A 56858-nucleotide genomic window follows, 5' to 3' on the forward strand; every position below is an offset into this window, starting at 1 on the left:
TGTCCGGAATCGCGAACCTTCACAACATCCTTATGGACGTCTGACCGCAACACTAGCCCCACTAACCACAACACCAGTTACGAGACATCCCTTAGGAAACCTTCGCCGCCTGCAGCGTGTAGCTCGCCGCGAGGCGCCGCGGGTTCTCGCGCAGCCGCCATTCGCCGCCGTCGACCTGGTGCATTTCGTTCGGCAGCGCGTTCCACGGCACGGTGTCGTGTTCGGTGAACGCAGTGAGCGTGAGGCCGTTGTCCAGCAGCGCCGTGATGATTTCGCCCAGTGAATGGTTCCACGAGTGCGTGGTGGTCTTCTTGAGGGGACTGTCGGTGTCGACGTAGGTGGTGTCGTCGTCCCACACGAGCGGTTTCTCGTGCTCGAAGTAGTCGTATTTCGGCCACGCGCGCTCGGCTTCGTCGTCGAGGCCCCACAGCATCGGGTGGCTTTCGCGCAGGAACAACCGCCCGCCTGGCTTCAGCAACCGCGCCACGACCGTGGCCCACTCGGCGATCCGCGGCAGCCAGCACAGCGCGCCGACGCCGGTGTAGACGAGGTCGAACGCGCCTTCGCCGAACACGTCGACGGCGTCGTAGGTGTTGGCCTCGTGGTAGTCGATCTCCGCGCCGACGCTGTCCGCGAGCCGGCGTGCTTCGGCCAGCGAGCCGGGGGAGAGGTCGAGGCCGGACATCCGCGCGCCCAGGCGGGACAAGGAAAGCGTGTCCGTGCCGATGTGGCACTGCAGGTGCACGCCGCGCAGCCCGGAGACGTCGCCGAGGCGCGGGAGGTCGAACCGCACGACGTCGCTGAGGTACCCGGGGTCCGTGCGGAACCGCTCGAAGCCGTAGTACTCGGACTTCGCGTGCACCGCCGCGCGCTCGTCCCAGTTGGCGCGGTTGAGCTCGAACGAGTCGGTCACTTCGCCGCCTTCTCGGCCTTGCTGCGCAGCACGCAGAACTCGTTGCCTTCCGGGTCGTGCAGCACGGCCCAGCCGGTGCCGTCGGCGTTGCGCTGGTCGTCGAACATCGTCGCCCCGGCGGCGAGCAGGCGCTCGACCTCGGCGTCGCGCGGGCCTTCGGGCGTGAGGCACAGGTGCACGCGGTTCTTCACGGTCTTCGCCTCGGGCACGCGGATGAACAGCAGTGCGCCACCGTGGTCGAGCTCGATGCCGACCTCCGGGTCGCCCGGCTCGTCCTCCTCGGCGACCGGCCGGTCGAGGACGACGCTCCAGAACTGGGCCAGCGCATACGGATCCGCGCAGTCGAAGGTGGTGTTCTCGACGGTGGACGGCATCTGCTCCCCTTGCTCGGTCGGTCTGGCCGCAGTCTGCCCGAAAGGCCCGGTCTCGCGCGAGGCGGTTTCGCCGACGTCAGCTGGGGAAGCCGACGACGGGCGCGGGTGTGCCGCCGTACGTGCTGCGCGCCAGGACGATCGCGCCCGGCGCCGGCACGAGCCGCAGGCTCGACAGCGAGCCCGAGCCGTCCATTCGCACCACCCGACTGGTCGGCGCGCTGCCGTCGAAGCCCTGCACGAGAAGGGTCACGTCACGGCCGGTGTCCTGGCACGCGCGCAGGTAGGTGTGCCGGGTGGTGGCGTCGGCCGAGCGCACGGGACAGGCGCCGAGGTCGATTGGGTGCGTGGTGCCGGTGGCGGGATCGAGGGCTTTGGCGGACGTCTTTTCCTGCTCGATCACGGGAATCGGACCGACGTCCATGCGCACCCAGCGCGACGCGTCCGGCCGGGCCAGCAGCCGGCCGGTCTCGGTGTCGAAGAGCCCGTTGACGACCGAGCCGGGAACCGTCGTGCGGCCGAGAAGCCGCAGCCACACGACGGCGCCGTCGGTGGTGGTGGCGGGGGAGATGTCGAGCCGTTCGCTGTCGGGCCCGGTGGTCTCGACCACGTGGCGCCAGCGTTCGTGACCGGTCACTTCGTCGAGCGCGACGAGTCCCGCCGAACGCCCGCACTCCAGCGCGGCGAGCACCACCGTCCGGGCTTGCGCGGGCAAGGTGTACGGGTTCTGGCACCCGGCCGGCGCGGACCACTGCCAGCGCTCATCGCCGGTCTGGAGGTCGTAGCCGGTGTACGCGTCGTCGCGGACGGTCAAGGTCTTGGTGCCCACCAGGATCTCCCCGGTCTCGACCAGGACCGACGGCACCACGCGGTCGAAGCGCGCGGTGCCGGTGCCGGCGTCGAGGACGACCACGAGGTCGTTGCTGCTGTCGGTCTTCGACGCGAAAGCGGCCACGACCGTGCGCCGGTCGGCCGACACGAGCAGCGCGTGGACGCGGGCGCCAGGCCGGGCGTAGGACCAGTCGCGGCTGCCGTCGAGCCCGTCGAGCGCCGTCACCGAACCGTCCGCGGCCGCGACGACGACCCCGTGTCCCGCGGCCACCATCGCGCTCACGTCGGACGGCGGCTGCCAGGACCACTGCCGGCCGCCGGGCTTTTCGGCCACCGGTTCGGGCGTCAGGTCCGGCACACCGCGGGTCGTGCTCGCGGTGGCGGCCCGGTCCGCGGCGAACGGGCCCGCCACCCCCGCGGCCAGCACGACGATCGCCACCAGCACGCCGGCGGGCCGGATCCGCCACGACGTGGAGTCCAACAGCCCGACCGCCACCCCCACCGTGCCCACGGCGAGCACCGGGGTGTCCAGGCCGGGCACGCCACCTCGCACGTCGAGCACCAGCCGCACCACGGCGGCCACGGCGGTGGCGATCCCGAGGACCGCCGCGGCGATCCGCACCTTGCGCGAACGCGCCAGCCCCAGCACCGCGGCGACGACCGCCCCCGCGACGAACCACAGCAGCCCCACGCCGCTCGCTCTCGTCGCGCCCCCCGACAAGAACGGCGCGACCACCACGCACACCACACCGGTTACCGTCGTCAACCGCAGCACGTTCAGTACGACGCGGCTCGCCGGTCCGCGTTTCACCGCCACCGTGAACAGTCGGTGACAACGACATCACGCGGGCGCCGGTCAGAATCCCACCGAGTGCACTGTGGACACTCGACTCAGGCGAGCGCGAGGCCGGGGGAGCGGTGGACGCGCCGCTGGGCGTCGACGATCAGCACGCCGCAGCCGGGTTGGTCAGCGGCCCAGTCGATGCCGTCGGTGCCTAGTGCGAACGCGGCGGTGGCCAGCGCGTCGGCGTGGGTGAGGTCTTCGGCGACGACGGTGACGCTCAGCAGCCCGGTGGCGGGCAGGCCGGTGCGGCCGTCGAGCACGTGGGCGCCGCGTTCGTAGGCGGCCGAGGTGGCGACGGCGCCGTCGCGGGAAGCGACCACGGCGCAGACCGCTTCGGCCTGCTCGGGGTGGCGGATGCCGACGCGCCACGGCCGTCCGGGCTCGGGCTCGCCCGCGGTGACGACGTCGCCGCCGGCGTTGAGGCAGAACCGGCGCGCGCCCGCCGCGTGGAGGCGACCGGCTGCGCGCTGCACGGCCCAGCCCTTCACGACCGCGCACGGGTCCAGGCCACGGCCGGGCAGGCGAGCGGAGAAGGCGCCGCCGGAGAGGTCCTCGTAGTACGCGCAGAGGCCGAGCACTTCGTCGAGGTCCGCGCTGAGCTCGGTGGTTTCGCCACGGTCGTACCGGCAGACCTCGCTGCCGGCGCGGAACGGGCTGAAGCGGGCGTCGACCTCGCGCAGCCACCGGAACGCGTCGGCGATGGCGCCGGTGAAGTCGCCTTCGTCGCGAAGATCGAGCGACACCGGCAGGCCCATCACGTGCTCCAGGTGCGTGGCCATCAGGAGCCCTTCGCGTCGAGCGCCGCCTGCAGCGACTTGATGTACGACTCGCTCGTCTGCGTCGCGCCCGAGACGGTGTCGATGTCCGCGCTCTGCGCCTGCAGGGCTTCCTCGCGCAGCAGCGGGATCGCGTCGACACCGCGGCCGCTGTCCGGCTGCTGCACGAGGGTGACGTCGCTGATCCGGCTGCCGGAGAAGGACACCTGCACCTGCACGGTGCCGAACTCGGTCGACTCGGCGCTGCCCTGCGTGGTCACGGCGCCGGAACCGCCCGAAGTGGACGGTGCGGTGCTCGTTGTCGGAGCGGGGGCACTCGCGGCGGCGCTGCTCGTCGCCGGCGTCGGGTCGAACCGCCACACGGCCACGAACCCGGCGATCGACAGTGCGACCACGAAAATCGTCTTCTTCATCGGAAGCTCCTCACGCGGCCAGGCTGAAGCGTTCGGCGTGGACCTGGGTGCCGGGCACGCGCAGCTCCCGCAGGCTGCGCAGCACGGCCGACGTCATCCCGGGCGGACCGCAGACGAACACGTCGCGGTCGCCGAGGTCCGGCACCAGCGCGTGCAGCGCGGCGGGACCCAGCACGGGACAGTGCGGGCCGCGCAGATCCGACGGTCCACTGAGGACGTGCACGATCGCGCCGCGGGTCTTGGCCAGCGCGTGCAGCTCGGGCAGAAGCACGGCGTCGGCCGGGGTTCGCACGCGGTAGAGCAGCACGACGTGCCCGCTCACGTCTTCGAGCAGGGCGCGGATCGGCGTGATGCCGACGCCGCCGGCGACCAGCAGGGCGTTCGGTCGTTGCTGGTGGATGGTGGTGAAGGCGCCGTACGGGCCTTCGGCGAACACGCGCGTGCCGACCGGCAGCGACCGCAGGCTCGCGCTGGAGCTGCCGACGGCCTTGGCGGTGAGTCGCAGCGTGCGGCCGTCGGGCGCTGCCGAGAGGGAGAACGGGTTGGCCTGCCACCAGCGGTCCCGCGTGAGGAAACGCCACAGGAAGAACTGCCCCGCGCGCGCCGGCAGCCGGTCGAGGTCGCGGCCGGTCATGTAGACCGACACCGTGTCGGGCGACTCGGGCACCACGGCGACCACCCGCAACCGGTGCCGCAGGTTGCGTCGCAACGGCAGGAGCACGCGCCCGGCCAGCACCGCGAGACCCGTGCCCAGCCACAGCGTCCACCAGTACGCGCGGGCGGCCGGGTGGCTCGCGAACGACTGCCCGACGGCGATCTGGTGCGTGAACGCCAGGACCACCGCGGCGTAGGTGTAGAGGTGCACGAAGTGCCACGTCTCGTAGGCCATCCGTTTGCGCGCGAAACGAGCGGACGCCGTGCCGACCACGAGGATGAGCACGAACGCGACGATCGCCCGCAGGATCCCCTCGGTGGTATCGGCCAGCTGCACCAGCTCGTCGGCCGCGTTGGTGCGCTCGAGGGCGGAGTAGCCGACGACCACCAGCACCACGTGGGCGACCAGCAGCCACAGCAGGCTGAAGCCCGTCCAGCGGTGCCACGACGTGAGCCGGTCCATGCCGAGCCGGCGGTCGAGCCACGGCAGGCGCGCGACGAGCAGCAGTTGCACGGCCATGGCCTGCGCCGCGTAGATGCCGGCGAGGCGCCCGGCGCTGATCAACGGGTCGTCCGACAAGTCGCCGAGGGCGAAGAACACCGTGGCGAGCACCGCGTTGGCCGCCAGGAACGCGAAGATCCACGCCTTGGCGACCACACGGGGCGCCACCGCCGGACGGGGCGGGACGGCGATCGGGGTCAGGACACTCACGGGGAATCCCTTCGGCTCGGGTGTCACGAACGCCAGCGTCGCCGCGGAACCTGTGGCGGATCTGGGCGGAACCTGTCGACTGGCTGTCGGCCGGGCGCTCCGCTCGCGCGCCCGCGCGGTGGTCACGGAGGATGGTGGCGTGGACAACCCGAACCCGGTGCGGCTGCTCGTCGTCGACGACGAACCGCACATCGCCGATCTCGTCGCGACCGTGGCCCGCTACGAGGGCTGGCAGGCCGTGACCGCGGGATCGGGCGCGGCCGCGCTGACCCGCGCGGCGGAGTTCGGGCCCGACATCGTGGTGCTCGACCTGATGCTGCCCGACCTCGACGGCTTCACCGTGCTGGACCGGCTGCGCGAACACGGCAACGCCGTGCCCGTGGTCTTCCTGACGGCGAAAGACGCGACGGCCGACCGCATCGCCGGCCTCACGCGCGGCGGCGACGACTACCTCGTGAAGCCGTTCTCCGTCGAGGAGCTGATGGCGCGGCTGCGGGCGGTGCTGCGCCGGAGCAGTTTTTTGCCGCCCGCTCCGCGCACCGCCGTGTTGCGTGTGGCGGACCTGACGCTCGACGAGGACACCCGCGAGGTCCGCCGCGGCGAACGGCTGGCGGACCTGACGCCGACGGAGTACGAGCTCCTGCGGTACCTCATGCGCCGCTCGCCGGCCGTGCTCACGAAGGCGCAGATCCTCGACCACGTGTGGGAGTACGACTTCGGCGGCCGGTCCAATGTGGTCGAGCTGGTGATCTCGCACCTGCGCCGCAAGCTCGACGACGGCGCCGAGCCGCTGATCCACACCGTGCGCGGCGTCGGCTACGTCGTGCGGGCGGGCCGGTGAAGCGGCTGCGGCGCTGGGCTCGCCGCTGGTACGCCGCGTGGCGCGCGTCGCGGCTCGGCACGCGGCTGGCGTTCGGGCTCGGCGCGCTGGCGCTGGTGGTTTTCGCGATCGTGGGGACCGTCACGGTCGGGTTCATGCACGGCTACCTCGGCCGCCGCCTCGACGAGCAGCTCAAGACGAGCCAGGTCGCGCAGGTGCCGGGACTGCGCAGCTCCCACGGCAACCCCGAAACCGTCTACTCGTGGTTCTCGGCGGTGTTCGAGGTCGACCGTGGCGTGGCGACGCCGCAGCCCGGCAGCAACCTGCCGACGGACATCACGCCGCTCGCCGACGTCGCTTCCGACGCGACGGGCGGCGACGTGTTCCGCACGGTGTACCTCCACGGCGACGGGCCCTACCGCGTCCGCGCCTGCCCGGTCGCGACGGATTCCGCCGGCAGCGGAACGGTGCTGCTGAGCGCGGCGCCGCAGGCGGACCTGGACAGCACGGTGCGGCAGCTGGTGCTGGCCGAGGTGATCGCGTTCCTCATCGCGCTGGCGATTCTCGTAGTGGTGGGACGCCTCGTGCTGCGCCGCGGCCTTCGACCGTTGTCGGACATGGCGGGCACGGCGCACGACATCGCGTCGCACGACCTCACGGCGACCGCGAACCTGCCGGTGCGGGCGACGGGTGAGGGCGGCGGCGCCGAGGTGGCGGAGCTGCGGACGGCGTTCAACGTGATGCTCACGCACATCGAGTCGTCGCTCGCCGCGCGGACGGCCGCCAACGAGCGCCTTCGCCGTTTCGTGGCCGACGCGTCGCACGAGCTGCGCACGCCGCTCACGTCGATCCGGGGCTACGCCGACCTTTTCCGCTACGCGGCGGCGAACGAACCCGAGGAACGCGAGGCGCACCTGGCGAAGATCCGCGAGGAGACGGCCCGGATGAGCGTGCTCGTCGACGATCTTTTGCTGCTCGCGCGCCTCGACGCCCACGACGCGGAGCCCCCGGTGCGGCCCGAACGGGTGGACGTCGTCCCGATCGTTTCAGCCGCGGCGGATGCGTTCCGGGTGGGGCGGCCGGCGCATCCGCTTTCGGTTTCGCTGGCTCCCTCGCCGGTTTTCGTCGACGCGGATCCCGTGCGGTTGCGGCAGATCTTCGACAACCTGCTGGCGAATGCCGCTGTGCACACGCCTTCGGGGACTCGGGTGGAGGTGTCGGTCTCCGTGGTGGATTCTCGCGCGGTGATCCGGGTCGAGGACGCCGGGCCGGGGATCGCGCCGGAGGATCAGCAGCGGATCTTCGACCGGTTCTTCCGCGTCGACAACTCGCGCACTCGGTCGGCCGGCGGCACCGGTCTGGGCCTGTCCGTGGTGCAGTCGCTGGTGGTGGAACACGGCGGCACGGTCGACGTGGCGAGCCGGCCGGGCCGGACCGTGTTCACCGTGTGGCTGCCTCTGGCGCGCTGACGCGTCCGGCGACGTGCTCGGGTATCTGCCAGCCGTCGGCCAGGTCGGCGGACGGTTCGGGCTCGCCGAAGACGGTCCTGACCGGGAGGACGCCGGCCCAGGCGGTGTTGGCGCTGACGTCTTCCGGCTCGTCGTCGGGGCCTTCGGCACGCAGCTTCACCGAGGCTTCGGTGAGGTCGAGCGCGAGGACGGAGACGGCGGCGAACTCCTTCGCGTTCACCCCGCGTGCGTGGTCCCACGAGCCGGGGGAGAGGTGGTCGGTGAGTACGCGCAGGGCGTGGAGTTTCTCGTCCTGGTCGGTGATGAGGCGCGCGCGGCCGAGGATGACGGCGCTGCGGTAGTTCATGGAGTGGTTGTTGACCGAGCGGGCGTAGACGATGCCGTCGAGCAGTGTGACAGTGACGCAGACGTCCAGATCCTGCGCGGCGGTGCGCAGACTGGCCGCGCCCGTGGAACCATGCAGGTAGAGCGTGTCGCCGTCACGGCCGTAGCCGGTGGGCAGCACGAGCGGTGTGCCGTCGCGGACGAGGCCGAGGTGGCAGATCAGGGCCTCGTCGAGCACGGCGTGCAGCGTCGCGCGGTCGGTGGCCGCGCGGTTCTTCTTGCGGCCGAGCGTGGTGCGGGGGGTCGGCGAGAGGCTGGTCATGTTCGCAGTGTTGCGCGGGTGAGTGGACGTGTTGAACGGCCACTTCTTCTACACTTGGGAAGTCCACTTTCGCCGCTTGGAGGTCTTCGTTGTCGTACGCCGACACCGCGCTGCCGGTCAGCCTCGACCGCGAGGCGAGCACGCCGCTGGCCGTGCAGCTGGCCGACGCCCTGCGCGAGGCCGCCGCGAGCGGGCACCTGCGCGGCGGCGACCGGTTGCCGTCCACGCGCGCGCTGGCCGAGCGGCTCGGCGTTTCGCGCACCGTGACTTCGGCCGCGTACGAGCAGCTGCACGCCGAAGGCTGGATCGCCGGGCGCCACGGCTCCGGCACGTACGTGACGACACCGCCGACGCGCGCGGCCACGTCGGTGTCCCCGGCGGGACCGCTCGCGCCGGAACCCGAGGCGGCGCCCGTGCTGGATCTGACGCCGGGCACGCCGTGGGCGGCCGGTCTGGACCGCGCGGCCTGGCGCCGCGCCTGGCGGGCGGCGGCCGACCCGGAGCCGTTGGTGCGCGCCCACCGCGCCGGCCTGCCCGAGTACCGCGCGGCCGTTTCGGAACACCTGTTGCGGCACCGCGGTCTTGCCGCCGGCTCGGTCCTGGCGACGGGCGGCACGACGGCCGCCGTCGTGGAGCTCGCGGCCGCGGTGCTGCGGCGCGGCGCGGTCGTGGCGTTCGAGGAGCCGGGGTACCAGCGGGCCGTGCAGGCGTTCCGGTCCGCCGGGCTGACCGTGGTCGGCGTGCCCGTCGACGAGGAGGGCCTGCGCCCCGACGCCATCCCCGCCGGCGCGCGGGCGGTCTACTGCTCTCCGGCGCACCAGTACCCGATGGGCAGCCGCATGAGCGCGGCGCGCCGCGTGGAGCTCGTGGAACGCGCCCGCGCCGACGGCATGCTCGTCATCGAGGACGACTACGACGGGGAGCTGCGCTTCGACGTCGCCCCGCTGCCCATGCTCGCCGCCCTCGCGCCCGACGTCGTCGTCCACCTGGGGACCACGAGCAAGATCCTCACGCCCACCCTCGGTGCCGGCTGGCTCGTCGCGCCCGCCTCGGTCACCGAAGCCGTCCTCGCCTACCGCGACCTCACCGGCACCCGCCCCTCCCCGGCCGGCCAGCGCGTGCTGGTGGAACTCGCCCGCCACGGCGACCTGGGCCGCCACCTGCGCAAACTCCGCCGCGAACTCGCCGAACGCCGCTCGCTGCTCTCCGCCGCCCTCACCTCCGCCTCCATCCCCATCCTCGGCGACGACGCCGGCGCCCACCTCGTGGTCCCCTTCGCGTCCGCCGCCCAGGAAACCCACTGCCTGACCGAGGCCGAACACCACGGCATCCGCCTGGACGGCCTGGCCCGCCACTTCGCCGGCACACCCACGGTGCACGGGGTGGCGCTGGGGTACGCGGGCTGTTCGCAGGAGGCGTTGGTGACCGCGCTGCCGGCTTTGGTGGGTCTGCTTCGCTGACCGGTCGTGCGGCGCCGCGTCGCCTCGCCTGCCACCGCACCGCGCGACCGGTCCAGCGACACCTACGCCGCCACACCCAGCGACGGGGCCTTCACTCGCGACGCCCTCGCGACGGCGCCGCCGCGGGGAGCTTCGCTGACTGCGAGGCCGCGCTTGTCTCTTCCGACGATCAGCGACGTGTTGCGCGAATGGTCCGGTTGCGCCGTGCCGGATGCTCTCGGTTATGACCAAACCGCAGCCGACCCGCGGCGATTCGGCGCCGTTCGAAGGTTCCTGGTTGTGTGACCCGGACGCAGCGCGAGCCGTCCCGCGGTGCCTGCCGTGCAGTGCGACCGGTCCGCTCGGGCAATCCGGCGCGAGGCGTCTGTCACCACTCGGCCGCGACAGCCGCTGCAGCCGCCGCAGCCACTGGACCCACCACCGACCACCTGATCATCCCCAACCCGCCCCCACCACCCCCTCCGGCGGACGGACCCGGGGATCCGTCGCAACGCCGGGTGCGCGCCGTTCGCCGTGGTCACCCGGTACGGTGAGCGACCATGAGTGCTGAGAAGATCCGCGTGGCGGTCGTGTTCGGCGGGCGCAGCAGCGAGCACACCATCTCGTGCCTGTCGGCGGGCAGCGTGATCGCGAACCTGGATCCGGAGCGCTACGAGGTGCTCCCCGTGGGCATCACCCCGCAGGGTGGCTGGGTGCTCGGCACCGGCGACCCGAAGGAGCTGAGCATCCAGGGCCGCGAGCTGCCGACCGTGGAGTCCGGCCGCGCGCTCGTGCTGGCGGGCGACGCGACCAGCCGCGAGCTGCGCACGGTCGACCCCGGGCAGGCGACCGAGGTGCTCGGCACCGTCGACGTGGTCTTCCCCGTGCTGCACGGCGCGTTCGGCGAGGACGGCACCATCCAGGGCCTGCTCGAGATGGCCGACATCCCCTACGTCGGCCCGGGCGTGCTGGCCAGCGCCGCCGCCATGGACAAGGAGTACGCCAAGAAGCTGCTCGCCGCCGAGGGGCTGCCGGTGGGCACGTACGCGGCGCTCCGTCGTGGACAGTCCACTTTGGCCCAGGACGACCGGGAACGCCTGGGGCTGCCCGTTTTCGTGAAGCCCTCGCGTGCGGGCTCGTCCGTGGGCATCTCGCGCGTCACCGACTGGTCCGATGTGGACGCCGCCATCGAGCTGGCCCGCCGCACCGACCCGAAGGTGCTCGTGGAGGCCGCCGTGGTCGGGCGTGAGGTCGAGTGTGGTGTGCTGGAGTTCCCCGACGGCCGCGTGGAAGCGTCGCTGCCGGCGGAGATCCGCGTGCTCGCCGAGGGCGCGGACGCCTGGTACGACTTCGAGACCAAGTACCTCGGTGAAGACGCCGAGCTGGACATCCCGGCCAAGCTCGACGACGCCCTCACCGACCGCCTGCGTGCCATGGCCGTCGAGGCGTTCCGCGCGCTCGACTGCCAGGGCCTCGCGCGCGTCGACTTCTTCGTCACCGCAGCCGGCGACCTCGTGATCAACGAAGTCAACACCATGCCCGGCTTCACCACGAAGTCCGCCTACCCGAAGATGTGGGAGGTCACGGGCGTCGACTACAGCACGCTCCTGTCGACCCTCATCGACACCGCCATCGCGCGCGGCACGGGCCTTCGCTGACCCCACACAGGGTCACCCGCTCGGGTGACCCTGTGTGGTCACGTGATCAGGGGATCGACTTACCCAGCGCGAGCAGCGCCGCCGGCGTCAGGAACGTGTAGAGCGACGTGACGACGAGGATCCCGCCCAGCACCTTGCCGGGCAGCTTGCCGTAGGTCGTGGCCGCCACGGCGAGGAACGCGACCAGCCACACCACGAGGATCGAGTGCAGCATCCAGCTGCCGTCGAAGAACTTCCACCACAGCAGCGGCACCACGGCCACCGCCACGGCCAGGTTGCCGATCGGCCGGAGGTCCAGCCCTCGTACGAGCGCCACCCCCAGCGCGGTGAAGAACGTGCCGTAGAACGTGACGATTCCGGCCAACGGGACGCCCGTCGCGGGCGGCGCCGTCGCGATGATCACGGCGGCCTGCAGGACGTCCACGACGCCGGCGAGCAGCGTCACCCAGCCGACCGTGGTCAGCGGATTCGGGCCGTCCTCGACGGGTTTGGCGCCGATCCCGAGAAACGCCAGGCCATTCAGCCAGACGGCGAGTCCCGAGACGACGAAGATCACTGTGATCGGCGGCACTGGTGATTCCTTTCCGATGCGGAATTCGGCGGAACCGCGCACCCCGACCACCGTGGTAATCTCGGGGCAGTCGCGGTCCCGCGTGCTCGCCCGGCGGTGCATGACGATTCCACTCGGCACACCACCGGTCGAATGACCAAGGGGTACAACGACAAACGTGTGCTGCCGTCCGTTCCGAGCCCGCAGAAGCCCGGGTCGGGCGGCAGTGCACACGTCGCAGGAACTGAAACCTCCTGACATTCCGGTCCAGCTTTCCTGAGAATTTCATAGGCGCGGCATTTCGCGACGATGTCCTCCAGAACAACTTGATGTTTCCGGTGTTTCGGTGTGATGAATTCACCGCCCGGGAAGAATTGCCGCGCCCGCGCGAAGTGGTCGGCCCCGCCGTGGTCGCCGCCCGGCGAACGACGTCACCCACTACAGTGATCATCCGGTGGCACCGGGTGACGCCGACGTGGCCCGCGCGCGGCACGCCCAGGCCAGGGCAGGAGGCAACGCGTGCAGATCGCATCCCGGCTCGACCGGCTCCCGGTCACCCGCCGGCACCGGTACTTCGTCGCCGTGGTGGGGGTGGCGACGTTCTTCGACCTCTACGACCTGTTCCTCGCGGCCACGATCAGCACCGTGCTCACGCACGAGTTCGGCGTCACGGCCGAAGCGCTGAAGTACGTGCTCGCGTCGGCGTTCGTCGGGGCGTTCGTCGGTGCCGTCTGCCTGGGCAAGCTCGCCGACCAGGTCGGCCGGCGGCGCGCGTTCCTGCTGACGCTCGGCCTGTACTCGGTCTTCACGCTGCTCGGCGCGTTCAGCACCGATGTCTGGATGCTCGTCGTCTGCCGCTTCATCGCCGGCATCGGCATCGGTGCGGAGCTGCCCGTCGCCGACGCCTACCTCGCCGACCTGCTGCCCGCTCGCGCCCGCGGCCGCGCCACCGCCTGGGCGTACACGCTCGGCTTCTGCGGCGTGCCCGCCGCAGGCTTCCTCGCCCGCGCGCTGGCCGGCCATGCGCCGCTCGGCATCGACGGCTGGCGCTGGCTGTTCGTGATCGGCGCGCTCGGCGCGGCCGTCGTCTGGGGCCTGCGGTTCACGCTGCCGGAGTCGCCCCGCTGGCTCGCCGCTCGCGGGCGGGAGGCGGAAGCCGACGAGATCGTGCGCAAGCTCGAAGCCTCCGCGCCGCAACCGCTCCCGGAACCCGCGCCCGAACCGCCTGCGCCGGAACCCGTGCGTTTCTCCGCGCTCCTGCGCAAGCCGTGGGCGCGGCGCACGACAATGCTCTACATCTTCCAGCTGCTGCAGGCGTTCGGCTACTACGGCTTCGGCTCGCTCGTGCCGATCGTGCTGGCCGCCAAGGGGTTCAGCCTCGTGAACTCGCTGACGTTCAGCGCGCTCACGTTCCTCGGCTACCCGATCGGCTCCGCGCTGTCGATCCCGATCATCGAACGCATCGAGCGCAAGTGGCTGATCGTCGCGAGCGCCGCGGCGATGGCCGTGTTCGGGCTCGCGTTCGGCTTCTCGACCTCCGGGGTGGCGATCGCGGTGTTCGGCTTCTGCTACACCGCCGCCAGCAACGTGTTCTCCAACGCTTTCCACACCTACCAGGGCGAGCTGTTCCCGACATCGCTGCGCGGCACGGCCGCGGGTTCGGCCTACGCGCTTTCGCGCCTGGCCACCGCGGCGATGCCGTTCATCCTGCTGCCGATCCTGCAGGCGCAGGGCGCCACCAGGATGTTCGCCGTGGTGGCGGTCGCGATGGTGGTGCTGATCGTCGACGTCGCCGTTCTGGGGCCACGCACCACGGGCGACTCGCTGGAGGAGATCGCCGGCCGGACGGTCAGAACTTCAAAGGTTTGACCGGCAGCTTCGCGTTGACCGTGTCCGACACGGTCTGCAGCGGCCCGGTCCCGGCCGAGTCGGGGACGGTCAACGCGATGTAGACGTCGCGGTCCACCACGTACCAGGTGGCCGCGGCGTCTTCGGTGACCTGCAGCCACTGCACGCCGTTGACCACGCGCAGCTGCGCGGTGGGGGTGAGCTCCGGCGGCCGGTCGAGCCCGCACCGCAGCACGATCGCGTCACCGTCACCCCAGGCGAGGGTGGCCTTCGGCGCGGGCTGGGCGAGCGTGCGCCGGGCGAGGTCCTTGCCGTTCGATTTCAAGGTTGCGGGCAGCGCGTCGATGACCGTCGTGCACGCCTGCGTGGTGGCCTGCGGGGCCGGAACGGCGACGAGGGGGAGCGGTCCACTCGCGATGCCCTCGCCGCTGAGCGCCGATTTTTTCGTCACCGCGAAGACGGCGACCACCACGGCCAGCGCGACCACGAGCACGGCCGCGACCACGAGGACCGCCCGCGGGGGTGCGCCGGTGTCGGAATCTGCCACCCCCGAAGTGCACCACGTCTCAGAGGTGGACCACCGGGCAGGTCAGGGTCCGCGTGATGCCTTCCACGTTCTGCACCTTCGCGACCACGAGTTGGCCCAGCTGGTCCACGGTGTCCGCGGTCGCGCGCACGATCACGTCGTACGGGCCGGTCACATCCTCCGAGCTGGTGACGCCGGGCACCCCGGAGATCTCCGCCGCCACCGCGGCCGCCTTGCCGACCTCGGTCTGGATGAGGATGTATGCGTGGACCACGGCGTGCCCTTTCGTCGGTAGCGATGGAGTCGAGGTAGGAACGGTGTAGGCAAGGTATCGCCAGCCCCGGGAAAAACCTAGGGGATCCGACTGTCGGTGGTCGAGGCTTCGCACACGGAGAGAAAGTGGAGGTGACCGGTGTCACCGGACGATGGCTCGGTGGCCGGGACGGGCGAGTTCGCGCTGATCCAGGCGGTCACCGGCGGGCGTCGCCAGCCGGCGAGCACACTGCTCGGCCCCGGCGACGACGCGGCCGTGGTGGCTGCCCCCGACGGCCGCGTGGTGGCGACCACGGACGTGCTGGTCCAGGGCGTGCACTTCCGCCTCGACTGGTCGAGCCCCGAGCAGGTGGGGCGCAAGGCCGTGGCGGTGAACCTGTCGGACGTCGCGGCCATGGGCGCGAAACCGACCACGGTCCTGGTGGGCTTCGCGTGTCCACCGGACACTCCCGCCCAGGTCGTGACGGAGATCATGAACGGCATGTGGGCCGAGGCGACCCGCGGTGGCGTCGGGGTGTCCGGCGGCGACATGGTGAGCGCCGACCAGATCGTGATCAGTGTCACCGCGTTGGGGGACCTCGAAGATCGTGAACCCGTGACGCGCTCGGGCGCCCGGCCCGGCGACGTCCTCGCCGTCTGCGGGCGGCTCGGCTGGGCGGCGGCGGGATTGGCCGTACTGCGGCGAGGGTTCCGTTCGCCGGTCGGGGTCGTGAACGCGCAGCGCTGCCCGGAACCGCCGTACCCGGCCGGTCCGCAGGCCGCGCTGGCCGGCGCGACGTCGATGATCGACATCTCCGACGGGCTGCTCGCCGACCTGGGACACATCGCGGCGGCGTCGGACGTCGGGCTCGACGTGCTCACCGCGGACCTCGAGATCTCCACGCGGCTGCAGGAAGTCGGCACCGCGCTCGGCGCCGACCCACTGCGCTGGGTGCTCACCGGTGGTGAGGACCACGCGCTGGCGGCGACGTTCCCGCCGTTCGACGAGCTGCCCGAGGGCTGGCGCAAGATCGGCGCGGTGACGATGCCGGGGTCCGGGGTGACGGTGGACGGCAAGGAGTACGGCCACGAAGGCGGCTGGGAGCACTGGCAGCAGCACTAGGCTGTCGCCCGTGGAGATCCGAGCGGTCGCCTACGACCACCCCGACGCGACCAAGCTGATGGCGGAAGTGCAGCTCGAGTACGTGCGCCGCTACGGCAGCGAAGACTCGACGCCGATGGACCCTTCGCAGTTCGCGCCTCCGCGCGGACTGTTCCTCGTCGGCTACCTCGACGACGTGCCCGTGGCCTCCGGCGCGTGGCGCGCGCACGACGGACCGGCGCCCGCGTTCGGTCCCGGCGACGTGGAGCTGAAGCGGATGTACGTCGTGGAATCCGCGCGGGGCAAGGGTTTCGCGCGCGCGATGCTGGCGGAACTGGAACGCACGGCCGTCGCGGCGGGGCGGCTGCGCGCCGTGCTGGAGACGGGTACCGAACAGCCCGAGGCGATCGCCCTCTACCGTTCGTCGGGCTATACGGAGATTCCGGGTTTCGGCGTGTACAAGGACGAGCCCGACAACCGGTGTTTCGGCAAGAACCTCGTGTGACCAACGGGAGACGGCTTTGGCGATCTACGCGCTCGGTGACCTCGAACCCTCGATCCACCCGGACGCCTACGTCCACCCCGACGCCACCGTGATCGGCGACGTCCGCATCGGCCCGCGCGCTTCCGTGTGGCCGCAGACGGTGCTGCGCGGCGACCACGGCTACATCGAGATCGGCGAACGCTCCAACGTGCAGGACGGCTGCGTGCTCCATTGCACCAAGAAGCACCCGACGATCCTCGGGCCGTCGTCGGCCATCGGCCACGCCGTGCACGTCGAGGGCGCGGTGATCGGCACCGGGTGCCTCATCGCGTCGGGATCGGTGGTGCTGAACGGAACCGTGGTCGAGGACGGCGGGATGGTCGGCGCGGGCGCGGTGCTGTCGTACAACTCGCACGTGGGCCCGGGCGAGATCGCGCTCGGCGTGCCGGCGAAGGTGCGGCCGAACAAGTCGTTCTCCGCCGAGCAGATCGCCATGGTGGTCGACTCGTACGTGCGCCGCGGCGCGCGTTTCCGCGAAGAGCTGCGGCGCCTCGACCCGCCACGGTGACCCCGCTCGCACCGCGCTAGGCTCGCGGGCCGTGACCGCACGACCGCTGCACGAGATCGTCGAAGCCGGCTGGGCGCAGGCCCTGGAGCCCGTGGCCCCGCAGGTCAGCGCGATGGGAGAGTTCCTCCGCGCGGAGATCGCGGCGGGCCGAACTTACCTGCCGGCGGGCGAGCACGTGCTGCGGGCGTTCAAGCAGCCGTTCCACGACGTGCGGGTGCTGATCGTCGGCCAGGACCCGTACCCGACGCCGGGCCACGCCGTCGGCCTGAGCTTCTCGGTGGCGCCCGACGTGCGGCCGCTGCCGAAGAGCCTCGTCAACATCTACAAGGAGTACGCCGAGGACCTCGGGCACCCGTTGCCGACCAACGGCGACCTCACGCCGTGGGCCGACCAGGGCATCCTGCTGCTCAACCGCGCACTTACGGTGCAGCCCGGCAAGCCGAACTCCCACCAGGGCAAGGGGTGGGAGCAGGTGACCGAGCAGGCCATCAAGGCGCTCGCGGCCCGCGACGAGCCGATGGTGGCCATCCTGTGGGGCCGTAACGCGCGCAACCTGCGGCCGATGCTGGGCGACATCCCGTGCATCGAGTCGGCGCACCCGAGCCCGCTTTCGGCGCACAATGGCTTCTTCGGCTCGCGGCCGTTCAGCCGCGCGAACCAGCTGCTGGCCGACCAGGGCGCGGCGCCGGTGGAGTGGAAGCTTCCCTGAGCGTGTCCGGTCGCGGCCGGTGGCTCCGACCTCCAAGGTGAGTACGACACCCAGGAGGACAGCCATGACCACCACCGTCACTTCCGCCGACGGCACGCCGATTGCGTTCGACACCTACGGCGCGGGGTCGCCGGTGCTGCTCGTCGGCGGTGCCGTGAACGACCGGACGACCGTGGCGGCGCTCGCCGTCGTGCTGGCCGAGGCCGGGTTCCAGGGTGTTGCCGTTGATCGGCGAGGCCGAGGTGAGAGCGGAGACGCGCCCGTGTACTCGGTGGAACGCGAGCTCGACGACCTGTCGGCCGTGATCGACGCGGTCGGTGGCTCGGCGGCGATGTTCGGCCATTCGTCGGGGGCGATCCTGGCGCTCGAAGCGGCGGCGCGGGGGCTGCCGATCACGAAGCTGGCCGTGTACGAGCCGCCGTTCATCGTGGACGCTCAGCGGCCACGCCCTGGTGCGGACCTTGCGGACCGGATCAGCGCGTTGATCGCCGCCGGCGACCGCGACGGCGCCGTGGAACTCTTTCTGACCGAAGGCGTGTCGGTTCCGCCCGAAGGCGTGGCGGCGATGAAGGGCCAGCCTGTGTGGGACTGGTTCGCCGGCTACGCGCACACGCTGCCGTATGACATCACCGTGACCGGTCCTGGCGCGCAGCTGCCCGTGGACCGCCTGGCCGCCATCGCCGTCCCCGTGCTCGTGATGTCGGGCGGCGCCGGTGAAGCGTGGATGGGCGCCGCGGCCCGGGCCGTCGCCGAGACCGTGCCGCACGCCCGCTACGAGTCGATTACCGGGCAGGACCACGGCGTGCTCAACGCACCCGAATCGCTGCGCCCGGTGCTGACCGACTTCTTGCGGTGACAAAAATGGCGAGTGCTCGGTGAGCACTCGCCGTCCAGAGGCAACCACGGGTGGGGGTCCAGGGGGCTTGCCCCCTGGCGGGGGTCTGGGGGTTCGACCCCCAGAAGACACTAGGCGATACGAAAATGGCGAGCGCCCTTCGCGAGCACTCGCCACCCTTCGTTCAATCGCCTACCCTCGGACGACCTTGCCCGCCTTGATGCACGAGGTGCACACGTTGAGGCGCTTGCGCTGGGACACGCCGATCTTGGCGTGCACAGTCTGGATGTTCGGGTTCCACCGGCGGTTGGTACGCCGGTGGGAGTGCGAGACCGACTTGCCGAAGCCGGGTCCCTTGCCACAGACGTCGCACACGGCAGCCACGTCGAACTCCTCTGGATATGGGACAAAGAATGGCGCCCAGACCAGCTGGGCAACTCGTCCATAGTAACTACTCGTCTCGGGCGGGTCGCCGCGGGGTCGATACGCTCGCGAGGACCAGCGAGGAGGTTACGGGGTGCGGGTGCTGGACGTGGCAGCGGTGTCGGCCTGGTCGGCGGCGTGCGTGCGCAGCCTGGAGGTGCTGCGCCCGGCGATCAACGGCATCAACGTGTACCCCGTCGCGGACTCCGACACGGGCTCGAACCTCCTGCACACGTTGACGGGCGCGCGCGACGCGTTGGCCGCGGCGGAGCCGGCCGACGTGGCCGAGGCGCTGACCGTGCTGGCGAAGGGCGCCGTGGCCGCCGCGCGCGGCAACTCCGGGGTGATCATCTCCCAGGTCGTGCGGGGGATCGCCGACTGGGCGGCCGACGGCGGCGACCTCGACGGCGCTGGTCTCGCGGCCGCACTGGCGCACGCCGACCGGATCGCGACGGGCGCGGTGAGCCGGCCCGTCGCGGGGACGATGCTGACCGTCCTGCACGTCGTGGCCGCAGCCGTCCAGGAGGACACGCGGCCGCTGGCCGAGGTCGCCGCCACCGTCGCCGCGGCCGCCGCGGCCGCGCTGGAGGAGACGCCGAAACAACTGCCGGCCCTCGCGAAAGCGGGGGTCGTCGACGCGGGGGGCCGAGGGCTCGTCGCCGTGCTCGACGCGCTGGCCGGCGTGATCAGCGGCACCGTCACGCAGCCTGAACGCGAGCTCACGACCACCGTCGAGGCGCCCGGTGTCGCCGAGCCCGCGCCGTACGCGTGGGAGGTCATGTACCTGCTCGACGGCGTCGAGGAGGCGCGGCTGCCGGCGTTGCGCAAGGAGCTGAGCGGCTTCGGCGACAGCGTCACGGTGGCCGGCGACGGTGCGGGCAGCCACGCCGTGCACGTCCACTGCGCCGACATCGGCGCGGCCATCGAGGCGGGCCTGGAGCTGGGCCGGCCGCGCCGGATCCGCGTCGAACCGCTGCTCACGCCCACGCCGATCGAGCCGGGCGGCGGGCTGGACCGGTCGGTGGTGGCCGTGGTCCACGGCGGCGGGCTGGCCGAGCTGCTGCGGGCCGAGGGCGTCGCCGTGCTGGCCGTGCCCGACGGCGGGAAACCCGGCGTCGAGGACATGATCGGGCTGTTCAACGAGGCCGCGGGCCGGCACGTGACCGTGCTGCCGGGCGGTCTCGACCTCACGGCCGCGGCCGACGCGGCGGCGGGCCACGCGATGGCCGGCGACCGCGACGTCGTGGTGATCCCGTGCACGTCACCGGTGCAGGTGCTGGCCGCGCTCGCGGTGCACGATGGGGGCCGCCGCGTCAACGACGACGTCGTGGCCATGGCCGAGGCCGCCGCGGCGACCAGGCGTGGCGAGGTGCGGATCGCGGGCGAGGAGTCGCTAACCTGGGTGGGCCGGGCCCAGTCCGGCGACGTGATCGGCCTGGTCGACGACGAGGTGGTGCTGATCGAACCGGCGCCGGCCTCGGAGACGAACCTCGTCGCGGCCGCGATGAGCGTGCTCAACCGGATGCTGACGCTCGGCGGCGAGCTGGTCACCGTGCTGAGCGGGGCCGCCGCCCCGCCCGGCGTGACCGCGGAGCTCGCCGAGCAGCTGCGGCTGGAGCACCCCGAAGTGGAGTTGACGAGTTATGCCAGTGGCCAGGCCGGAGCCGTGCTGCTGATGGGGGTCGAATAGAAATGGCCGGGCTGCGCGAAAAGCTGCCGCTGCTGCTGGGCGCGAAGACAGCGAAAGCGCTGTCGGGTGCGCTCGACATCGAGACCGTCTCCGACCTGCTGCGCCACTACCCGCGCCGCTACGCCGAGCGCGGCGAGCTCACCGACATCGCCGGCCTGGAGCTGGGCGAACACGCGACCGTACTGGCGCGGATCGAGAAGATCAGCAAGCGCCGCATGAAGTCGCGCAGCGGCACGATCCTCGACATGGTCATCACCGACGGGAAACGCCGGCTGGCCTGCGCGTTCTTCAACCAGGCGTGGCGGGAGAAGGAGCTGGCGCCGGGCAAGACCGGCCTGTTCGCGGGCAAGGTCACGGCGTTCCGCGACACGCTGCAGCTGGCCAACCCGGAGTACGAGCTCCTCGACGCCGAACGCGAAGCCGAGGCCGTCGACAACTTCCTGGCCGAGATCATCCCCGTGTACCCGGCGGCGCAGGGCATGCCGACGTGGTCGATCGCGAAGTGCGTGCGGCAGGTCCTCGACGTGCTGGAGATCGACTCCGACCCGATGCCTGCCGAAGTGCTGAAGCAGCACGGGCTGCCCGGTCTCGAACGGGCGCTGCGCGGCATCCACCGGCCCGAGGACTGGGCGCACCTGGAGACCTCGCGCCACCGCCTCAAGTGGGACGAGGCCATGGCCGTGCAGCTGATTTTCGCGCAGCGGCGCCATTCCGCGGTGTCTCGTCCGGCCAAGGCCAGCCCGCACACCGACGGCGGGCTGCTCGACGCGTTCGACAAGCGCCTGCCGTTCGACCTCACCGCCGGCCAGCGCGCGATCGGCGACGAGATCGCCGCGGACCTCGCGACCGAGCACCCGATGAACCGCCTGCTGCAGGGTGAGGTGGGCTCGGGCAAGACGGTGGTCGCGCTGCGGGCGATGCTGCAGATCGTCGATTCGGGGCGGCAATCGGCAATGCTCGCGCCCACCGAGGTGCTGGCGGCGCAGCACGCGCGTTCGCTGCGGGAGATGCTCGGCGAGCTCGGCATGGCGGGGGAGCTGGGGGCCGCGGAGAAGGCCACGCGCGTGACGTTGCTCACCGGCTCGATGGGCGCGAAGGAACGCAAGAAGTCGCTGCTGGAGACGGTGAGCGGCGAGGCAGGCATCGTCGTCGGCACGCACGCGCTGATCCAGGACACGGTGCAGTTCGCCGACCTCGGGTTCGTCGTGGTCGACGAGCAGCACCGCTTCGGCGTGGAGCAGCGCGACGCCCTGCGTTCGCGCGGCTCGGACTCCACGTCGCCGCACGTGCTGGTGATGACCGCGACGCCGATCCCGCGCACGGTCGCGATGACCGTGTACGGCGACCTGGAGACGTCCGCGCTGCGCGAGATGCCCGTCGGGCGTTCGCCGATCAAGACGAGCGTGGTGCCGGTGGCGGAGAAGCCCGCGTGGCTCGACCGGGCGTGGGAGCGCGTGCGCGAGGAGGTCTCGAAGGGGCACCAGGCGTACGTCGTGTGCCCGCGCATCGGCGACGAGCCCCCGTCGGACAAGAGCGACAAGCGCCCGCCGCTCGCCGTGCTGGACGTCGCGCCGGAGCTGGTGGGCGGGCCGTTGAAGGGCCTTCGCATCGCCGCGCTGCACGGCCGCATGCCCGCGGACGAGAAGGACGCCGTGATGCGGGCCTTCGGCGCCGGCCAGATCGACGTCCTCGTGGCGACCACGGTCGTCGAGGTCGGCGTGAACGTCCCCAACGCCACCGCCATGGTCATCCTCGACGCCGACCGCTTCGGCGTGAGCCAGCTGCACCAGCTGCGCGGCCGCGTCGGCCGGGGCAGCGTGCCGGGCCTGTGCCTGCTCGTGACGGAGACCCTGGACGGTACGTCGACCCGCGAACGCCTCGCCGCCGTCGAATCCACCACCGACGGCTTCGAACTCTCCCGCCTGGACCTCGAACTCCGCCGCGAGGGCGACATCCTCGGCGCGGCCCAGTCCGGCAAACGCTCGGGCCTGAAACTGCTGTCTCTCCTGCGCGACGAAGACGTGATCACCGAGGCGCGCGCCCAGTCCCAGGAAATCGTGCTGCGCGACCCGACGCTCTCTTCGTACCCTGGCCTGGCCCAGATGGTGTCCGATGTGGTGGACATGGAACGCGCGGAGTACTTGGAGAAGAGTTGACTGCTTCGGAGCCTTCGGCCGATTCCGGCCTTGAGATGTGGGGTTCTCGTTCGGGCTCTGATTCTGGCTCCGGGGCCGCTTCGTCGGGCTCTGCGACTTCCGACCTGGCGACCACACCTGGCTCGGCTGCCACCATCCGCCCGGCCCTCGTCGCGGACGCCCCTGGCATCGCCCGCGTCCACGTCGGCTCCTGGCAGGCCGCCTACGCCGGCCTCCTCCCGGCCGACTTCCTCGCCGGCCTCTCGGCCTCCCGCCGCGAACCGTTCTGGGCGGAAAGCCTGGCCTCCCCGGCACAAGGCCACACCGTCCTCGTCGCCGAAACTCCCGACGGCACCATCGCCGGCTTCGCGGCCACCGGCCCGAGCCGCGACGACGACGCCACCCCCGACACCGGCGAACTCGCGGCGATCTACCTGCTGCCCGAGTGCTGGAGCCAGGGCTTCGGCCGCGCCCTCCACGCGCGCGCCCTTACCGCCCTGGCCGGCGACTTCCCCACCGCCACCCTCTGGGTCCTCGCCGGCAACACCCGCGCCCGCACCTTCTACGAACGGACCGGCTGGACTCTCGACGGCCGCACCAAGGTCGAATCCCTCGCGAACGGCACGGTCACCATCGAGGAAGTCCGCTACCGCACCTCTCCCCGCCGCTGACACTTTCGCCCCTCAACGGCGACTGCGGTTTCACCCCGGTCAGGACTTCACCGCCCGCACGAACAGAAACACCGGCTTCGTGCTCAACACCTCGAACATCTCGGGATCCACGCCCGCCCCGCGTTCCGGCCGCGGCTCGTCGACCACGTCGATCGCGAACCGGGCATCCCGCAGCAGCCCGAAGATCGCGGACAGCGGGCGCCGGAACAGGCGGGCGGTGACCTGCTGCCCGTCCCAGTCCCACTGCTCGCTGACCAGCTCGGTGCGGTGGTAGTCGGTCCGATCCGACCGGAACCACCCGGTGATCGGATGGTGCACCGAGAAGACGAGCGCCCCGCCCGGCTTCAGACACCGCCGCAACTCTTCGAGCAACGGCGACCAATGCTCGACGTAATGGAGCACGAGCGAGGCCACGACCACGTCGACGCTGCCGTCCGCCACCATCGTCAGGGGTTGCTCGAGATCGGCGACCTCGACCTGAGCTCGCGGGCCCAGCCTCTCCCGCGCCAACGCCACCAGCCGCGGCTCACGGTCCAGGGCCAGCACATCGGCACCCCGCTCGGCGAGCCGAGCCGTCAGACCGCCGCCTGCGCAGCCGAGCTCCAATACCCGCTTGCCCGCGACGTCCCCCGCAAGACGCAAGATCGCCGGCCGGTCGTAGAGCGAATTGGCGGCGCTGTGCTCGGCAAAGCGCGCATACACGTCGGCGTGCTCTCTGTAAATCTCGTGATCACCGGGCACTCGCCGAGCCTACGAGCGCCGTCGGCCCCACGCGGCGTCGTTGGACCCCCCGCCGCGATGAAGAGACGATCATTGCGGCCCACAACTCATCGCCATTCACCGGCGACACCCAGGTCGAGCGGCAAATTCCGCGCCCCACCGACTTCCTCGGGAAACCCCGGCAGTCTTCCTCCGCTTTGGCTCCGCGGACAGCGGCCGGGCCCCGAATTCCGCGCTCCCCGCCTACCGAATCCCGTACAAGATCCCGCCTACGCCACTGGATCTCCGCCGTGCGAGGGTGAGGCTTCCGACTCCGGGTCCCCTGCCGAATCCCGCACAAGATCCCGCCTACGCCACTGGATCTCCGCCGCGAGAGGTCAGGCCTCCGACTCCGCGCCCCCTGCCGAATCCCGGACAAGATTCCGCCTACGCCGCTGGATCTCCGCCGTGCGAGGGTGAGGCTTCCGACTCCGGGTCCCCTGCCGAATCCCGCACAAGATCCCGCCTACGCCACTGGATCTCCGCCGCGAGAGGTCAGGCCTCCGACTCCGCGCCCCCTGCCGAATCCCGGACAAGATTCCGCCTACGCCGCTGGATCTCCGCCGTGCGAGGGTGAGGCCTCCGACTCCGCGCCCCCTGCCGAATCCCGCACAAACACCCCGGCCCGCGCCGCCGCAGCAGCTGCTGCCGCCGCCACGTGCGCGTCAGCCGCCGTCACCGGCTCCCGCGAGATGAACAGCCGGTAGAAGATCGGCCCGCTCGCCACGCGCACCACCTCCGCCGCGTCGGTTCCGGCCGGCGCCTCGCCCCGTGCGATGGCCCGCGTGACCATCACGGCCGAGCGCCCGTGCCGGTCCTCGTAGAAGGCGTGCAGTGCCTCCGCCGCGCGCGGGGAGTGGAAGGCCGCCAGCACCGACGCCGTCGGCAGTTCGCGCAGGCCGGGCTCGGTGAAGTACTGCACGAGTTCCAGCAGCGTCGCCGCCAGGTCGCCCGCGAGCGTGCCGGTGTCGGGCGCCGTCCACGGCTGTTCGGTGCCCAGGCGCAGCGCGGCGGCCACGAGCCCGTCCGTCGACTCCCAGCGGCGGTAGATCGTGGTCTTGTGCACGCCCGAACGGTCGGCGACCGCGTCCACCGTCAGGTTCGTGAAGCCCTGCTCCGCGAGCAGGTCGAGCGTCGCCTGCAGCACGGCGAGGCGCGTGCGCTCCGTGCGCCCACCCGGTCGGCGGGTTCCGGCCATTTCGCTTGCCAAGTGCTACTCCAGTTGCGTTAGTGTGCCCAGTATGCCAGACCTCGACTTCCGCACCCCCTTCACGCCCGAAGACGTCTCGCCGATCGCCGACCTGATCGGAGACGCGCGCATCGTCGCCATCGGGGAGAACAACCACCACATCCGCGAGTTCGGCGAGCTGCGCAACCGGCTGCTGCGTCACCTCGTCGAGGAACGCGGCTTCACCGTGCTGGGGTTCGAGTCGGGGTTCGCCGAAGGTGAGCTCGTCGACGGCTGGCTTCGCGGCGCCCCCGGGGACGTCGCCGAAATCGGGCGAGACGGCTTCACCTTCTCCCTCGGCGACTCACCCGAGGCGCACGACATGCTCACCTGGCTCCGCGGCCACGGCGGCGTCCGCTACGCCGGCCTCGACGTCCCCAGCTCCGGCGGCTCACCCGTGCCCGCGCTGAAGGCCGTGCAGCGCTACCTCGAGGAGGTCGCCCCCGACGTCGTCTCGCTCGTCGAAGCGGGCCGCACCGCTTCGGAGCCGTACGCGTCCGTCAGCAGCGCCGTCGCCCCTGGCCGTTACGCGGCGATGGCCGCCCCCGCGCGCGACGCAGCGACGGCGGCCTTCACCGCACTCCTGTCCCACCTGAAATCGCTGGCGCCCGTCTACTCGCAGCGACGCGACCGGGATTCTCACGCCATCGCTGAGCACCACGCCCTCGGCGCCCTGCGCATCGACATGTACCTGCGCGAGCTCGCGGCGATGATGGCCGGCGTCGCGCCGTCGATGCAGAGTTCTTCGCGCGACACGTACATGGCGTCGACCGTGAAGCTGCTTCGCCGGCTACACGGCGAAGGCACGAAGATCGTCGTGATGGTCCACAACGGACACCTCCAGCGCGTCCCCTTCGCCGCCGCGCCCGGGATGGTCTTCCCCTCGGCCGGCACGCACCTGGCCGCCGAGTTCGGCGACGACTACTTCACGCTCGGCGTCACCGCCGGCACCGGGACCACCAGCGGCCTCACCCCGGACGAAGGCGAACGCCTCGGCTTCCGCGTCCACCCCGAAGAGCTGCCGCCGCTGGCCGACGACAGCGTCGAAGCCACCCTCGCCGGCTCCGACGCCTGCCTCGTCGACCTGCGCGCCAACCGCGCGAAGGGCGTGGCAGGCCCGACGAGCATCCGCCACGCCCACATGTTCACCCAGGTCGACGTAGTCCAGGCCTTCGACGCCCTCGCCTACCTGCCGAAGATGTCCGTCAGCGACCACGTGGCCAAGGCCTAGTCCGCCATCAGCGGTTCGAATCGCCGATAGGCGGCGAAATCGCGGAAGTGCCGGGTGTACAGGTCGGCGTCGCGCGTGAGGTCGTTCTCGAGGGCACGAGCGGCGTCGACCACCCGCTTGCAGCGCAACGTGATCAGCTCGCCCTGTTCGTTGCGGTGGCTGCCCGTCTCGCCTTCGACGCGCCGGGCCACAGCTTCGTGCGCGGCTTCTTCGCTCTCGGCGTACACGAGCACGAAGTCTTCGCGGTACAGCGGTTCGTACGTGGGCGAATCGCTCGTTGCCTCGTAGAGGACAACGGCGACGTACGCGTTGGCGCTCATCGTTCCCCCTGGTTCGCTCCATGATCACTTTCGCCGCGTACCGGCCAGCGGGCAACCGGATTTCGAGCTCAAACACGGACCAGCCCATCGTGTGACGTCGAGTTGCCGTCGGCCCGCGCGCGGGATACGACGCAGGAATGCGGAACCGAACGGCTCGTGGTCTTTTTTCGGCGACAATGGCGTTCTTGCTGGTGGCGGCGGGAAACTCACCCGCGCTCGCGGCCGGCGGCACGCAGGTCAACCCGCCGAGCTGGGCGCTCGACCGGATCGACCAGCGGACGGGCCTCGACCAGAAGTACCGCTACGAATCCGACGCCGCCGACGTCACCGTCTACGTGATCGACAGCGGCGTCGACGCCAAGCACCCCGACTTCCAGGGCCGCGTCCAGCCGGGCAAGGACTTCCTGACGGCCGGCGCCGACACCTCCGACACCAACGGTCACGGCACCCGCGTCGCCGGCATCGTCGCCGGCCGCAGCTACGGCGTCGCCAAGGCCGCGCAGATCTTCCCGGTCCGCGTTCTCGACAAGGACGGCGGCGGCTCCACCGACAACATCATCGCCGGCATCAACTGGGTCGCCCAGAACGCCCACCAGCCGGCCGTCGCCGTTCTCGGCATCGGCGGCGTCGCCAATGAGCAGCTCGACAACGCCGTCGCCGGCCTCGCCGCGGTGATGCCCACCGTCGTCCCCGCGGGCGAAGGAGGCGAAGACGACAGCCAGGTTTCGCCGGCGAGGGTCCCGGCCGCGCTCACCGTCGCGGCGAGCGACGTGCAGGACCAGGTGGCGACTTTCTCGGACTTCGGGACGCCCGTCGACCTCTACGCGCCGGGCGTGGACATCCCGGCGCCGATCGCGGGCTCGTCGGACGTCGGCACGTTATCGGGCACGTCGATGGCCGCGGCCGTCGTCGCGGGCGCCGCCGCCGTCTACCGATCCCTGCACCCGGACGCCGCGCCGGCCGATGTCGACAAGGCGTTGGTGCAGGCAGCGACCCCGGACGTGCTGAAAAACGTCCCTTCCGGCACTGCCAACCGTTTGCTCTGCACCCTGGCCGCACCGACGTCCTGACTGTTGCGGCGAGCCCGAGATCCCCGCATCATGCACGCAGGTCGGTGCGCATGATGTCCATCACTTGGACTTCAGCTCCCGGAGGGCGAGAAGAACCGGGTAACGTGCCTTCACTACCGATCCGAAACGGGAAGGACCGGGCATGTTCCGCAAGGTGCTGGTGGCCAACCGCGGTGAGATCGCGATCCGAGCGTTCCGCGCAGGCTACGAACTGGGGGCGGGCACGGTTGCCGTGTTCCCGCACGAAGACCGCAACTCGCTCCATCGGCTGAAGGCCGACGAGGCCTACGAGATCGGGGAGCCCGGCCACCCGGTGCGCGCCTATCTCTCCGTCGAGGAGATCGTCAAGGCCGCCAAGAAGGCGGGTGCCGACGCGGTCTACCCGGGTTATGGCTTCCTGTCGGAGAATCCCGACCTGGCGCTCGCGTGCGAGCAGGCGGGGATCACTTTCGTCGGCCCGAGCGCCGAAATCCTCGAGCTCACGGGCAACAAGGCACGCGCCGTGAAGGCCGCGCGCGAGGCCGGCGTGCCGGTGCTCGGCTCGTCGGAGCCTTCCAGCGACGTCGACGCCCTGGTGGCCGCGGCCGACGACCTCGGTTTCCCGGTGTTCGTCAAGGCCGTTGCCGGCGGTGGCGGCCGCGGCATGCGGCGAGTCGAGGACCCGGCGATGCTGCGCGAGTCCATCGAAGCCGCGGCCCGCGAGGCCGAGTCGGCGTTCGGCGACCCGACGGTGTTCCTCGAGAAGGCCGTGGTCGAACCGCGGCACATCGAGGTGCAGATCCTCGCCGACGGCGAGGGCAACGTCATCCACCTCTACGAGCGCGACTGCTCCGTGCAGCGTCGCCACCAGAAGGTGGTCGAGCTCGCGCCCGCGCCGAACCTCGACCCCGAGCTGCGCGACCGCATCTGCGCCGACGCCGTGCGCTTCGCGCGCCAGATCGGCTACCGCAACGCCGGCACCGTCGAGTTCCTCCTCGACCGCGAGGGCAACCACGTGTTCATCGAGATGAACCCGCGGATCCAGGTCGAGCACACGGTGACCGAGGAGGTCACCGACGTCGACCTCGTGCAGTCCCAGCTGCGCATCGCCTCCGGCGAGACGCTGGCCGACCTCGGCCTCTCGCAGGACAAGATCTACCTGCGCGGAGCCGCGCTGCAGTGCCGCATCACCACGGAAGACCCGGCCAACGGCTTCCGCCCCGACACCGGCATGATCAGCGCCTACCGTTCGCCGGGCGGCTCCGGCATCCGCCTCGACGGCGGCACCGCGTTCTCCGGCACGGAGATCAGCGCGCACTTCGACTCGCTGCTGGTGAAGCTCACCTGCCGCGGCCGCGACTTCAAGACCGCCGTGGGCCGCGCCCGCCGCGCCGTCGCGGAGTTCCGCATCCGCGGTGTCTCCACGAACATCCCGTTCCTCCAGGCGGTGCTCGACGACCCGGACTTCCGCGAAGGCCGCGTCACCACGTCGTTCATCGAGGAACGCCCGCATCTGCTCACCGCCCGCCACTCGGCGGACCGCGGCACGCGCCTGCTCACCTACCTGGCCGACCAGACGGTGAACCGTCCCCACGGCGAGCGCCCGCGCACCCTCGACGCGTCGGCGAAGCTGCCGAAGCTGCCCGCTGACGTGACACCGCCGGACGGCTCGAAGCAGAAGCTCACCGAGCTGGGTCCGGCCGGCTTCGCCCGCTGGCTGCGGCATTCGCCGATGCTCGGCGTCACGGACACGACCTTCCGCGACGCCCACCAGTCGCTGCTCGCGACGCGGGTGCGCACGAAGGACCTGCTGGCCGTGGCCCCGGTCGTCGCCGCGACCGTGCCACAGCTGCTTTCCCTCGAGTGCTGGGGCGGCGCCACCTACGACGTCGCCCTGCGCTTCCTGGCCGAGGACCCGTGGGAGCGCCTCGAGCAGCTGCGCAAGGCCGTGCCCAACATCTGCCTGCAGATGCTGCTGCGCGGCCGCAACACGGTGGGGTACACGCCGTATCCCACCGAGGTGACGCACGCGTTCATCGAGGAAGCGACCGCCACCGGCATCGACATCTTCCGCATCTTCGACGCCCTCAACGACGTCGAGCAGATGCGGCCGGCCATCGAAGCCGTGCGCGAAACCGGCACCGCTGTCGCCGAAGTGGCGCTCTGCTACACCTCCGATCTGTCCGATCCCAACGAAAACCTCTACACGCTCGACTACTACCTCAAGCTGGCCGAGCAGATCGTCGGTGCCGGCGCGCACATCCTGGCCATCAAGGACATGGCGGGCCTGCTCCGCGCACCGGCCGCCGCGAAGCTCGTGACGGCGCTGCGCAGGGAGTTCGACCTCCCCGTGCACATCCACACGCACGACACCGCGGGTGGCCAGCTGGCCACCTACCTCGCCGCCATCCAGGCCGGCGCGGACGCGGTCGACGGCGCCGTGTCGTCGATGGCGGGCACCACCTCGCAGCCGTCGCTCGGCTCGATCGTCGCGGCGACCGACCACTCCGACCGCACGACCGGTCTCGACCTGCAGGCGATCGGCGACCTCGAGCCCTACTGGGAGAGCGTGCGCAAGATCTACGCGCCGTTCGAGGCCGGCCTCGCGTCGCCCACCGGGCGCGTGTACCACCACGAAATCCCGGGCGGCCAGCTCTCCAACCTGCGCACGCAGGCCATCGCGCTGGGCCTCGGTGACCGCTTCGAGGACATCGAGGCCATGTACGCGGCGGCCGACAAGATCCTCGGCCACCTCGTGAAGGTCACGCCTTCGTCCAAGGTGGTCGGCGACCTCGCGCTGCACCTCGTCGGCGCCGGCGTCTCGCCCGCGGACTTCGAGGCCGAGCCCAACAAGTTCGACATCCCGGACTCCGTGATCGGCTTCCTGCGCGGCGAGCTCGGCGACCCGCCGGGCGGCTGGCCGGAGCCGTTCCGCACCAAGGCTCTGGAGGGCCGTTCGGCGGCCAAGCCCGTGGCGGAACTGTCCGAAGAGGACCGCAAGGACCTCACCGACAACCGGCGCAGCGCCCTGAACCGGCTGCTCTTCCCCGGCCCGACGAAGGAGTTCGAAGCCCACCGCGAGGCCTACGGTGACACGAGTGTGCTGTCCAGCAAGGACTTCTTCTACGGTCTGCGCCCGGGCGAGGAGTATCAGGTCGACCTGGAGCCCGGCGTCCGGCTGCTCATCGAGCTCGAAGCCATCGGTGAGGCCGACGAGCGCGGTGTGCGCACGGTGATGTCGACGCTCAACGGCCAGCTCCGGCCGATCCAGATCCGCGACCGTTCCATCGCCTCGGACATCCCCGCGACCGAAAAGGCCGAGAAGGGCAACCCGAAGCAGATCGCTGCTCCCTTCGCCGGTGTGGTGACGCTGCAGGTGGCGGAAGGCGATCAGGTCGCGGCCGGCGCGACCGTGGCGACGATCGAGGCCATGAAGATGGAAGCTTCGATCACGGCGTCGGCGGCGGGCAAGGTCGGGCGGTTGGCGATCACCTCCGTTCAGCAGGTCGAGGGCGGGGACCTCCTCATCGTGCTCGAGTAGCGTGCCGCGGCGCCAGTCTCGACCGTCGCGAACGGTCCATTCGTGCCATCACGGCGCGAATGGACCGTTCGCGCCGTCTCGGGCTCGTCTCGCCGGCCGTCGCCGCGCTAACGTCGGGCGCATGCTGATCAACGCGGTGCCGCAGTGGCAGGGCGCGATCGGCCCCCGGGCACGGGGACTGGTCGAGGGCTGCCTCGCGCTTTCCGAGCTGGCCGGGCACGTCCTGGGCCTGCCGGTGCACCACATCCACCAGGACCCCGAATCCTCCGACGTGGTGTCGGGCGTCGCCAACCGGGCCGTGCTCACGGGCACGAACCGAGGGGCGCAACTCACCGCGCTCGAAGCACCCGGCGGCCCGGTCCTGACGATCGGCGGCGACTGCGGAGTCGAGCTCGTGCCGATCGGCGTCGCGCGCTACCGCTACGGCCCGGCGCTCGGCGTCGCCTGGTTCGACGCGCATCCGGACCTGAACACGGCAGCATCGTCACCGTCGGGCGCGTTCCACGGCATGGTGCTGCGGTCGCTGCTCGGCGAAGGTGACGAGCAGTTCGCGGCGAGCCCGGCTGTCGAAGCCGGCCGGGTGGCGCTGTTCGGAACGCGGGCGTTCGACGCCGCGGAGGAAGAGGCTATCGCCCAGGGTTTGGCCGTGCGCACCGACGATGCCGCCGCGACGCTGCGCGAGTCCGGCGCCGAGCAGGTGTACTTGCACCTCGATCTCGACGTGCTGGACCCGGCGTCCTTCGGCGGTGTCAACTATCCGGAGCCCGGTGGGCTGACGGTCAGCGAGCTTGTCCGGGCGATCGATGCACTGTCCGAAATGGACGTCATCGGCGCGGGGATCACAGAGTGCGTGGGCACGGAGCTCGAGGTTCTCGAGCCCGTGATCGCCGCGGTGGGGAGGGTGCTGCTGCAGGACTGAACCCGTTTGCCCCCAGGCGGATTCCGCTCCGGCGGCGATCTTCGCCCCGGTGCGCGACCACGAGTGTGTACGGCCAGAAGGAGGTGTGCCCGAGCCGTACCGGAGATGGTCTGCGAAATGGCGAACTGTTCGCCGGCCGGGGATCGGCGATTACTGCTGGTCTTGCGGAACGTCACTGAGGGCCGCACGCGCGGCGTCGACGGCTTCCTCCGGCGCGACGCCCAGCTCTCGAACACGCTGGGCGTACTCCGTGGCAGCGTCGCGGAGCAGTGACGCGCGGTCCGGCCGCTCGGCCGAGCCGATGACGACTGTTCCCTTCGCCCGCGCCGTGGTCACCCAGCCGGCAGCCTCGAGTTTGCGGTAGACGCGGGCGATGGTGCCGGAGGCGAGCCCGAGGTCTCGGGCCAGCTGACGGATCGGTGGCAACCGGGCGTCGACCGGTAGTGCGCCGGTGCCGATGGCGCGGACGATCTGGTCGTGGACTTGACGCCACGGCGCGACGCCGTTGTCGGCGTCGACGGTCACTCGCAGCGGCATCTACTTCGTCGCCGCGGTCGCGGGCAGTTTCCGCGGCGGCGTGGCGATCGCGATGAATGCGGCGAGTGAGACGACGATCGCGAGGAACGACGCCAGGTTGCCGCCGGGCCAGGCGGTCGTGGCGCACATGCCGGTGGCGAGCCCGAGTGCGACGCGCGCGCTGCGGCAACGCAGCGCGAGGTCGACGTCGGGATCTCCCGCGGCCGGCCGTCGGACGGCGAGGAGCACCACGCCCCACGCGACGGCGGTGGTCGCGATGGTGACGCCGAACAGTGGCCATTTGCCGATCATGGCGAGGTGGATCGCTGCGGCGAGCGCGGCCAGCGCGGTGACGATGATCGCCCACGGGGGCGCGAAGTCGAGGATGCCGCGCGGTGCCAGCACGGCCTCGCGTCGCGTGCTTGGCGATGGGCGTTGCGCGAGCACTTCGGCGATCAACCCGCCGAGGAGGAGCACGGGCATGATCGAGCTGAGGTCGTTGGCGTTCGCGAAGTCCGCTGCGCCCGGGATGAACGGGAGGCCCACGAAGAGCCACGGATACCAGAACCTGCGGCGGCGCAGGTAGAGCACGGCCACGGACACCTGGTCCGGGGTCGCGTCGGGCAAGCCCCATTTGGCGAGCAGGCGCGCGCCCTGGCGTTGGCCCGGCCAGAGCACGAACAGGATGGCCAGGCCGAGCAGGCCGCAAGCGATCGCGACGCCGACCGCGGAGCCGAGGTTCATGGTGTGGTCCCCCTGTCTTGTATCAAGTTAATGATACAAGACGGAGTGGTGTCGTGCACGGCGCCGGTCCGCGTTGCCGTTGGGTGACGACGCGGAGTTGGCTGCGGGCAGCGGAAAAGAAAAATCCCGGCCACCCGGGCCGGGATCTCTCTTCTGCGTGCCGTCAGTTCTTGAGGTCCGCGACGATCTCGTAGGAGCGCACGCGGTCTTCGTGCCCGTGGACCATCGTGGTGACCATGAGCTCGTCGGCGCCCGTGTCGGCGAGGAGCTGGTCGAGTCCCTTTCGGACGGTCTCGGGCGAACCGATGATGCTCGAGCCGAACCGGTCGGCGAGGAACGCGCGGTCCATGTCCGTGTACGGGTATTCGGCGGCTTCCTCGGGCGTCGGCAGCGCGATCGGGCGGCCGCGGCGCAGGCTGAGGAACGTCAGCCCGCTGGGGCCGGCCAGGAACTGCGCGCGCTCGTCGGTCTCCGCGGCGACCACGGACACGCCGAGCATCACGTACGGCTCAGCCAGCGTCTCGGAAGGACGGAAGTTCTCCCGGTAGAGCTGCACGGCCGGCAACGTGTTCTCGGCGGCGAAGTGGTGGGCGAACGAGAACGGCACACCGAGGCGGCCGGCCAGCTGCGCGCTGAAGCCGGACGAACCCAGCAGCCACAGCGGCGGCTTGTTGCCCTCGGCGGTCACGGCGTTGACGCCGCGCGCCGGGTCGCGCTCGAAGTACTCGAGCAGCTCCATCAGCTGCTCGGGGAAGTTCTCGGCGGACAGCCCGCCGGGGCCGCGCAGCGCGAGCGCCGTGCGCTGGTCGGTGCCGGGCGCGCGCCCGATGCCGAGGTCGATGCGGTTCGGGTGCAGCGCCTCCAGCGTGCCGAACTGCTCGGCCACCACGAGCGGCGCGTGGTTGGGCAGCATGATGCCGCCCGAACCCACGCGGATCGACTCCGTGGCGTCGGCGACGGTCCCGATCAGCACCACCGTGGCCGAGCTGGCGATGCCCGGCATGTTGTGGTGCTCGGCGAGCCAATAGCGGCGGTACCCCAGCCGCTCGGCGTGACGGGCGAGGTCGATGGTGTTGCGCAGCGCTTCGCCGACCCCGTGCCCGTCCGAGACGGGGGAGAGGTCGAGCACGGACAGCGGCACGTCAGGCAGAGAACTCACGTTGAGCAGTAACGCACAAGACGGCTGTTCCCTTCCCGTCGAGTCAGAGTCGGCCGGCCGCAACGGGTCGGAATCGGACACATCGGCGCTTCGCCACCAGGCGGCGACGGCTTCGCCACTCGGCGGCGAATCCCTGGTCGGGCCGGGGTCGGGGTTGCGGCCACGGGCAACTCGGGTGCGTCGCCTCAGCCTGAGGGCTGGTGGTGCATGTCATGGGTGCGTGTCTTGGTCGCTGCGGCAGGCGAGACCATCGCCGATCAGTGGCGAACCCGCGGACGAGTCGGGGAGGGCGGGCCGCAGAGCCTGAGGGCGCGGTCAACTCGGTCAGGTGGTCAAGACCGGAGATGCCGAGCCTGCCGAGGTCTCGCCGTTGAGAGGCAACGTGCTGAGCCAGGTGCGGCCAAGGCCGGAGATATCGAGCAAGGCGGGGCGTCGCCGGTGAGGGGCGACAGACGGAGTCGCGTGGCCAAGACCGGAGATGACTGGCCAGACGCCCGTCGCCGTTGAGGGGCGACGGGCGAGGGATCAGGTAGTGGGCAGCCAGTCCGGGTTGGAGGCCAGGACAATGAGGTGCTGGGTCGCCCGGGTGAGGGCGACGTAGAGGACCCGGCGGCCCGTCGAGGACTCGGTGACGAGGTCCATCGGCTCGACGAGGACGACGGCGTCGTACTCGAGGCCCTTGGAGTCGAGGCTGCCGACGACCTTGAGGCGTTCGTCGGTCTCGTTGGTGAACCAGGCGGTGACCTCGGGGACGCGGTCCATGGCCGTGATGACGCCCACGGTGCCTTCGACGGAGCCGAGGAGTTCCTTGACCGCGGCCTGCGTCGCGCCTTCCAGAGCGCCGGCCTCGACGGGCCGGACCTCGGGTTCGATGCCGGTGGTGCGGACGGCTCGGGGGAGCTCGTCGGCCTGGGCGTGGCCGGTGACGACCTTCGCGGCGAGGTCGAAGATCTCCGCGGAGTTGCGGTAGTTGGTGCGCAGCGTAAAGCGGCGGCGGGTGGTCTTCACGCCGAAGGCCTGGTCGCGCGCGGCGGCGGCCTCGTCGGGGTCGGGCCAGGAGCTCTGCACCGGGTCGCCGACGACGGTCCAGCTGGCGTACTTGCCGCGGCGGCCGACCATGCGCCACTGCATGGGGGAGAGGTCCTGGGACTCGTCGACGACGACGTGGGAGTACTCGTCGTAGTGCTCGGGCCGGTGGGTGCCGCCGCCGGTGGTGCCGCGTTCGGGCTCGGCCTCGAGGACGGTCTGGCGCCGGCGGCGTTTGGGCTCGGGGCCGACGAGGACGCGCAGCTCGTCGAGCAGGGCGACGTCGGCGACGGACCAGCCGCGCGAACGGTCGGCGAAGTCGGCGGCGAGCAGGGAGATCTCGTGGCGGTTGAGCACGCCCTTCGCGGCTGCGGCGAGGCGCTTCTCGTCGCCGAGCCACTTGAGGATCTGCGCCGGGTACAGGACCGGCCACCAGACGACGAGGAAGCGGTGGAACTCGATGCGCTCGCCGAGGTCGTTGATCAGCTCCGCGCGGTCGAGCTGCTTGCCGTCGGCCTTCGCGTACTCGTCGGCCTTGTCGGCGAGCGCGCCCAGCAGCAGCTCGGCCGTGCGCACGCGCGCGCGGTTGGGGGGCGCGCCCTGGGTGTGGGCCTTGCGGCGGACCTTGTCCAGCTCGCGCGCCGAGAGCTTGAGCACCTCGCCGCGGTAGACGATGCGCATCTCCTGCGGCGATTCCGGCGGCGTGTCGCGCAAGGCACGCAGCAGCACCTTCCGCATGCGCAGCGAGCCCTTGATCGCGGCCAGCTCGGAGGTGTCCTGGCGCGTGGCATTGAGGCCGTCGAGCACTTCGCCGAGGGCACGCAGCTCCACGTTCGTCTCGCCCATCGACGGCAACACCCGCGAGATGTACGTGGTGAACACCCCGGACGGCCCGATCACGAGCACGCCGGCGCCGCCGAGCTGGCGGCGGTGGCGGTACAGCAGGTACGCGGCGCGGTGCAGGGCGACGGCCGTCTTGCCCGTGCCCGGGCCGCCGGTGATCTCGGTGACGCCGCGCCACGGAGCGCGGATGACCTCGTCCTGTTCCTTCTGGATCGTGGCGACGATGTCGCGCATCTTCTCGCCGCGGGAACGGCCGAGCGCGGCCATCAGCGCGCCCTCGCCGACGATCTGCATGTCCTCGGGGACGGCGTCGGGGATCAGCACGTCGTCGTCGACGTCGAGCACGGTCTGGCCGGAGCAGCGGATGACGCGGCGGCGCACCACGTCCATCGGCTCCTCGGCCGTGGCCTGGTAGAACGCGGCGGCGGCGGGCGCGCGCCAGTCGGTGACGAGGTTGTCGAACTCGTTGTCGCGGATGCCGAGGCGGCCGACGTAGATGTGGTCGCGGTCGAGGTGGTCGAGCCGGCCGAAGACGAGGCCCTCGTACTCGGCGTCGAGCGTCTGGAGGGTCTGGTTGGCGTGGAAGACCATCATGTCGCGTTCGAAAAGCATCGAGGCCTGTTCGAAAATCGCCTCGCGCTGGGCGCCTTGCCCAAGCTCGTAGCCCTTCGTGCGCATCGCCTCGGCCTGTACCCGCAGCTCGGCGAGCCGGGTGTAGACCCGATCCACGTGGGCCTGCTCGACGGCGATCTCCGCCCGTCTCACCCGGGGTTCCGACACGCAACGCTCCTAAACGACTCGATGCCTCACGAGGGCGAAGAACGACTGTACGCGCCCGCGCGCGCGAGGTTCAGCAAGTCCTGCCCAACGCCACACCGCGACGTTCGGCGAAGATGGCGGGGTGACGAGGATCGTGGCGGGAAAGGCGGGCGGCCGGCGGCTCAAGGTGCCGCCCAAGGGGACCCGCCCGACGTCCGAACGCGTGCGCGAAGCCCTGTTCAACGCGCTCGAGGTGGCCGGTGAGCTCGACGGCACCCGCGTGCTCGACCTGTACGCCGGATCCGGCGCCCTCGGCCTCGAAGCCCTCTCCCGCGGTGCCGCCGACGCGTGGTTCGTCGAGGCCGACCGCCGCGCGGCCGACGTGCTGCGCGGCAACGTCGGCGCGCTGGGCCTGGGCGGCACCGTCCGGGCCGCGCCCGTGGAGGCCGTGGTCGCCGCGCCCGCGCCGGCGCAGTTCGACGTGGTGCTGGCCGATCCGCCTTACGCCGTGGACGCCGCCGCGCTGGGCTCCGTGCTGGCCGCGCTCGACGAAGGTGGCTGGCTCGCCGACGGTGCCCTCGTGGTGATCGAACGCGCCGCCCGCGACGGCGCGCCCGACTGGCCCGGCGCCTACACGCCCACGCGCGACAAGAAGTACGGCGACACCGCCCTGCACTGGGCCGAGTACGCGCGCCGAGCACAGGTGTGACGCAGTAGTCACGAAGTGCGCGCGCAGCGTCGCGCCTTGGTAGCGTCCGCGCATGCGGCGTGCGGTCTGTCCCGGTTCCTACGATCCGGCCACCAACGGGCACCTCGACATCATCGAGCGGGCCTCCCTCCTCTTCGACGAGGTCGTGGTCGCGGTGGGGGTGAACAAGAGCAAGAAGGGCCTCTTCGACGTCGAGGAACGGCTGGAGATGCTGCGCGAGATCACCGCACCCCTCCCGAACGTGCGCGTGGACTCGTGGCAGGGCCTGCTCGTGGACTACTGCCGCGAGAACGACATCGCGGCCGTCGCGAAGGGCCTGCGCTCGGTCAGCGACTTCGACTACGAACTGCAGATGGCCCAGATGAACCGGGAGCTCACCGGCCTCGAGACGCTGCTGATGGCCAACAACCCGGCCTACGGCTTCGTCTCCAGCTCGCTGGTGAAGGAGGTCGCGGCGCTCGGCGGCGACGTCGAGCGGCTCGTGCCGCCGGTGGTGTTCGAACGGCTGCGCAAGGTGTTCCCGCACCAGGGCTGAGTGCGGTCCCGCACACGGGATGTCCGAACTCGATCAAGGTTCGGTGCGCTCGTGAACAAGCGCAGGCGCGTCCTGGAACAAGGGCTGCGCGTTCCCGAACACGATCCGGTGCACTCCCGCACAAGGTTCGTCCGGCCCCGAACAGGATCCGCCTGGTCGAGAACAAGATCCGAGCGTTTTCGCACGGTCACCCGGCGCATTCGCCCGAACGGGTTGCGACCATCGTCGGGACTTCCGGGAACGCTCGAAGCTGTTCACTTGACGGCCGCCTCGCGACCATCCGATCGGGTTACGGTCCGAAAATGGCCAACCACCGTTCGCGCTTAGCGACCGTCCTGTTCGCGCTGCTGGTCGGATTCCTCGGGCTGGGCACCGCCGCGGTCGCGGCACCCGCTGCCCCGGCGGCGCCGGCGTCCGTGCTGCAGAACTCCTGCGGCAACCTGTCGGGCTTCTCGCACACGTCGCTGTCCTCGCTCCCCGCGGAGGCGACGACGACCTACAACCTGATCCAGAAGGGCGGGCCCTTCCCGTACCCGAAGAACGACGGCGTCGTCTTCGACAACCGCGAAGGCATCCTGCCGTCCTGCGCTTCGAGCTACTACCACGAGTACACCGTGCCCACTCCCGGTGCGAGCAACCGCGGCACGCGCCGGATCATCACCGGCCAGGGCGGCGAGTACTTCTACACCGGTGACCACTACGCGACCTTCAAGGTCATCGACGTCAACGGTGGCGGCGGCAACACCGGCTCCTGCGGCAACCTCTCGGGCCTGGCGAAGATCGGCTACTCCACCTTGTCCTCGGCCGCGAAGTCGGTCGTGAACCAGGTGCGCAACGGCGCGACCGGCCAGACCTACGAGAACCGCGAGGGCGTGCTGCCGGCCTGCTCCGCGGGCTACTACCAGCTGTTCCCGGTGGGCACCAACGACCGCGTGATCAAGGGCAAGGGCGGCGAGCTGGCCTACACGCCGGACCGCTACGCCACCTTCAAGCGCATCGACCTCAACTCCTGAAAATCCCGGCCCGTCCCCGTGCCGCCCCACCCGCGCCGGGTGGGGCGGCACGCTGTGTCATGAGCCGTTCGCAAGAGGACACGCCCAGTCCGGCGCGCGTTCACCGGTTCAGGCCGGGAAGCGGGCAGACTGATCGGTAGCGAACGGGGATTACTGCTTGAGGGAGTGGCCGTGTACCGGGTTTTCGAGGCACTCGACGAGCTCGTCACGATCGTCGAAGAGGCCCGCGGGGTGCCCATGACGTCCAGCTGCGTCGTGCCGCGCGGCGACGTCCTCGAGCTGCTCGACGACGTCCGCGACGCGCTGCCCGGCGAGGTCGACGACGCCCAGGACGTGCTCGACAAGCGTGACGACCTGCTGCACGCCGCCCGCAAGGAAGCCGGCGAGACGGTGGCCGGGGCCAACGAAGAGGCCGAGCGCACGGTGTCCGACGCCGCGTCGGAGGCCGAGCGGATCCTCGCGGACGCGCGCGCCCGCGCCGAGCAAATGATGGGCGACGCCCACAACGAGGCCGAGCGCATGGTCGCCGCCGGCCAGGCCGAGTACCAGAACCTCACCGACCGCTCCCGCGCCGAGTCCGAGCGCATGATCCAGGCCGGCCGCGACGCCTACGAGCGCGCCATCGAGGACGCCCGTGCCGAGCAGGCGCGGCTCGTCTCGCAGACCGAGGTGGTCCAGGCCGCGCACGCCGAGTCGGCTCGCATCGTCGACGAGGCGCACGCCGAGGCCGACCGCCAGCGCGCCGACTGCGACGCGTACGTGGACGGCAAGCTCGCCGAGTTCTCGGAGCTGCTCGCGACCACGCTGCGCACCGTCGACTCGGGCCGCAATCACCTGCGTTCGCCGGTGAACCTTGGCGGCAACAGCGGCCGCCCGACGCTGTACGACTACCAGGTCTGACCGCCCGCGCGCCGTCGGGAAGAGTGACGCTCGGCACCAGCGCGAAAGCACTGGCGCACCCTGCGTACCCTGGTATGCGATGTCAGAGAACCCTGCCCAGAACACCCGCCCCGCCCAGCTCGACGACAAGAGCCCGTGGGTCGTCGACACCCGTGAGCTCGGCCGCCACGCCGGCCTGAGCCGCGAGGTGCGCCGGAGCGTGCCCCTCGAGGCCACCCTCGGTGTGCCCGACGTCATCTCGCTCGAGGCCGGTTCCGTCCTCGAGCTCGACTTGCTCCTCGAATCCGTGGTCGAGGGTGTGCTGGTCAGCGGCACCGCGAGCGCCACCGCCACCGGCACGTGCTCGCGCTGCCTCGACCCCCTCACCGAAGAGATCGAGGTCGACCTCACCGAGCTGTTCGCCTACCCGGGTTCGGCCACCGAGGAGACCACCGACGAGGACGAGATCCCGCGGCTGGTCGACGACCGGATCGACCTCGAACCGATCGTCCGCGACGCCGTGGTCCTGGCGCTTCCCCTCGTGCCGCTGTGCGAGGAAGACTGCGCCGGACTCTGCACCGAATGCGGCGTCAAGTGGGCCGATCTCGAGCCCGGACACGGGCATGAGAAGATAGACCCTCGGTGGGCCGCGCTGGTCGAGCGATTCGACGAGAACGCGGGCGAAAAGCCTGCGCACGGCTCCGGAGAGCAAGCCTGACGAGCGTCCAGCTCGATCCGGGAGAAGTCAGTTCGGCTCGTGAACGCGGGCAGACAGTCTGAAGGAGATCTACTCGTGGCCGTCCCGAAGCGGAAGATGTCGCGATCCAACACGCGCGCGCGCCGCAGCCAGTGGAAGGCGGCTCCGGTTCAGCTGGTGCCCTGCTCCAACCGCGCCTGCCGTCAGCCGAAGCTGCAGCACATCGCGTGCCCGACGTGCGGCCAGCACAACGGCCGCCAGGTCGTCGAGCCCGCCTGATCGGGCAGCCGACCATGGGGGGTAAGTCCGCCGGGGGACCCGCGGCCGATCCCACGACACTGCTCGAGGCGCTCGGGGTCGAATTCGACCCCGAGCTCCTTCGGCTTTCGCTGACCCACCGTTCGTACGCGTACGAGAACGGTGGGCTCCCGCCCAACGAGAGGCTGGAGTTCCTCGGCGACGCGGTGCTCGGCCTGGTCGTCACGGACCACCTGTACACCACGCACCCGGACCTGCCGGAAGGCCAGCTCGCGAAGCTGCGCGCCAGCGTCGTCAACATGCACGCGCTGGCGGGTGTCGCCCGCGGGCTGGGCGAGGGCGGGCTCGGGGCGCACCTGTTGCTGGGCAAGGGCGAAGAGCTCACCGGCGGCCGGGACAAGGCGAGCATCCTCGCCGACGGTCTCGAAGCCGTGATCGGTGCCACGTACCTGGCCCACGGCATCGAGGTCGCGCGCAAGCTCGTGCACCACCTCTTCGACGGCCTGCTGGCCGAGGCGCCCCTGCGCGGGGCCGGTCTCGACTGGAAGACCAGCCTGCAGGAGCTCACGGCGTCCTCCGGTCTCGGCGTGCCCGAGTACCGCGTGGAGGACACCGGTCCGGACCACCGCAAGGAGTTCACCGCCACGGTGCTGGTCGCGGGCCGTCCGCTGGGCAACGGTTCCGGCACCACGAAGAAGGAAGCCGAGCAGAAGGCCGCCGAAACGGCGTGGCGCGCCCTGTCCGAAGAGCTGGGCGAAGGCTCCGCCAAGTCCGAAGGCTGACGCCCGACCGGTCCGGAACTGTCGTACCCGACGGGCAGAATGGACGCCATGCCCGAACTTCCCGAGGTCGAGGTCGTGCGCGCCGGCCTCGAGGCCCACGTGGCCGGTCGCACCGTCAGCAAGGTCGAGGTCCTGCACCCGCGCGCGATCCGCAGGCACGCCCTCGGTGCGGAAGACTTCACCGGCCGGCTGGCCGGGGTCGTGATCGAAGCCGCGCGCCGGCGGGGCAAGTACCTGTGGCTGGAGCTGTCGCACGGTGAGGCCGTGCTCGCACACCTCGGCATGAGCGGCCAGATGCTGGTGCAGCCCGAGGGCACGCTCGACGAGAAACACCTGCGCGTGCGCGTCCGCTTCGACGACGACGGTCCGGAGCTGCGGTTCGTGGACCAGCGCACCTTCGGCGGCCTCGCGCTCGACGATCTGGCCGACGTCGAGGGCGACCTGCTGCCCGCCACCATCGCTCACATCGCCCGCGACCCGATGGACGCGCGGTTCGACCCGGCGGCCGCCGTGAAGGCGTTGCGCTCGCGGCGCACCGAGGTCAAGCGCGCGCTGCTGGACCAGACCCTCGTGTCCGGCGTCGGCAACATTTACGCCGACGAAGCCTTGTGGCGCACCAAGTTGCACGGCACCCGGCCCACCGACAAGCTCACCAACGCCCAGGGCAGCGCGCTGCTGGCCGCCGCCGGCGAAGTGATGAGCGCGGCGCTCGCCGTGGGTGGCACGTCCTTCGATGCGTTGTACGTCAACGTGAACGGGCAATCCGGGTACTTTTCCCGATCTCTCGACGCATACGGCCAGGAAGGACTACCGTGCCGCCGGTGCGGAACGGCGATCCGGCGGGAACCGTTCATGAACCGCTCGTCCTACTCCTGCCCGAAGTGCCAGCCGCGGCCCCGCAGCTCGCGTTGATGCGTCTGTCGAGGCGATCAACTAGAATGAACGGGGCGGAAGAGGAGCAGCATGACGGAGCCGGACAGATCGTCGCTGGCCGACAAGATCGACCAGCTGTTCCACGTCGTGCGCCGGCCCGACCGCGACCAGTACAGCCACGAGGAGGTCGCCCGCGCGTGTCGTGAGGCGACGGGGGAGAGCTTCTCCACCACGTACCTCTGGCAGCTGCGCACCGGGCGTCGCGACAACCCCACGAAGCGTCATCTCGAGGCGCTCGCGCAGTTTTTCGGTGTTCCTCCGGCATACTTCTTCGACGACGAGCAGAGCGTGAAGATCGCGGAAGAGCTGGCGTTGCTCGGCGCCTTGCGCGACGCCGGTGTCCGCGACGTGGCACTGCGGGCCATCACGCTCTCGCCCGACGGGCTCGACACGATCAGCGACATGATCGACGCGATCGCCCGGAGGGAGGCCGCGCGAAGCGGCGTGAAGAAGGAGGACTGAGGGGTGGCGGACGGGCGGCGCGAGCTCTGGCGACGCTGCCGTCGTCTGGCCGAGGCGCCGGCGCTGCCCGAGCCCTTCGACGCCGCCGAGTTCGTGGCGGGCATCGCCGCCGGTCGCGGCCGGCCCATCGAGCTGATGCCGGTCAACGCGCCGTCCGGCGGGCCGTGCGGCCTGCTGATGAGCACCGCGCGAGCCGACTACATCCTCTATCCCACCAACACCACGGCCCTGCACCGGCGCCACATCCTGCTGCACGAGGTGGGCCACCTGCTCTGCGGGCACGTCGGGTCCGACGCGGGCGCTGAAGGCGCGGCCATCGACGTCGCCGTGAGCCGTGCGTTGATGCCCAGCCTCTCGCCGGAGCTGGTTCGCCGGGTGCTGGGGCGGACCACGTATTCGGCCGTGGAGGAGCAGGAAGCGGAGCTCGTGGCGTCGTTGCTCGCCCAGCGCGTGGCGAAGGTGCAGGGACCTCGGCCGGTGGCGGACAGCGGCATGGCCCGCATGGACGACATGTTCGGCGGCCGCCCGCGCCGCCGGAACCCGTGATCGAGACGCTGGCGTACCTGGCCTGTGTGCTCGGGTTCGCCGGCTTCGGAATGAAGCTGCTCGAGGCCGGGCGCGACCAGCCGGCTCGCACGTTGTGGTTCCTCGCCGGCTTCGGCATCTGCATCGCGCTCGGCATCACCGACGGCATGCCGGCGATGGACGAGCTGGCCGGCCACCACCGCTGGTACGCCGAGTACGCGCCGCTGGCCGGCGACCTCGCGAAGTTCGGCGCGATCGGGTTCACGGTCGCGTTCACGCGCTCGATGCGCTTCGGCGCCGACGCGCGCCTGGGCCGGCACGCGGTCCTGTCGTGGTTCGTGATCGCCGTGGAGATCGTGCTGTTCATCCTGGCGGGCCCGGACCGTGCGGGTGACGAGACGGTCGTCGCCGTTGAACGGCGACCGTTCTTGATCGCGTATGAGCTGGTGTTCGTCGTATACGGGGTGCTGAGCCTGACGCTCGTCGCCGTCTTCTTCGCGCGCTTCGCCATGCGCGCCCGCGCGGGTTCGCTTCGCACGGGGTTGTGGCTGATCTTCGCGGGCGTGGTCGCCGCGGTCGCGTGGACGCTGTGGGACCTCGACGACGTGGCCGCGCTCGTCTCGGATGGCCGCGTGGAGGCGACGGAGGACCTGCCGGCCGCGGTACTGGGGGCGGCGTGTGTGGTGCTCGCCGTGGCGGGCTCGACGTTGTCGGTGTGGGGGCCTTCGCTCGCCACGCCGTTCCGGTGGCTGCGCGCGTACCGCGGTTACCGCCGGATCGAGCCACTGTGGACGGTGCTGCGCGACGCCGTGCCGGGCATCGCCCTGGATCCGGCTCGTGGTCTGGGGCGTGGGGCGGAGTTCGCGCTGTACCGGCGCGTGATCGAGATCCGTGACGGGCACCTCGCGCTGCGGCCGTACTTCGACCCGGACCTGCCCGCGCGCGTGGTGGACCGCGCCCGCCGCGACGGTGTGCCGACGCGCCGGGTGGCCGCGACCGTCGACGCCGCCACGCTCGCCGCCGCCCTCGTCGCGCGCGAAGCCGACCACCGGTTCCAGCCCGACGACGCCGACGCGCCCCTGAGCCGGGCCGTGGCCGCCGACGTGAGTGCAGAGGCCGCGTGGCTCGTCGAGGTGACGCGCGCGTGGCGGCGCTCGGCTCTGGTGGCCGACGTGCGGCGCGAAACCCGGCGTGAGCTGGGCGTTCCGGTCTGATCTTCACCTTTCCGCGCGGACGGTTTCCGCCGAACGGCCGTCCGCCGTGCACACTACTGCGCAATGCGTGGTACCGTTCCAAGCGCAAGACTGGAGGGTGCCGTGGAGATCAGTCAGCTGCTCAAGGGAGTGCTGGACCTGGCGGTGCTGGCCGTGCTTCGCGAAGACGACGGGTACGGCTACGACGTGCTCCGAAGACTTCGCGTGGCCGGCCTGGAGGAAGTGGGGGACGCTTCCGTTTACGGCACGTTGCGCCGGCTGTACAAGGCCGGGCTGCTGACGTCGTACGTCGTGCCGAGCGAAGAGGGCCCGCACCGCAAGTACTACAGCCTGAACGAGCCGGGGAGAGCGCGGCTGCAGGAGTCGGGGAAGACGTGGGCGAGTTTCGCGTCGACGATGAACGGGTTACTGGGAGAGGCCGCATGAGTACGGAGAAGCCCACCGCGGTGCGCGTGTACCTGGCGAGGGTCCGCACCGCGCTCGCCGATCTGCCCGCGGGGGAGATCGAGGAGATCCTGGAGGACGTCCGGCCGCACCTGGCCGAGATGGAAACGGAGCTGGGGGCCGACGCGCGCGTCGAGCAGCTCATCGAACGGCTGGGCTCGCCGGAGAGCTACGCGGCCGAGCTGCGCGCGTCCGGGGGTTATCCGCCGGCGCCCGCGGGGGCCGAAGGGGCGACGGCCGTGCTGGCTCCGGCGAAGGCCCCGAGCTTGTTCGCGGCTCGTTTTGCCTTGTGGGGCTTGGTGTTCTGCGCCGCCGGGCTCGCGTTGTTCGCGTTCGCGGCGGCGGTGAGTCTCGATCCGGACAGGTTGCTGGGGCTGCTGCTCCTCGCGCCGGTGTTCGCGTTGAGCTTGATTTTCCTGTTCAACCGCGGGGTTTCGGCCGTGCTGGAGCTGCCCGAGGTCGTGCGGACGCGGGAGTCGGTGCGGTCGTGGCGCGCGAACCGCGAGGGCGACAAGGCGGTGGGGTACCTGCGCTCGCTGAAGCCCGCGTGGTGGGTGGTGTGCGCGGTGGCGCTGGTCGGGTTCGGCCTGCTGCTGATGGTGCGGCACTCGTACGCGGTGCTGCTGCTGCCGTTCCTCATCGCGGCCGCCGCGGCGGTGGTCTGGGCCGGCCCGAAGGTCGGCGGCGACCGGCGGCTGCTGTGGATCGCGGTGCCGGTGTCGGCCTTCGTCATCGGCGGCGCGTTCGGCGGCTTCGGCGCGGCGATCGACCTGATCACGCACCGCACGTACTACCCGGACACGACGTCGTACTCGTCGCCGTCCACGGACACCTACGGCAACCAGCAGCTGCGGTACGGCAACGAGGACGTCGACAACGTCTACGCCTTCGACGCCTCCGGCAAGCCGCTCACGGACGTCTACCTGTACGACGACCAGGGCCGCCCGCTGACCGTCACGCGCTACGGCTGCGAACAGGACACCGGCACCCGCTCGAAGATCGGCGAGGACAACCGGTTCCCGCGGCCGCAGCTCGTGCAGGGCGTGCAGGACGGCAATGGAAACCGGGATGGGTACAACGGCTACCTCGGGTATTGCCGCGAGGAGGCCGGGGTGCCGTTCGCCGCGGCGATCCCGAAGCCGGCGCCTTCGTCGAGTGCCCCTTCCAGCGCACCGGCCAAGCCGACGTCGTCGGCGCCGGCGAAGCCGACTTTGCCGACCAGCCCTGCTCCGCCGAGTCGGTAGAGCGTGCGAGGGACCGGGGGAGCAGAGGTCGGGGCTGCTCCCCCGGTTCCGTCTACGTCGTGGTCCGGTCATGGCCACCGCAAAACCGGTGCCTGCCAGAACCGCCGGGGTGCGAGGATCGGCTCATCCCGACAAACGGTGCCCCGGGGTGCCTGAGGCTGATGCTGCCGAACCGGTGGGGAGTAAGAGGCGGCAAGCGGGCGAGGCGTGCGATCCGCGTCCTGAGCAGTCCCCGCCGGACCCGGCAGCACGGAGGCAAAAAAGAACTCGGGCGCCCGGGGTTCGAGACCCAGGCGCCCGAGTTTCGGGGGTTACGTCAGTGGCCGAAGGCCGAGCGGGCGGCCAGGTCCGCGAGGAGGGCGCGGCCCTTTTCGGCGTTGCGGGGCTGCGACAGGACGTCGTAGCGCTGGGCGACGAGCTGGCTTTGCGAGACGAAGCCGCGCTTGTTGCGGTTGGCCGCGTAGCCCAGGGCGCCGAACAGCAGGTTGAAGGCGACGCCCGCGACGAGGCCGATGACGATGGACAGCAGGCCCGCGGCGGGGTTGAGCAGGCTGAGCACCAGGCCCAGGAACAGGCCGAACACCGCGCCGGACATGGCGGCGCTGCTGAGGACCTTGCTCCAGCTCATGCGGCCCGCGATGCGCTCCACGAGCATCGGCTGGATGCCGACGATGGTGACGTCGCTGATGGGGAAGTCGGTGCCCGCGAGGTGGTCGACCGCCTTCTGTGCCTGCTCGTAGGACTCGTAGGAGCCGATCGGCCAGCCCGTGGGCATGGTCGGGAGCTGCGGCCGCGCCTGCTGCCGGCTGATCGTGGACTGCGTGAATGCTTCTGTCATCCCTCTCACCTCTCTTGTCCCGTTCAACGCCCGAGACGGCGCGTTTGGTCCCGCACCCCCACGATTCACAGATTCTTCTCAGCCGGGCAAGCCGGACATACGAGGCTCTTACGCAGTGCTTACTCAAAGGGCCCCAAGAATACCTTTGACCGGATTGACCGCGCGAGCACCGGCCGGTAGGAAGAACCCGCAAAGGATCCCTTCCAAACCTTTGGGGCGGTGCCATGGTTGGCAGGCGAGGGTTGCTCACGCTCGACGCGCTCCGTGAGCGGGTCGCGGCGGGCACGATCGACACGGTGCTGGTCGCGATCACCGACATGCAGGGCCGGCTCCAGGGCAAACGCTGCTCGGCCGAGTACTTCCTCGAAGAGGTCGTCGGCCACGCCACCGAGGCGTGCAACTACCTGCTCGCCGTCGACGTCGACATGAACACGGTCGACGGGTACGCCATCTCGAGCTGGGACGCGGGCTACGGCGACTTCGTGCTGCGCCCCGACTTCACCACCCTGCGCCTCGTCCCGTGGCAGGAGGGCACGGCGCTGGTGCTCGCCGACGTCGAGCGCGTGGACGGCGGCGGGCCCGTCGCGGTGTCGCCGCGACAGGTGCTGCGGCGACAGCTGGAGCGTCTCGAAGACCGGAACCTGCAGGCGTTCGTGGGCACCGAGCTCGAGTTCATCGTGTTCGACGACAGCTACGAAGCCGCGTGGGACAAGCGTTACCAGGGCATCAAGCCGTCGAACCAGTACAACGTGGACTACTCGATGCTCGGCACCGCGCGCGTCGAGCCGCTGCTGCGCCGCATCCGCAACGAGATGGCGGGCGCCGGCCTGTACCCCGAGTCGGCCAAGGGCGAGTGCAACCCCGGCCAGCAGGAGATCGCGTTCCGCTACGCGGAGGCGCTCACCACGTGCGACAACCACAGCGTCTACAAGAACGGCGCCAAGGAGATCGCCGCGCAGGAGGGCAAGAGCCTCACGTTCATGGCGAAGTACAACGAGCGCGAAGGCAACTCCTGCCACATCCACCTCAGCCTGCGCGGCACCGACGGCAACGCGGTCCTGCCCGGCGACGGCGACCACGGCTTCTCGAAGCTCATGGAGCACTTCCTCGCCGGCCAGCTGGCCGCGCTGCGCGAGCTGACCTACTTCTTCGCCCCGAACATCAACTCCTACAAACGGTTCGTGCGCGGCAGTTTCGCCCCGACGGCAGTCGCGTGGGGCACGGACAACCGCACGTGCGCGCTGCGCGTGGTGGGTCACGGCGACTCGCTGCGCGTGGAGAACCGCGTGCCGGGCGGCGACGTGAACCCGTACCTCGCCGTCGCCGCGCTGATCGCCGCCGGCCTGCACGGCATCGAGAACGAGCTGCCCCTGGAGCCCGAGTTCGCGGGCAACGCGTACGGCTCCGACAAGCCGACCGTGCCCACCACCTTGGGTGAAGCCGCGGACGTGCTGGCGGGCAGCCGCATCGCGCGCGAGGCCTTCGGCGACGATGTGGTGGACCACTACCTCAACGCCGCCCGCGTGGAGCGGGAGGCGTTCGAGAAGGCCGTGACCGATTGGGAGCTCATCCGTGGCTTCGAACGTCTCTGAGCACAAACCCGTCATCGGGCTCACCACCTACGTCGAGCAGGCCAAGTTCCTCGCGTGGGACACGGAAGCCACGCTGCTGCACCGCGTTTACACCGACTGCGTGGTGGCCGCCGGCGGGATTCCCGTGCTGCTGCCGCCCTTGACCGACGCGTACGCGAGCCTCGTCGACCGCGTGGACGGGCTCGTGCTCACCGGCGGCGCCGACGTCGAGCCGGGCAAGTACGGCGCCGAGCCCCACCCCGCCACGTACACGCGCCCGGGCCGTGACGCCTTCGAGTTCGGCCTGTTCGAGGCGGCCCGCGCGGCGCGCAAACCCGTGCTCGGCGTGTGCCGCGGGCTGCAGGTGATCAGCGTCGCCCTCGGCGGCACGCTCACCCAGCACCTGCCCGAGTCCCTCGGCGACACCGCGCACCAGCCCGCGCCCGCGACGTTCGGCACCAGCAGCATCACCCTCGTCGACGGCACACGCGCCGCCGCGTTGCTCGGGCCCGAGACGAAGGGCCACTGCTACCACCACCAGGCCATCGACCGGCTCGGCGAAGGCCTGGTCGCATCCGGGCACGCCGCCGACGGCACCGTCGAGGCGGCCGAGCTGCCCGGCGGCGAGTTCGTGCTCGGGGTGCAGTGGCATCCCGAGCAGGACACCGAAGACGTGCGCCTGTTCCGGGCCTTGGTCGTGGCAGCACTCGAAGCAGCAGAGGAGCGCAAGTGACGCAGACGTTCGACGTGATCAACCCCGCCACCGAGCAGGTGGTGCGGTCGGTCGCGCTCACGAGCGCCGAAGAGACCGACGCGGCGATCGCCCGCGCCCACGCCGCGTTCGGAGCCTGGCGGGCCGTCGCCCCCGGCGATCGCGCGCGGCTGCTGCGCCGCTTCGCCGACGCCGTCGAGGCCGACCTCGAGAACCTCGCGCGCCTCGAGGTGACCAACTCCGGCCACACGATCGGCAACGCGCGATGGGAAGCGGGCAACGTCCGCGACGTCCTGAACTACTACTCCGCGGCGCCGGAACGCCTGATCGGGCAACAGATCCCGGTGCCCGGCGGAGTGAACGTGACCTTCCACGAACCACTCGGCGTGGTCGGCGTGATCGTGCCCTGGAACTTCCCGATGCCCATCGCGGGCTGGGGCTTCGCGCCGGCGCTCGCGGCCGGCAACACCGTGGTGCTCAAGCCCGCGGAGCTCACGCCGCTCACCGCGATCCGCCTCGGCGAGCTCGCGCGCGAGGCCGGCATCCCCGAGGACGTGTTCCAGGTCCTGCCGGGCAAGGGTTCGGTGGTGGGGCAGCGGTTCGTGGACCACGCGCTGGTGCGCAAGGTCGTCTTCACCGGCTCCACCGAGGTCGGCAAGCAGATCATGGCCGGCTGCGCGGCGCAGGTGAAGCGCGTGACGCTGGAGCTGGGCGGCAAGAACGCCAACGTCGTGTTCGCCGACGCCGACCTGGAGAAGGCCGCCGCGACGGCGCCGTACGGGGTGTTCGACAACGCCGGCCAGGACTGCTGCGCGCGTTCGCTGATCCTGGTGCAGCGCAGCGTCCACGAGCGGTTCATGGAGCTGCTGGAGCCGGCCGTGCAGGGCGTGGTCGTCGGCGATCCCGGTGAGGACGCCACGGAGATGGGCCCGCTGATCTCCGCCGCGCACCACGCGAAGGTCTCGTCGTACGTCACTGACGCGACACCTGTTGCGTTTCGCGGCAGCGCGCCCGAGGGGCCGGGTTACTGGTTCGCGCCCACCGTCGTCACGCCGGCGAGCCTCGCCGACCCGCTGGCCGCCGACGAGATCTTCGGCCCGGTCGTGGCCGTGGTCCCGTTCGACGACGAGGCCGACGCCATCCGCATGGCCAACCACACCGACTACGGCCTCTCCGGATCGATCTGGACACGCGACGTCGGGCGGGCCTTCCGCGTCGCGCGCGGGGTGGAGTCGGGGAACCTTTCGGTGAACTCGCACTCGTCGGTGCGGTACTGGACCCCGTTCGGCGGGTTCAAGCAGTCGGGTCTCGGCCGTGAGCTGGGGCCGGACGCGCCGACGGCCTTCACCGAGACGAAGAACGTTTTCCTGAGCACGGAGGATTGAGAGAGATGGTGCAGCGTTTCGACGGCCGTGTCGCCGTGATCACGGGCGGGGCCAGCGGCATCGGCCTCGCGTCGGCGCGCCGGCTGGCGAGCGAGGGCGCGAAGGTCGTGATCGGCGACCTCACGCCCGAGCAGGGCAAGGCGGCGGCCGACGAGGTCGGGGGCCTGTTCGTGCAGGCCGACGTGACCGACCCCGAGCAGGTGGAGGCCCTGTTCCAGACGGCTGTGGACCAGTTCGGCGCGGTCGACGTGGCGTTCAACAACGCCGGCATCTCGCCGCCCGAGGACGACTCGATCCTCACCACGGACTTCGAGGCGTGGGAGCGCGTGCAGCGCGTGAACCTGACCTCGGTGTACCTGTGCTGCAAGGCCGCGCTGCCGCACATGCAGCGTCAGGGCAAGGGTTCGATCATCAACACGGCGTCGTTCGTGGCCGTGATGGGCGCGGCGACCTCGCAGATCTCCTACACCGCGTCGAAGGGCGGGGTGCTCGCGATGAGCCGCGAGCTGGGCGTGCAGTTCGCTCGGGAGAACATCCGCGTCAACGCGCTGTGCCCGGGGCCGGTGAACACGCCGCTGCTGAAGGAGCTCTTCGCGAAGGACCCGGAACGTGCCGCGCGGCGGCTGGTGCACGTGCCCGTCGGCCGGTTCGCCGAGCCGGAGGAGATCGCCGCCGCGGTGGCCTTCCTGGCCAGTGACGACGCCAGCTTCATCACCGCGTCGCAGTTCCTCGTGGACGGTGGCATTTCGGGCGCGTACGTCACTCCACTTTAGGAACTCGGGCACAACGTTTCACCGGGACGGGTTGATCTTCCGCCTGTTCCGGTGGCGACGCCCCCCGTCCGGTTTCGCGGTGGGTAGACCGGAACCGTGGCGACCGGTCCGGTCGCCGGTCCGGGAGGGTGCCATGCCGATCCGTGAAGCGTCTCCGATGCTGCAGGAGGTCGCCGACCTCTGCGAACTGTGCCGGACGCGGTGCGAAAAGGCGCTGGCGCGGCGTGCCGAACCCGGCAGTGAGCTGGCCACGATGGGACCGGTGATGCTCGCGGCGGCGTCGATGTCACGGCTGTGCGCCGACACGCTGGACCGGTGCTCCGGCATGGCCGCCGAGGTCGCGATGGTCCGCATGTCGGTGAAGTCGATGTGCGGCGAGGCCGCGCGGTTGCTATCGCTGTGCGCCCAGTCCTGCCTCGGGGCCGGCGACGACGAACTGCGCGACCTGGCCGTGCTGCTCACTCGCTGTGCCGACCTGTGCGCGCTGCTGGCCGGTCCGTCGAAGATCACGAAGGTCCCCGTGACGCTTCCCTCGCAGACCCGTCACCTGCGCACCTTCTCCCCGCGGCTCGGCGGGTGTGGCGTGAACCGTCCGAGGTAGACTGGCGCGCAAAGCGGCAGGTAACGTGGCCGCCAGCACACAAACATGAATACCGGGCCGTTCGAGCAGGAGCGGGAGAGCCCCCATGAGACCGGTGGGGCACCGAAGGAGCAAACTCCCCGGAATCTCTCAGGTACCCACTACCGCTTCGCGCGAGGCCACTCTGGAAAGCAGGCGCACCCGCGCCTCACCCAAGGTGAAAGCCGCGCTGCGCGGTGAAACTCTCAGGTGCCCATGACAGAGGGGGAGTTCCCAGCGCACCGCTGCGCCCGGTGCCCGGCCCGAGGAGCTCCCATCACCTCCACACCGTTCGACGCCCGCCACATCGGCCCCGCTGAGGCCGAGCGGGCCAAGATGCTCGCCGAATGCGGTTACGGAAGCCTGGACGCCCTCGTGGAGGCGGCCGTCCCGTCCGCCATCCGCACCACCGGTGACCTGGATCTGCCCGAGGCCGCGTCCGAAGAGGAAGCCACCGCCGAGCTGCGCGCGCTCGCGGCGCTCAACCGCCCGATGACGCAGATGATCGGCCTCGGCTACTCCGACACCGTCACGCCGGGCGTGATCCGCCGCAACGTGCTCGAGAACCCCGCGTGGTACACCGCCTACACGCCGTACCAGCCGGAGATCTCGCAGGGCCGGCTCGAAGCGCTGCTGAACTTCCAGACGATGGTCGCCGACCTCACGGGCCTGACCACGGCCAACGCGTCGATGCTCGACGAGTCGACCGCCGTCGCCGAGGCCATGACGCTGATGCGCCGCTCGTCGAAGTCGAAGTCCAATGTGATCGTCCTCGACGCCGAATGCCTGCCGCAGACCATCGCCGTCGTGCGCACGCGAGCCGCCGCGCTGGGCATCGACGTGCAGGTGCGCGACCTGCTCACCGGGCTGCCCGAGGAGTTCTTCGGCGTCGTCGTGCAGTACCCCGGCGCGTCCGGCGTGCTGCGGGGCCGCGGCTTCTACCACGCCATTTCCGAGGCCGCGAAGGCCGCGGGCGCCCTCTACACGGTGGCTGCCGACCTGCTTGCGCTCACGCTGATCACCTCGCCGGGCGAGTTCGGCGCCGACGTCGCCGCGGGTTCGACGCAGCGCTTCGGCGTGCCGCTGGGCTACGGCGGCCCGCACGCGGGTTACCTGGCCGTGCGCGCCGGGCTCGAGCGTTCGCTGCCGGGCCGCCTGGTGGGCGTGTCCGTGGACGCCGACGGCAACATGGCCTACCGGCTCGCGCTGCAGACGCGCGAGCAGCACATCCGCCGTGAGAAGGCGACGTCGAACATCTGCACCGCGCAGGTGCTGCCGGCCGTGCTCGCCGCGATGTACGCCGTGTACCACGGCCCGGACGGCCTGAAGGCCATCGCGACCCGCGTGCACGAGCTGGCGGCGGGCTTCGCCGCAGCGCTGCGCGAAGGTGGCGTGGAGGTCGTGCACGAGGCGTTCTTCGACACGGTCGTCGCGCACGTTCCCGGCCGCGCCGCCGAGGTTCACGCGGCCGCGCGCGAGGCGGGCATCAACCTCGGGCACGTCGACGCCGACCATGTGCGGGTGGCCTGCGACGAGGTCACCCGGCCGGACATCCTCGCGCAGGTGCTGCGCGCGTTCGGCGTGGACGCCGAGTGGGCCACCGCCACCGCGCTGCCGAGCGGCATCGTGCGCGAGAGCGGCTTCATGGCCCACGAGGTGTTCAGCACGCACCGCTCCGAGACGTCGATGCTGCGTTACCTGCGCAAGCTCGCCGACCTGGACTACGCGCTCGACCGCGGCATGATCCCGCTGGGCTCGTGCACGATGAAGCTCAACGCCACCACCGAGATGGAGCCGATCAGCTGGCGCGAGTTCGCGGGCATCCACCCGTTCGCACCGGCCGAGGACGCCGAGGGCTACCACCGGCTCGTGGCCCAGCTGTCGGGCTGGCTCGCCGAGGTGACCGGCTACGACCAGGTTTCCCTGCAGCCCAACGCCGGCAGCCAGGGTGAGCTCGCCGGTCTGCTCGCCATCCGCGGCTACCATCACGCCAACGGCCAGCCCGAGCGCGACGTCTGCCTGATCCCGTCGTCCGCGCACGGCACCAACGCGGCCTCGGCCGTGCTCGCCGGCATGCGCGTGGTCGTGGTGAAGTGCACCGACGAGGGCAACGTCGACCTCGAAGACCTGCAGGCCAAGGTCGACGCGAACCGCGAGACGCTCGCGGCGATCATGGTCACCTACCCGTCCACGCACGGCGTGTACGAGCACGGCATCGAGCGGCTCGCCAAGATCGTGCACGACGGCGGTGGCCAGGTGTACGTCGACGGCGCGAACCTCAACGCGCTGCTGGGCCTGGCGAAGCCGGGTGAGTTCGGCGGCGACGTGTCGCACCTGAACCTGCACAAGACGTTCTGCATCCCCCACGGCGGTGGCGGCCCCGGCGTCGGCCCGGTCGCGGTGCGCGCGCACCTCGCGCCGTACCTGCCGAACCACCCGCTGCTCGACGCGGCGGGCCCGGCCACCGGCGTCGGCCCGATCAGCGGCGCGCCCTACGGCTCGGCGTCGATCCTGCCGATCTCGTGGGCGTACGTGCGCATGATGGGCGCGCCCGGCCTCACGGCGGCCACGAAGGTCGCGGTGCTCGCGGCCAACTACGTCGCCGCCCGCCTGTCGCCGCACTACCCGGTGCTCTACACCGGACAGGACGGCCTGGTCGCGCACGAGTGCATCCTCGACCTGCGCGGCATCACCAAGGACACCGGCGTGACCGTCGACGACGTCGCGAAGCGGCTCATCGACTACGGCTTCCACGCGCCGACGATGTCGTTCCCGGTCGCGGGCACGCTCATGGTGGAGCCCACCGAGAGCGAGGACCTCGGCGAGATCGACCGCTTCTGCGCCGCCATGATCGCCATCCGCCACGAGATCGACCAGGTCGCCTCCGGGCGCTGGACCGCGGAGACGAGCCCGCTGCGCGCCGCCCCGCACACGGCGGAGACGCTGGTGGGCGAGTGGACGCACGACTACGACCGTGAGCTGGCGGTGTACCCGGCGGGTGTGTCGCGCAAGAACAAGTACTGGCCGCCGGTGCGCCGGATCGACGGGGCGCGCGGAGACCGCAACCTCGTCTGCTCCTGCCCGCCCCTCAACGCGTACGAAGGCTGAGCGCCCCGTGGTTGAAACGAACGCAGCTAAAGAGACCTCCCTGCACGCCGTCCACAAGGGACTGGGCGCGCTGTTCACCGACTTCGCGGGCTGGTCGATGCCGGTCCGCTACGCCAGTGAGCTGGCCGAGCACAAGGCCGTGCGCGAGGCGGCCGGGCTGTTCGACCTGTCGCACATGGCCGAGATCCACGTCCGCGGCGCGCAGGCCGCCGACGTGCTCGACTACGCGCTGGTCGGCAACCTCACCGGAGTGAAGCCGGGCCGCGCCCGCTACACGATGATCTGCGACGCCGACGGCGGCGTGCTCGACGACCTGGTCGTCTACCGGCTGGCCGACGAGGAGTACCTGGTCGTGGCCAACGCCGGCAACGCCGACGTGGTCGCCGAGGCGCTGGCCGAGCGCGTGGCCGGGTTCGACGCCGTGGTGGAGAACCGGTCCGCCGACACGGCGCTGATCGCCGTGCAGGGCCCGCGCGCGGTCGACGTGCTGGCGGCGGTGACCGACGCGGACCTGGGCGCGCTCAAGTACTACGCGAGCGTGCCCGCCGTGGTGAAGGGGCACGACGTGCTCCTGGCCCGCACGGGGTACACGGGTGAGGACGGCTTCGAGCTGTTCGTGCCCGCCGCCGAGGCGCCGGCGTTGTGGCGGGCGCTGACCGACGCCGGTGAGGCGTTCGGGCTCGTGCCGTGTGGGCTGGCGTGCCGCGACACGCTGCGGCTCGAG

56 protein-coding genes and 1 riboswitch (1 of these 57 running past the window's edge) are annotated in these 56858 nt (G+C 71.0%); of the genes, 37 read left to right on the top strand and 19 right to left on the bottom strand.

Annotated features, from left to right (window positions below):
- Positions 1–91: 91 nt before the first annotated feature.
- The 6 genes from AB0878_RS16420 to AB0878_RS16445 form a co-directional block, all read right to left on the bottom strand.
- Positions 92–913, bottom strand: a complete 822-nt coding sequence (locus tag AB0878_RS16420; protein ID WP_366580578.1) for a class I SAM-dependent methyltransferase — start codon at positions 911–913, stop codon at positions 92–94.
- A complete protein-coding gene (locus tag AB0878_RS16425) occupies positions 910–1287 on the bottom strand; it encodes a VOC family protein (protein ID WP_366580580.1) in 378 nt (125 codons plus the stop codon). Before AB0878_RS16425 ends, AB0878_RS16420 begins: the two co-directional genes overlap by 4 nt.
- A gap of 76 nt (positions 1288–1363) precedes the next feature.
- Positions 1364–2881 carry a PQQ-binding-like beta-propeller repeat protein gene (locus AB0878_RS16430; protein WP_366580582.1) on the bottom strand — a complete coding sequence of 506 codons (1518 nt, stop codon included), beginning with the start codon at positions 2879–2881 and terminating at the stop codon, positions 1364–1366.
- Positions 2882–3006: 125 nt separating this feature from the next.
- Entirely contained in the window at positions 3007–3738 is a 732-nt protein-coding gene (locus AB0878_RS16435; protein WP_366580583.1) for an FAD:protein FMN transferase, read from the bottom strand.
- Positions 3738–4148: an FMN-binding protein gene (locus AB0878_RS16440; protein WP_366580585.1), complete on the bottom strand. Its 411-nt coding sequence runs from the start codon at positions 4146–4148 to the stop codon at positions 3738–3740. The genes AB0878_RS16435 and AB0878_RS16440 overlap by 1 nt, the downstream gene beginning before the upstream one ends.
- A gap of 10 nt (positions 4149–4158) precedes the next feature.
- Positions 4159–5514, bottom strand: coding sequence for a ferredoxin reductase family protein (locus AB0878_RS16445; protein ID WP_366580587.1), 1356 nt, complete (start codon positions 5512–5514; stop codon positions 4159–4161).
- Positions 5515–5653: 139 nt separating this feature from the next.
- Between AB0878_RS16445 and AB0878_RS16450 the strand changes: the two genes are divergently transcribed.
- Together AB0878_RS16450 and AB0878_RS16455 are read left to right on the top strand one after the other, a co-directional pair.
- Positions 5654–6355, top strand: a complete 702-nt coding sequence (locus AB0878_RS16450; protein WP_366580589.1) for a response regulator transcription factor — start codon at positions 5654–5656, stop codon at positions 6353–6355.
- On the top strand, positions 6352–7803 hold the full coding sequence (locus AB0878_RS16455; RefSeq protein ID WP_366580591.1) for a HAMP domain-containing sensor histidine kinase: 1452 nt from the start codon (positions 6352–6354) through the stop codon (positions 7801–7803). Before AB0878_RS16450 ends, AB0878_RS16455 begins: the two co-directional genes overlap by 4 nt.
- Here AB0878_RS16455 and AB0878_RS16460 read toward each other — a convergent pair.
- Complete coding sequence (locus AB0878_RS16460) at positions 7775–8449, bottom strand: pyridoxamine 5'-phosphate oxidase family protein (protein WP_366580593.1); 675 nt, start codon at positions 8447–8449, stop codon at positions 7775–7777. The two genes, AB0878_RS16455 and AB0878_RS16460, sit on opposite strands and share 29 nt — an antisense overlap.
- An 89-nt stretch (positions 8450–8538) precedes the next feature.
- On the opposite strand from AB0878_RS16460, the gene AB0878_RS16465 reads away from it, so the two are divergent.
- Complete coding sequence (locus AB0878_RS16465) at positions 8539–9909, top strand: PLP-dependent aminotransferase family protein (RefSeq protein WP_366580595.1); 1371 nt, start codon at positions 8539–8541, stop codon at positions 9907–9909.
- A gap of 539 nt (positions 9910–10448) precedes the next feature.
- Positions 10449–11546, top strand: a complete 1098-nt coding sequence (locus tag AB0878_RS16470) for a D-alanine--D-alanine ligase family protein (RefSeq protein ID WP_366580596.1) — start codon at positions 10449–10451, stop codon at positions 11544–11546.
- Between the two features lie 46 nt (positions 11547–11592).
- Here AB0878_RS16470 and AB0878_RS16475 read toward each other — a convergent pair whose 3' ends face one another.
- Positions 11593–12117: a hypothetical protein gene (locus tag AB0878_RS16475; RefSeq protein WP_366580597.1), complete on the bottom strand. Its 525-nt coding sequence runs from the start codon at positions 12115–12117 to the stop codon at positions 11593–11595.
- Between the two features lie 498 nt (positions 12118–12615).
- Here AB0878_RS16475 and AB0878_RS16480 point away from each other — a divergent pair, with 498 nt between their 5' ends.
- Positions 12616–13965 (top strand): MFS transporter, encoded by a 1350-nt coding sequence (locus AB0878_RS16480; RefSeq protein WP_366580599.1) that lies wholly within the window; start codon positions 12616–12618, stop codon positions 13963–13965.
- On the opposite strand, the gene AB0878_RS16485 is transcribed toward AB0878_RS16480, so the two are convergent.
- Together AB0878_RS16485 and AB0878_RS16490 are read right to left on the bottom strand one after the other, a co-directional pair.
- Positions 13946–14491, bottom strand: a complete 546-nt coding sequence (locus AB0878_RS16485) for a DUF3515 domain-containing protein (protein WP_366580601.1) — start codon at positions 14489–14491, stop codon at positions 13946–13948. The genes AB0878_RS16480 and AB0878_RS16485 overlap by 20 nt on opposite strands.
- Before the next feature lie 19 nt (positions 14492–14510).
- Complete coding sequence (locus AB0878_RS16490; protein ID WP_285969653.1) at positions 14511–14744, bottom strand: Lrp/AsnC ligand binding domain-containing protein; 234 nt, start codon at positions 14742–14744, stop codon at positions 14511–14513.
- Between the two features lie 138 nt (positions 14745–14882).
- Here AB0878_RS16490 and AB0878_RS16495 point away from each other — a divergent pair, with 138 nt between their 5' ends.
- The 5 genes from AB0878_RS16495 to AB0878_RS16515 all read left to right on the top strand — a co-directional run bounded on the left by AB0878_RS16495 (position 14883) and on the right by AB0878_RS16515 (position 18441).
- Positions 14883–15845, top strand: coding sequence for a thiamine-phosphate kinase (locus AB0878_RS16495; RefSeq protein ID WP_366580603.1), 963 nt, complete (start codon positions 14883–14885; stop codon positions 15843–15845).
- A gap of 10 nt (positions 15846–15855) precedes the next feature.
- Positions 15856–16329 carry a GNAT family N-acetyltransferase gene (locus AB0878_RS16500; protein ID WP_366580605.1) on the top strand — a complete coding sequence of 158 codons (474 nt, stop codon included), beginning with the start codon at positions 15856–15858 and terminating at the stop codon, positions 16327–16329.
- A 16-nt stretch (positions 16330–16345) separates the two neighbouring features.
- The gene (locus AB0878_RS16505) at positions 16346–16876 is read left to right on the top strand and encodes a gamma carbonic anhydrase family protein (protein ID WP_366580607.1); all 531 of its coding nucleotides are present in this window, start codon (positions 16346–16348) and stop codon (positions 16874–16876) included.
- A 31-nt stretch (positions 16877–16907) separates the two neighbouring features.
- Complete coding sequence (locus AB0878_RS16510) at positions 16908–17585, top strand: uracil-DNA glycosylase (protein ID WP_366580609.1); 678 nt, start codon at positions 16908–16910, stop codon at positions 17583–17585.
- A gap of 64 nt (positions 17586–17649) precedes the next feature.
- Positions 17650–18441, top strand: coding sequence for an alpha/beta hydrolase (locus tag AB0878_RS16515; protein WP_366580611.1), 792 nt, complete (start codon positions 17650–17652; stop codon positions 18439–18441).
- A gap of 171 nt (positions 18442–18612) precedes the next feature.
- On the opposite strand, the gene rpmB is transcribed toward AB0878_RS16515, so the two are convergent.
- A complete protein-coding gene (gene rpmB, locus AB0878_RS16520) occupies positions 18613–18804 on the bottom strand; it encodes a 50S ribosomal protein L28 (RefSeq protein ID WP_091623274.1) in 192 nt (63 codons plus the stop codon).
- A gap of 133 nt (positions 18805–18937) precedes the next feature.
- On the opposite strand from rpmB, the gene AB0878_RS16525 reads away from it, so the two are divergent.
- The 3 genes from AB0878_RS16525 to AB0878_RS16535 are packed head-to-tail and all read left to right on the top strand — an operon-like array spanning position 18938 to position 23339.
- The gene (locus tag AB0878_RS16525; RefSeq protein ID WP_366580614.1) at positions 18938–20533 is read left to right on the top strand and encodes a DAK2 domain-containing protein; all 1596 of its coding nucleotides are present in this window, start codon (positions 18938–18940) and stop codon (positions 20531–20533) included.
- A gap of 2 nt (positions 20534–20535) precedes the next feature.
- A complete protein-coding gene (gene recG / locus AB0878_RS16530; protein ID WP_366580616.1) occupies positions 20536–22689 on the top strand; it encodes an ATP-dependent DNA helicase RecG in 2154 nt (717 codons plus the stop codon).
- Positions 22686–23339, top strand: coding sequence for a GNAT family N-acetyltransferase (locus AB0878_RS16535; RefSeq protein ID WP_366580618.1), 654 nt, complete (start codon positions 22686–22688; stop codon positions 23337–23339). Before recG ends, AB0878_RS16535 begins: the two co-directional genes overlap by 4 nt.
- A gap of 39 nt (positions 23340–23378) precedes the next feature.
- Here AB0878_RS16535 and AB0878_RS16540 read toward each other — a convergent pair whose 3' ends face one another.
- Both AB0878_RS16540 and AB0878_RS16545 read right to left on the bottom strand, forming a co-directional pair.
- Positions 23379–24080, bottom strand: coding sequence for a class I SAM-dependent methyltransferase (locus AB0878_RS16540; protein WP_366580620.1), 702 nt, complete (start codon positions 24078–24080; stop codon positions 23379–23381).
- A gap of 562 nt (positions 24081–24642) precedes the next feature.
- Positions 24643–25296, bottom strand: coding sequence for a TetR/AcrR family transcriptional regulator (locus AB0878_RS16545; protein WP_366580622.1), 654 nt, complete (start codon positions 25294–25296; stop codon positions 24643–24645).
- A 43-nt stretch (positions 25297–25339) separates the two neighbouring features.
- On the opposite strand from AB0878_RS16545, the gene AB0878_RS16550 reads away from it, so the two are divergent.
- On the top strand, positions 25340–26557 hold the full coding sequence (locus AB0878_RS16550) for an erythromycin esterase family protein (RefSeq protein WP_366580624.1): 1218 nt from the start codon (positions 25340–25342) through the stop codon (positions 26555–26557).
- On the opposite strand, the gene AB0878_RS16555 is transcribed toward AB0878_RS16550, so the two are convergent.
- The gene (locus AB0878_RS16555) at positions 26554–26877 is read right to left on the bottom strand and encodes a DUF4288 domain-containing protein (RefSeq protein WP_366580626.1); all 324 of its coding nucleotides are present in this window, start codon (positions 26875–26877) and stop codon (positions 26554–26556) included. The genes AB0878_RS16550 and AB0878_RS16555 overlap by 4 nt on opposite strands.
- Before the next feature lie 176 nt (positions 26878–27053).
- Between AB0878_RS16555 and AB0878_RS16560 the strand changes: the two genes are divergently transcribed.
- The 3 genes from AB0878_RS16560 (at position 27054) to AB0878_RS16570 (ending at position 32386) form a co-directional block, all read left to right on the top strand.
- On the top strand, positions 27054–27947 hold the full coding sequence (locus AB0878_RS16560) for a S8 family peptidase (RefSeq protein WP_366580628.1): 894 nt from the start codon (positions 27054–27056) through the stop codon (positions 27945–27947).
- 142 nt (positions 27948–28089) lie between these two features.
- On the top strand, positions 28090–31467 hold the full coding sequence (locus tag AB0878_RS16565) for a pyruvate carboxylase (RefSeq protein ID WP_366580630.1): 3378 nt from the start codon (positions 28090–28092) through the stop codon (positions 31465–31467).
- A 121-nt stretch (positions 31468–31588) separates the two neighbouring features.
- On the top strand, positions 31589–32386 hold the full coding sequence (locus AB0878_RS16570) for an arginase family protein (RefSeq protein WP_366580632.1): 798 nt from the start codon (positions 31589–31591) through the stop codon (positions 32384–32386).
- A 150-nt stretch (positions 32387–32536) separates the two neighbouring features.
- Here the strand turns inward: AB0878_RS16570 and AB0878_RS16575 are convergent, their stop codons facing one another.
- The 4 genes from AB0878_RS16575 to AB0878_RS16590 form a co-directional block, all read right to left on the bottom strand.
- Positions 32537–32923 (bottom strand): GntR family transcriptional regulator, encoded by a 387-nt coding sequence (locus AB0878_RS16575; RefSeq protein ID WP_366580634.1) that lies wholly within the window; start codon positions 32921–32923, stop codon positions 32537–32539.
- Positions 32924–33646, bottom strand: coding sequence for a hypothetical protein (locus AB0878_RS16580; protein ID WP_366580636.1), 723 nt, complete (start codon positions 33644–33646; stop codon positions 32924–32926).
- A gap of 163 nt (positions 33647–33809) precedes the next feature.
- Positions 33810–34805: an LLM class flavin-dependent oxidoreductase gene (locus tag AB0878_RS16585; RefSeq protein ID WP_366580638.1), complete on the bottom strand. Its 996-nt coding sequence runs from the start codon at positions 34803–34805 to the stop codon at positions 33810–33812.
- Between the two features lie 525 nt (positions 34806–35330).
- The gene (locus tag AB0878_RS16590; protein ID WP_366580640.1) at positions 35331–37454 is read right to left on the bottom strand and encodes an ATP-binding domain-containing protein; all 2124 of its coding nucleotides are present in this window, start codon (positions 37452–37454) and stop codon (positions 35331–35333) included.
- A gap of 121 nt (positions 37455–37575) precedes the next feature.
- Between AB0878_RS16590 and rsmD the strand changes: the two genes are divergently transcribed.
- From rsmD to AB0878_RS16655, 13 genes are all read left to right on the top strand, one after another.
- A complete protein-coding gene (gene rsmD, locus AB0878_RS16595; protein ID WP_366580642.1) occupies positions 37576–38142 on the top strand; it encodes a 16S rRNA (guanine(966)-N(2))-methyltransferase RsmD in 567 nt (188 codons plus the stop codon).
- A 52-nt stretch (positions 38143–38194) separates the two neighbouring features.
- Positions 38195–38677: a pantetheine-phosphate adenylyltransferase gene (gene coaD / locus AB0878_RS16600; protein WP_366580644.1), complete on the top strand. Its 483-nt coding sequence runs from the start codon at positions 38195–38197 to the stop codon at positions 38675–38677.
- A gap of 302 nt (positions 38678–38979) precedes the next feature.
- On the top strand, positions 38980–39690 hold the full coding sequence (locus AB0878_RS16605) for a ribonuclease domain-containing protein (RefSeq protein ID WP_366580646.1): 711 nt from the start codon (positions 38980–38982) through the stop codon (positions 39688–39690).
- 171 nt (positions 39691–39861) lie between these two features.
- Positions 39862–40590, top strand: a complete 729-nt coding sequence (locus AB0878_RS16610; RefSeq protein ID WP_366580647.1) for a DivIVA domain-containing protein — start codon at positions 39862–39864, stop codon at positions 40588–40590.
- A gap of 79 nt (positions 40591–40669) precedes the next feature.
- On the top strand, positions 40670–41287 hold the full coding sequence (locus tag AB0878_RS16615; protein WP_366580649.1) for a DUF177 domain-containing protein: 618 nt from the start codon (positions 40670–40672) through the stop codon (positions 41285–41287).
- Between the two features lie 75 nt (positions 41288–41362).
- Positions 41363–41545: a 50S ribosomal protein L32 gene (gene rpmF, locus AB0878_RS16620; protein ID WP_220237671.1), complete on the top strand. Its 183-nt coding sequence runs from the start codon at positions 41363–41365 to the stop codon at positions 41543–41545.
- 14 nt (positions 41546–41559) lie between these two features.
- Complete coding sequence (gene rnc / locus AB0878_RS16625; protein WP_366580651.1) at positions 41560–42306, top strand: ribonuclease III; 747 nt, start codon at positions 41560–41562, stop codon at positions 42304–42306.
- A gap of 48 nt (positions 42307–42354) precedes the next feature.
- Entirely contained in the window at positions 42355–43218 is an 864-nt protein-coding gene (gene mutM / locus AB0878_RS16630; protein WP_366580653.1) for a bifunctional DNA-formamidopyrimidine glycosylase/DNA-(apurinic or apyrimidinic site) lyase, read from the top strand.
- 51 nt (positions 43219–43269) lie between these two features.
- Entirely contained in the window at positions 43270–43701 is a 432-nt protein-coding gene (locus AB0878_RS16635) for a helix-turn-helix domain-containing protein (RefSeq protein WP_366580654.1), read from the top strand.
- A 3-nt stretch (positions 43702–43704) separates the two neighbouring features.
- A complete protein-coding gene (locus AB0878_RS16640) occupies positions 43705–44247 on the top strand; it encodes a hypothetical protein (RefSeq protein WP_366580656.1) in 543 nt (180 codons plus the stop codon).
- The gene (locus AB0878_RS16645) at positions 44244–45440 is read left to right on the top strand and encodes an MAB_1171c family putative transporter (protein ID WP_366580658.1); all 1197 of its coding nucleotides are present in this window, start codon (positions 44244–44246) and stop codon (positions 45438–45440) included. The genes AB0878_RS16640 and AB0878_RS16645 overlap by 4 nt, the downstream gene beginning before the upstream one ends.
- A 102-nt stretch (positions 45441–45542) precedes the next feature.
- Positions 45543–45866, top strand: a complete 324-nt coding sequence (locus AB0878_RS16650; protein WP_220237677.1) for a PadR family transcriptional regulator — start codon at positions 45543–45545, stop codon at positions 45864–45866.
- Positions 45863–47128: a hypothetical protein gene (locus AB0878_RS16655; RefSeq protein WP_366580660.1), complete on the top strand. Its 1266-nt coding sequence runs from the start codon at positions 45863–45865 to the stop codon at positions 47126–47128. The genes AB0878_RS16650 and AB0878_RS16655 overlap by 4 nt, the downstream gene beginning before the upstream one ends.
- 316 nt (positions 47129–47444) lie before the next feature.
- Here the strand turns inward: AB0878_RS16655 and AB0878_RS16660 are convergent, their stop codons facing one another.
- Positions 47445–47966, bottom strand: coding sequence for a general stress protein (locus AB0878_RS16660; protein WP_364067775.1), 522 nt, complete (start codon positions 47964–47966; stop codon positions 47445–47447).
- Positions 47967–48190: 224 nt separating this feature from the next.
- On the opposite strand from AB0878_RS16660, the gene AB0878_RS16665 reads away from it, so the two are divergent.
- The 7 genes from AB0878_RS16665 to gcvT form a co-directional block, all read left to right on the top strand.
- Positions 48191–49558, top strand: a complete 1368-nt coding sequence (locus AB0878_RS16665; RefSeq protein WP_366580662.1) for a glutamine synthetase family protein — start codon at positions 48191–48193, stop codon at positions 49556–49558.
- The gene (locus AB0878_RS16670; protein ID WP_366580664.1) at positions 49539–50270 is read left to right on the top strand and encodes a gamma-glutamyl-gamma-aminobutyrate hydrolase family protein; all 732 of its coding nucleotides are present in this window, start codon (positions 49539–49541) and stop codon (positions 50268–50270) included. The genes AB0878_RS16665 and AB0878_RS16670 overlap by 20 nt, the downstream gene beginning before the upstream one ends.
- Complete coding sequence (locus tag AB0878_RS16675; RefSeq protein ID WP_366580666.1) at positions 50267–51634, top strand: aldehyde dehydrogenase family protein; 1368 nt, start codon at positions 50267–50269, stop codon at positions 51632–51634. Before AB0878_RS16670 ends, AB0878_RS16675 begins: the two co-directional genes overlap by 4 nt.
- A 5-nt stretch (positions 51635–51639) precedes the next feature.
- A complete protein-coding gene (locus AB0878_RS16680; RefSeq protein ID WP_366580668.1) occupies positions 51640–52407 on the top strand; it encodes a 3-oxoacyl-ACP reductase in 768 nt (255 codons plus the stop codon).
- A gap of 133 nt (positions 52408–52540) precedes the next feature.
- Positions 52541–53008, top strand: coding sequence for a hypothetical protein (locus AB0878_RS16685; protein ID WP_366580670.1), 468 nt, complete (start codon positions 52541–52543; stop codon positions 53006–53008).
- A gap of 62 nt (positions 53009–53070) precedes the next feature.
- Positions 53071–53164, top strand: a riboswitch (glycine riboswitch).
- 78 nt (positions 53165–53242) lie between these two features.
- Positions 53243–56134: an aminomethyl-transferring glycine dehydrogenase gene (gene gcvP, locus AB0878_RS16690; RefSeq protein WP_366580672.1), complete on the top strand. Its 2892-nt coding sequence runs from the start codon at positions 53243–53245 to the stop codon at positions 56132–56134.
- Between the two features lie 7 nt (positions 56135–56141).
- Positions 56142–56858, top strand: the 5' portion of a protein-coding gene (gcvT, locus tag AB0878_RS16695; protein WP_366580674.1) for a glycine cleavage system aminomethyltransferase GcvT. The gene runs 390 nt beyond the window's last position; 717 of the gene's 1107 nt are visible here — the first part of the coding sequence; the start codon lies at positions 56142–56144; its stop codon lies beyond the right edge, outside the window.

It is taken from the genome of Amycolatopsis sp. NPDC047767 (assembly GCF_040704195.1).
Taxonomy (GTDB): Bacteria; Actinomycetota; Actinomycetes; order Mycobacteriales; family Pseudonocardiaceae; genus Amycolatopsis.

Excerpts from the sequence above, each read along its gene's own strand:
- AB0878_RS16425 (WP_366580580.1), bottom strand. The coding sequence starts at position 1,287 with ATGCCGTCCACCGTCGAGAACACCACCTTCGACTGCGCGGATCCGTAT.
- AB0878_RS16435 (WP_366580583.1), bottom strand. The coding sequence starts at position 3,738 with ATGGCCACGCACCTGGAGCACGTGATGGGCCTGCCGGTGTCGCTCGAT.
- AB0878_RS16440 (WP_366580585.1), bottom strand. The coding sequence starts at position 4,148 with ATGAAGAAGACGATTTTCGTGGTCGCACTGTCGATCGCCGGGTTCGTG.
- AB0878_RS16460 (WP_366580593.1), bottom strand. The coding sequence starts at position 8,449 with ATGACCAGCCTCTCGCCGACCCCCCGCACCACGCTCGGCCGCAAGAAG.
- AB0878_RS16470 (WP_366580596.1), top strand. The coding sequence starts at position 10,449 with ATGAGTGCTGAGAAGATCCGCGTGGCGGTCGTGTTCGGCGGGCGCAGC.
- AB0878_RS16515 (WP_366580611.1), top strand. The coding sequence starts at position 17,650 with ATGACCACCACCGTCACTTCCGCCGACGGCACGCCGATTGCGTTCGAC.
- recG (WP_366580616.1), top strand. The coding sequence starts at position 20,536 with ATGGCCGGGCTGCGCGAAAAGCTGCCGCTGCTGCTGGGCGCGAAGACA.
- AB0878_RS16545 (WP_366580622.1), bottom strand. The coding sequence starts at position 25,296 with ATGGCCGGAACCCGCCGACCGGGTGGGCGCACGGAGCGCACGCGCCTC.
- AB0878_RS16550 (WP_366580624.1), top strand. The coding sequence starts at position 25,340 with ATGCCAGACCTCGACTTCCGCACCCCCTTCACGCCCGAAGACGTCTCG.
- AB0878_RS16555 (WP_366580626.1), bottom strand. The coding sequence starts at position 26,877 with ATGAGCGCCAACGCGTACGTCGCCGTTGTCCTCTACGAGGCAACGAGC.
- AB0878_RS16560 (WP_366580628.1), top strand. The coding sequence starts at position 27,054 with ATGGCGTTCTTGCTGGTGGCGGCGGGAAACTCACCCGCGCTCGCGGCC.
- AB0878_RS16565 (WP_366580630.1), top strand. The coding sequence starts at position 28,090 with ATGTTCCGCAAGGTGCTGGTGGCCAACCGCGGTGAGATCGCGATCCGA.
- AB0878_RS16570 (WP_366580632.1), top strand. The coding sequence starts at position 31,589 with ATGCTGATCAACGCGGTGCCGCAGTGGCAGGGCGCGATCGGCCCCCGG.
- AB0878_RS16575 (WP_366580634.1), bottom strand. The coding sequence starts at position 32,923 with ATGCCGCTGCGAGTGACCGTCGACGCCGACAACGGCGTCGCGCCGTGG.
- AB0878_RS16580 (WP_366580636.1), bottom strand. The coding sequence starts at position 33,646 with ATGAACCTCGGCTCCGCGGTCGGCGTCGCGATCGCTTGCGGCCTGCTC.
- coaD (WP_366580644.1), top strand. The coding sequence starts at position 38,195 with ATGCGGCGTGCGGTCTGTCCCGGTTCCTACGATCCGGCCACCAACGGG.
- AB0878_RS16605 (WP_366580646.1), top strand. The coding sequence starts at position 38,980 with ATGGCCAACCACCGTTCGCGCTTAGCGACCGTCCTGTTCGCGCTGCTG.
- AB0878_RS16615 (WP_366580649.1), top strand. The coding sequence starts at position 40,670 with ATGTCAGAGAACCCTGCCCAGAACACCCGCCCCGCCCAGCTCGACGAC.
- rnc (WP_366580651.1), top strand. The coding sequence starts at position 41,560 with ATGGGGGGTAAGTCCGCCGGGGGACCCGCGGCCGATCCCACGACACTG.
- mutM (WP_366580653.1), top strand. The coding sequence starts at position 42,355 with ATGCCCGAACTTCCCGAGGTCGAGGTCGTGCGCGCCGGCCTCGAGGCC.
- AB0878_RS16635 (WP_366580654.1), top strand. The coding sequence starts at position 43,270 with ATGACGGAGCCGGACAGATCGTCGCTGGCCGACAAGATCGACCAGCTG.
- AB0878_RS16655 (WP_366580660.1), top strand. The coding sequence starts at position 45,863 with ATGAGTACGGAGAAGCCCACCGCGGTGCGCGTGTACCTGGCGAGGGTC.
- AB0878_RS16660 (WP_364067775.1), bottom strand. The coding sequence starts at position 47,966 with ATGACAGAAGCATTCACGCAGTCCACGATCAGCCGGCAGCAGGCGCGG.
- AB0878_RS16665 (WP_366580662.1), top strand. The coding sequence starts at position 48,191 with ATGGTTGGCAGGCGAGGGTTGCTCACGCTCGACGCGCTCCGTGAGCGG.
- AB0878_RS16680 (WP_366580668.1), top strand. The coding sequence starts at position 51,640 with ATGGTGCAGCGTTTCGACGGCCGTGTCGCCGTGATCACGGGCGGGGCC.
- AB0878_RS16685 (WP_366580670.1), top strand. The coding sequence starts at position 52,541 with ATGCCGATCCGTGAAGCGTCTCCGATGCTGCAGGAGGTCGCCGACCTC.
- gcvP (WP_366580672.1), top strand. The coding sequence starts at position 53,243 with ATGACAGAGGGGGAGTTCCCAGCGCACCGCTGCGCCCGGTGCCCGGCC.